The following is a 50951-nucleotide window of genomic DNA, read 5'->3' as shown; positions in this document are numbered from 1 at the left end:
ACCGGGCGTGTAGCTCAGGGTGCCGTTGGCGTTGACGGTGACGCTACCGTGATCGGCCCGGGCACCGGTGACGGTCAGGGCGTCGCCATCGGGATCGCGGTCGTTGGCCAGTACGTTGACCGTGACCGGCGTGTCGATCGCCGTGCTGGCATTGTCGGCCGTGGCGATGGGCGCAGCGTTGGCCGGCCCCGCCGGCGCCGTGACAGTGATGGTCACGGTGCTGCTGGCGGTGCCGCCGTGGCCGTCGGCGATGCCGTAGGTGATGGTGTCGGTTCCGGTGAAACCGCTGCCGGGCGTGTAGCTCAGGGTGCCGTTGGCATTGACGGTGACGCTGCCGTGGGAAGCGCTGGCGCCGGTGACGCTCAGGGCGTCGCCATCGGCGTCGCGGTCGTTGGCCAGTACGTTGACGGTGACTGGGCGATTCTGCTGGGTGGTCGCGCTGTCGGGCCGGGCCTCCGGCGGGGTGTTGGCTGGCTGGGGCGGCGGCACCGGCGCGGTGACGGTGACGGTAACGCTGCTGCCGGCGGTACCGCCCTGGCCGTCGGCGACGCCGTAGGTGATGGTGTCGGTGCCACTGAAGCCGTCGTTCGGCGTATAGCTGAGGGAGCCGTCGGGGTTGACGGTGACGCTGCCGTTGGCGGCGCTGGCGCCGGTGAGGGTCAGCGGGTCGCCATCCACGTCGCTGTCGTTGCGCAACACGTCGATGGTCACCGGCGTGGCGCTCGGGGTGCTGGCGCTGTCGGGGTTGGCGACCGGCGCATCGTTGACCGGCGCGACCTCGACGACCACGGTGCTGACCACGCGGTTGCCCTGGCCGTCGTCCACCGTCACGGTGAAGCGGTCGCCGCCGTTGAAGTTCGCGGCCGGCGTATAGACGAAGCTGCCATCGGCGTTCAGTACCAGCGTGCCGTGGGCCGGTGCGTCGCCCAGGCTATAGCTCAGGGCGTCGCCATTGCCGTCCTCGGCGCTGACAGCGCCGCGCAGGGGCGTGTCCTCGTCGGTGGCCAGCGTCTGGTCGCGGGTGGTGGGCGCGACGTCTGCCGGCGTCACGGGTTGCGCCGTGGCCTGGAAGAGGGGCGTGGCGGGCGTGTCTTCGACGGACTCGGCGCTGCTGGCCAAGCCGAGCGTAGGGTAACCGATGCTCGGTTGTACCTGGTCGGCGGTGGCCTCGAGGATCACATAGCTGCTGCCGCCGCCCGCGGCGCCGTTGCCGGCTCCCGCTGCGGTTCCGCCCGGGCCCGCCGCCGTGGCGTCGAGGGTCTGGGTCGGGTCGTCGCCGGCACTGATCGCCCGTTGCAGTTCCGCCACCGAGGGCGCGTCCTGGGCGATGCTCGGCGCCGCTGCGGGCTCCAGGTCAGCCTGGCTCCACTGGGAGTCGCGGCCGAGGTCGAGGATGCGCCCGTCGACCAGCTCCAAGGTGACGCGGCCGTCGGCCCCGGTCATCACTTGGTCTCCGCTGAACAGCCGGTCGCCTTCGACCAGAAGACGCTGCACCCCGTCCGGGGAAAGGGCGAAAACCTGGCCAACTAGACTTTTGACGATGGCGATAACGCTGCTCATAAGGACCTCATGTCATCAGGGAGCGGCCGACCGGCGGGCGGCGGCCAGCGCGTCCGCCGGAAGGGGCGGGCGTTGGAACGAGTGGGAAAGAGGGGTGGCGCCGAGTTGGCAAATTGGCGTCATTACTTTGTCAAACATTTGGCGCTGACAACCGAAAAGTATCTTTCTGCCAAACTATTGACCTATTGTGCGACATCCTAAACAATTCGCCGGTTGATGTCACTTTGATATTCGAGCCGTTGTGAGCCGCTCGTCACCCGTCGTGCGAAGTCTCCCCAGGCCGTCCGTGCCCCGTGAAAAGGCACCTTGATCCCACACCCTTTCGACGCTCCCTACCGGGGAGCTTTTTTCTTTGAAGGACACCTTTTCGATGCGTATCCGGTTTGCTTCCTTTTCCCTGCCATTCCTGCTGCTTTCCAGCCTGTCGCTGCAGGCCCAGACCCTGCAACAAGCCATGCAGCAAGCCATGGACGTGCACCCCGAGATCCAGGCCGCGATCAACGGACGCCTGGCGGCGGATCACCAGCTGGACGCGGCGCGTGGCGGCTATCTGCCGTCGGTGGACCTGCTCGCCGGCTATGGCCGCGAAGGCACTGACGACACCTCGACCCGCTACGGCCGCAGCGGCAATCACTGGGAAACCCTGAATCGCAGCGAGTCCAGCCTGCGCTTGCAGCAGATGGTCTTCGACGGTTTCGCCACGGCCGGCGAGGTTGGCCGGCAGAAAGCCATCGTCAACTCGCGCGCCTACGCCTTGATGGGCACCTCTGAGCGCACCGGCCTGGATGTGGTACAGGTCTACCTGGAAGTGCTCAAGCGCGAGGAACTGGTGCGCCTGGCCGATGAGAACCTGCGCGGCCACCAGCGCATCTTCGACCAGATCAGCCTGCGCTCCCAGCGAGGGGTCGGCAGCACCGCCGACCGCGATCAGGCCGACGCGCGCCTGGCCCAGGCGCAGAACAACCTGTTGACCGAGCAGACCAACCTGACGGACGCGCGCACCCACTACTTCAGCGTGGTCGGCATGGAGCCGGTCGAGCTGAGCCTGCCCAGCGGCGTGCCCGGCCAATTGCCGGAGAACCTCCAGCAAGCCCGCGAGCAGTTGCTGTCGAACAACCCGACCCTGCGCTCGGCGGAATCCGACATCGCTGCGGCGGAGCAGCAGTACGATGCCGCCAAGTCCTTCTTCTATCCGCGTTTCGATGCCGAGCTGTCGCGCACCGCGGATAACGACATCGACGGCCAGCCGGGTCACAGCAACGAATGGCAGGCGATGCTGCGCATGCGCTACAACCTGTTCGCCGGCGGCAGCCACAAGGCCGACCTGGAGGCCAAGTCCTACCAGGTCAACGAGGCGCTGGACATTCGCAACAACGCCCTGCGCATGCTCAACGAAGAACTCGGCCTGGCCTGGAACGCCCTGGATAACGCCCGCCAGCAGAAACCCATCGCGCAGCAGTACGTGGACTACAGTTCGCGGGTCCGCGAGGCCTATCGCAAGCAGTTCGGCCTCGGCGACCGCACCCTGCTGGACCTGCTCGACAGCGAGAACGAACGCTTCACCGCTCAGCGCCGGCTCTCCGAGGTGGCCTATACCGAGCTGTTCAGCCAGTATCGGCTGAAGGCGACCATGGGCGAGCTGTTGCGCAGCCAGGGCGTGGTCGCGCCCATGGCCACCGTGGTGCAGAACGAAGTGAAGACCAAGGTGCGCCTGCCCGGCCTGAATTGATCGCTTGCCCTCAACCGTCAACCCGAGTGTCCCCGCGTGGAACCAGAAGTCAGCCCGACGCACGTCAACCATGATCCCCGCGCGCAGCACGACGACCCGTTGCTGGATGGCCTGCTGGCGCTGTGCGTCCTGCATCAGAAACCCGCCAGCCGCGCCATGCTCACCACCGGCCTGCCGTTGCCGGCGCAGCGCCTGAGCGCGGAGTTGCTGCCCCGCGCGGCGGCCCGCGCGGGCTTGCAAGGGCGCCTGCTGCAAAGGCGCCTCGAGCAGATCCCGCTGATCGCGTTGCCGGCGCTGCTGTTGCTCAAGGGCGGCCGCAGCGCGGTATTGCTGGGTTGGGAGGCGGATGGCCAGGCGCGCCTGCTGCTCAGCGAAAGCGAGGGCGGCGTGGCGCGGGTCAGCGCCGAGTTGCTGGCCGAGGACTACAGCGGCCGGGTATTCTTCGCTCAGCCGCAGCACAAGTTCGACCTGCGCCAGGGCAACCTCATCCCGCGCACCCGTTCCTGGTTCCGCGACACCCTCAAGCGCTCGCGCTGGCTGTACCTGGACGCGGTGGCGGCCAGCCTGCTGATCAACCTGATCGGCCTGTTCGCCCCGCTGTTCGTGATGAACGTCTACGACCGGGTGGTGCCGAACCAGGCCGCGGCGACCCTCTGGGTGCTGGCGGTGGGCATTTCCGGCGCCTATGTGTTCGACCTGCTGCTGAAGACCATGCGCGGCCTGTGCCTCGACCTGGCCGGCAAGAAGACCGACCTGATCATCTCCGCCACCCTGTTCGAGCGAATCCTCGGCATGGCGATGAAGCACCGCCCGGCGCGGGTCGGCAGCTTCGCGCAGAACATCCATGAGTTCCAGACGCTGCGGGATTTCCTCGCCTCGCTGACGCTCACCAGCCTGATCGACCTGCCGTTCACCCTGCTGGTCCTGCTGGTGATCGGCCTGCTCGGCGGCTACCTGGTCTGGGTGCCGCTGCTGGCATTCCCCCTGGCGGCGTCGATCGGCTGGCTGTTGCAGCGTTCCCTGGCCGAGACCATCGAGCGCACCATGGCCCTGGCCGCCGAGCGCCAGTCGAGCATGATCGAGACCTTGAGCGGGCTGGACGCGGTGAAGGCGAACAACGCCGAAAGCGAACGGCAGTACCTCTGGGAGCAGACCATCGGCACCCTCAGCCGCCTGGAACTGCGCGCGCGCATGCTTTCCAGCCTGGCGCTGAACGTCACCCAGTTGATCCAGTTGCTGGCCGGCGTGGTGCTGATCGTCTGCGGCGTCTACCAGATCATCGACGGCAACCTCAGCATGGGCGGTCTGATCGCCTGCTACATGCTCAGCGGCCGGGCCCTGGGGCCCCTGAGCCAGCTGTCCGGGTTGATCACCCGCTACCAGCAGGCCCGCCTGACCGTGACTTCGGTGGACCAGATGATGGACCTGCCGCAGGAACGCCACGAAGACGAGCGGCCCCTGACCCGTCCGCACCTGCAGGGCGCCATCGAACTGCGTGGGATGAGCTTCACCTACCCCAACCAGCAGAACGTCGCGCTGAAGGACGTCAGCCTGGTGATCCGTCCGGGCGAAAAGGTCGGCATCATCGGCCGCAGCGGTTCCGGCAAGAGCTCGCTGGCCAAGCTGTTGATCGGTCTGTACCAGCCCGACGGCGGCAGCCTGCTGGTGGACGGCGTGGACATCCGCCAGCTCGACGTCAGCGAATTGCGCCACAACATCGGCTACGTGCCCCAGGACATCCACCTGTTCAGCGGCACCCTGCGCGACAACCTGATGTTCGGCGCGCGCTACGTGGAGGACGAGTTGGTGTTGCAGGCCGCGGAACTCGCCGGCGTCCACGAATTCGCCCGCTTGCACCCCCAGGGCTACGAGCTGGCGGTCGGCGAGCGCGGCCAGCAACTGTCCGGCGGCCAGCGGCAGAACGTCGCCCTGGCCCGCGCGCTGCTGCTCGACCCGCCGATCCTGCTGCTGGACGAGCCCACCAGTTCCATGGACAACGCCGGCGAAGAACGCCTCAAGCAGCGCCTGGCGGCGGTGATCGCCGGCAAGACCCTGCTGCTGGTGACCCATCGGGCGTCCATGCTCTCCCTGGTCGACCGCCTGGTGATCGTCGACAAGGGCCAGATCATCGCCGACGGCCCCAAGGCCACGGTCATGGAAGCTTTGAAGAAGGGGCAGATCAGTGTCTCGTGAGGTCCGCAAGATCGACCGCGATGCCGGCCAGTCCGGCTATTTCGCCGCGCGCGAAGCCCTCGCCGGGCAACCCTTGCCGGAGGTGAAGAAAGCCCTGATGGAGGATGCGCCACGGTTGGTGCGGGCGACCATCTGGGTGCTCCTGGCGTTTTTCCTGTTCATGTTCGGCTGGGCGCATTTCGCGGTGATCGATGAGGTCACCCGCGGCGACGGCAAGGCGATCCCCTCGTCGAAATTGCAGAAGGTGCAGAACCTCGAAGGCGGCATCGTCGCCGAGCTGTTCGTCCGCGAAGGGCAGGTGGTGGAGGCGGGCGATCCGCTGTTGCGGTTGGACGACACCCGGTTCGTTTCCAATGTCGGCGAGACCGAGGCCGATCGCTTGGCCATGCTGCTGCGGGTGGAGCGGTTGTCCGCCGAAGTGGAGGGGCGCCCGTTGCAGTTCCCCGAGGCGGCGCGAACCTCCGCGCCGGGTCTGGCGGCCAGCGAGGAGGCATTGTTCCAGAGCCGCCAGCAGCAGTTGCGGGACGAGGTGGCGGGCATCGAGCAACAACTGGTGCAACGCCAGCAGGAGTTGCGCGAGTTCGTCTCCAAGCAGGAACAGTACCGCCATAGCCTGGCGCTGCTGCGCCAGGAGATCGAGATGTCCGAGCCGCTGGTGGCCGAGGGCGCGATTTCCCGTGTGGAAGTGCTGCGTCTGAAGCGCGCCGAGGTGGAGAACCGTGGCCAGTTGGACGCCACCAGCCTGGCGATTCCGCGCGCCCAGGCGGCGATCAAGGAAGTGGAACGCAAGGTGGAGGAGACCCGCAGCCGGTTCCGCAGCGAGGCCCTCGGCCAGTTGAACGAGGCGCGCACCGACCTGAGCAAGGCCGAGGCCACCGGCAAGGCGTTGTCGGACCGGGTCAGCCGGACGTTAGTCACCTCGCCGGTACGCGGGATCGTCAAGCAATTGCTGGTGAACACCATCGGCGGCGTGATCCAGCCGGGCAGCGACCTGGTGGAAATCGTGCCCCTGGGCGAGAACCTGCTGGTGGAGGCACGTATCCGTCCCCAGGACATCGCCTTCCTGCATCCCGGCCAGCAGGCCGTGGTCAAGTTCACCGCCTATGACTACACCATCTACGGCGGCCTGCAGGCCAAGCTCGAACAGATCGGCGCGGACACCGTCACCGACGAGGAAGGCAACAGCTTCTACCTGATCAAGCTGCGCACCGACCGCAGCCAGTTGGGGACCGACGAGCACCCGCTGCTGATCATCCCCGGGATGGTCGCCACGGTGGACATCATCACCGGCAAGAAGACCATTCTCAGCTACCTGCTCAAGCCCATCATCCGCGCCAAGGCCGAAGCCCTGCGCGAACGCTGAGGCGACCGCCCGGCCTCCGCGAGCGGGCTAGAGGTCCGCCAGCGGGTGCGGGCCGTCCCAAGTCGCTTCGAAGTGCGCCTCGACCACCGCGCCGGGCACGCTGTCGATATCCGGCCAGTGCCAGCGCGGCGCCTGGTCCTTGTCCAACAGGCGCGCGCGAACCCCTTCGGGAAAATCCGGATGGCGGCAGCAGTTCAGGCTCATGGCGTATTCCATGCGGAACACCTCGGCCAGGGACAGCGGCTTGGCGCGACGGATCTGCTCCCAGACCAGGCACGCGGTCACCGGGCAGCCGCCGGCGAGGGTCTTGGCCGCGCGCGCCAGCAGCGGGTCGGCATCGTCGCGCAACCCCAGGATGGCGTGCCAGGCGGAGGCCGCGTCAGTTACGTCGAGCAACTCGTCCAGGCGTTCCCGGCGCGGCAGCCACTGGGCGTCCGGCAAGGCCGCGCGGGCCTCGTGGGCCAGGGCCTTGAGCAGGCTGTCGACCTGCGCCCGCGGGCGCTCCTGCCAGTTGAGCTGCACCAGTCCGTCGAGCAGGCGTTCCTGCTGATCGTCCCGTAGAAAACGGTCGGCCAGATCCAGGTCGAGGGCGTCGCGGGCGTTGATCGGGCTGCCGGTGAGGCCGAGGAACAGGCCGAGCTTGCCGGGCAGGCGCGAAAGGAAACGGCTGGCGCCGACGTCCGGGTACAGGCCGATGTTGATTTCCGGCATGCCCAGGCGGCTGCTGGGCGTGACGATGCGCACGCTGGCGCCCTGCAGCAGGCCCATGCCACCGCCCAGCACATGGCCGTGGGCCCAGCACAACAGGGGTTTCGGATAGGTATGGATGCGATGGTCGAGGCGGTATTCGTCGGCGAAGAAGCGCGCCGCCAGCGGCGGCACCTCCGCCGGGTGCTGACGGCAGGCCTCCACCAGCTTGCGCACGTCGCCGCCGGCGCAGAATGCCTTGTCGCCGTTGCCGCGCAAGACCACGCAGGCAATGCCGGGGTCCTCGGCCCAGGCCACCAGGCGGCTGTCCAGGCCCTGGATCATCGGCAGGGTCAGGGCATTCAGGCTGGCTGGAGCGTCCAGGGTGGCGATGCCCAGGCGCATGCCATCCTGGGCCGGGCGTTCTTCGAAATGCAGGTTCATGGGCGACTCTCCGGGCGCGCGGATGCGCCCTTGGCGAAAAGGATAGGGACGGCGGCGAGCGCCGGCTGCGCGCATCCGGTGATGGCGGATCGTCGGCGTTTCCGCGGCGACGTCACCGGGCGCTCGTCGCGTCCTCGGCGCGCCGGCGACCCGGGTTCCCGGCCGACGCCGGTCGGCACGGGTTGCCGGCAGCGCGCGAGGGTCGGGCTCACCGGTTGCGCCAGTGCGGGTCGCGTTTTTCCAGGAAAGCGTTGACCCCTTCGCGGGTGTCCTCGGCTTCGAACAGGTCGACGAAGCGCTCGCGCTCCTCCGGCAGCCAGGCGCTCGGCCCGCGCTCGCGGGCGCCCTGGATCAGCGGTTTGATCGCGCGCACCGCCACCGGGCTCTGCCGGGCCACCTTGGCCGCCAGCAACAGGGCGGCGCCCCTGGCTTCGCCGGCGTCCACCACCTGCTCCACCAGGCCGATGCGCAGCGCGGTGTCGGCATCGACCCGTTCGCCACAGAGGATCATGCGCTTGGCCCAGCCTTCGCCCACCAGCCAGGGCAACGCCTGGGTGCCGCCGGCGCAGGGCAACAGGCCGACGCTGGCCTCGGGCAAGGCCAGTTGCGCCTGGCGCTCGACGATGCGGATATCGCAGGCCAGGGCGCACTCCAGGCCGCCGCCCATGGCATAGCCGTTGATCGCGGCGATGGACACGCCGCGGAAGTCCCGCAGCGCCTCGAAGGCCTCGCCGAAGCGCCGCGCCATTTCCCGGGCGCGGGCCTTGTCGCCGTCGGCGAACAACTTGAGGTCGGCGCCGGCACTGAAGAACTTCTCGCCTTGCCCGGTGATCACCAGGGCGTAGATGTCATCGTCGCGGTTGAGGTGCTCGACCAACTGGCGCAGGCCGATCAGCGATTCCCGGTCCCAGGTGTTGGCGGGCGGGTGATTGATGGTCAGCAGGGCGGTGTGGCCGTGCTTTTCCACGGTGAGTTTGTGGGTCAGGTCGAACGGTCCGGGGGTATAGGCTTCGACGGCCGTGTTCATGGTTTTCCTCCTGGTCGTGACGTCGCGCGCGCCGCTCGGACTTGGCCGCGCGCGCCGGTGGAATGCGGGCCCGCTGGCGAGCCCGCGATCCCCGAGGGTAACGCTCCACGGGACGCTATTCGAGGGGTTCTTCCTGCGCCTGGAACAACCCGGCGATTTCCGTTTCCAGAGCGGCTGCGTCCGTGTCGATGCCCAGGGCCATGGCGCTGTCGCGGACATGGCGCTCCAGGCTGTGGTCGGCGAGGTAGCCGTAGCGCTGGTGCAGGCCCACGGCCTCCTCGCACAGCGCCCGGCTGCGTGCGCCGGCGAAACGCGCGGCCAGGGCGCAAGCCAGCGCGGCCTGGGGCTGGTGTTCGTCCAGGCGCCGGGCCGCGAGGTGAACGAGTTGGCGGCTGGCGCAGAGCCCGGCGTACAGGTCGCTCACCGGTGAGTGGGTCGGTTCCAGCCCGGCCAGGGGTCGCCCCGGCTGACGCCGCTCGCGCAGATGGCGCAGGGTGAGGGCCAGGGCGCCATGGGCGGTACCCAGGCCGACGCCGGCCTCGAGCAGGTGCGCGCGCTGAATGACCGCTTGGGCCTGCCGCGCGCCCTGGCCTTCCGCGCCGAGGCGATGGTCGGCCGGCAGGTAGAGGTTTTCCAGGCGGACGGAGCGGATCGGCAGGGCTCGCCAGCCGGTTTTCGCGGCCTCCGCGCCGTAGCCCAGGCCATCCAGGCCGGCCGGCAGCAGGAAGGACGAGGAAGCGCCATCGTCGTTGCCGGCGAGCCTCGCTTGGACTATCAGCACGTCGCAGGCGCCGGCGCCGCAGACCCGTTCCAGGCAGCCGTCCAGGCGATAGCCTTCGCCGTCGCGGCGTGCGCTCAGCCCGGTTTCGCCCTGCGCAGGCACCGGCACGGTCGGGGAGAAGCAGTAGCTCGCCAGCAGTTCGCTCCTGGCCAGACGCGGCGACCAATGGGCCTTGAGCGCCGGTTCGGCGAAGTTTTCCAGCGTCCACAGGGCCAGGTTGTGCAGGCCGATGAAGATGGCGCTCGCCGCGCAGCCCCCTGCCAGGGCTTCCAGCACCAGCAGGCTGTCGAGCATGGGCAGGCCCTGGCCGTCCCGCTCGGGGCTCGCCAGCAGGCCGAGATAGCCGCGTTCGGCGGCGCGTGCCAGCGTCTTGATCGGAAAGTGTCCGTCGCGGTCCCAGTCGTCGGCGTGGGGCGCCAGTTCCTGTCGGGCGAAGACGCGGGCGTCTTCCGCACGGAGTCGTCGTGGGTGATCGAGTGGGTAGTCCATGGGGCCTCGCCGCCTGGGAGTCGAATTCGCCGCGGCGGGATGCGCCAGGCGCCTCGCGCAGCGGGTGTCTTTAACCTTGACCGCGCGGGAGGCCGGGCCGTTCTGCCGATTCGCGCCCAGCGGGGGGAGCGGTGCCAGAGGGGCGCGCGCCTGCCGCAGGAGGCGATCGACGCGGCGCGGGGCTCAGGAGGCTGGGCGGGCGGCTCTCGCGGGCGCCTTGGCGCCGAGCAGCTTGAGCCACAGCGTGGCGTCGTCCGCCAGTTGCCCGAGCAGCGCGGCGCGGGCGTCGGCGGATTCGCCGACCTCCGGGAACAACCGCTGGAAGGCGGGCGATTGCAACACCGGGGGCGCGCTGGCGGGGGGCTGCCACTGCAACAGGCTGGCCACCTGCACCAAATCGGCCAGGTCGGCGACGGGGTGCTGGCGAGCCCAGTCGGTTCGCTGGCGGGCGACCTCCACCATCGCCGGCGTTTGTTTCCAGGCGGTGAGGATCACCACCCCGACCGGTCCCGACAGCTCGTTGCACAGCGCCTGCAATGCCGGCTCGTCGCGGGGGAATTCCGGCCAGCGCTCCAGTTCCGCCAGCAGCGGCAAGCTGCCGATGTCTTGCAGCAGGCCTGCCAGCAGGGCGTCGTCGACATTCACCAGATTGCCCCGCGCGGCCAGGCAGGCACAGTACGCAGCGCGTTCGAGGGAGGCTTTCCAGCGGGCGCGGAAGACCTTCTGCAACGGCAGCTCCTTGCTGATGAACAGGTTGCGTACGCTGAAGCCGAGGATCAGGTTGTTCAGCCGCAGCGTGCCCAGGCGACCCAGCACGTCGCGCAGGCTGTTGCAGGCGCGGGCGCTCTTCAGCAAGGGGCTGTCGGCGAACTGCATCAGGTAGGCGGCCAGGGGCGGGTCGCCATTGATCACCCGGCTCAGGTGTTCCAGGGAGGTACGCGGGTCGTCCAGCAGGCGGCGGATACGCAGGGCGTTTTCCGGCATCTGCGGGATCTTCGCCTCGCCTTTGAGGAAGCGCGTGTAGAGGGCGAAGCGCAGGCTGTCGGCGGAAGGCGGGGGCGTGCTGTTCATGAACCGGGCGAGACTCTTGGATTGACAAGCCGGACGGGCTTTTCTAGGGTGCGGCGGCCATGTACAGACGGGTTGCGCCATGACCACCAGCGACGATCGTATCAAACTCGAACCGGGTTGGAAGGACGCCCTGCGCGAGGAGTTCGACAAGCCCTATATGCATGAACTGCGGGCGTTCCTGCTGCAGGAGAAAGCCGCGGGCAAGGTGATCTACCCGCCGGGGCCGATGATCTTCAACGCGCTCAATTCGACTCCCCTGGACAAGGTCGAGGTGGTGATCCTCGGCCAGGACCCCTACCACGGTCCCGGCCAGGCCCATGGCCTGTGCTTTTCGGTACAACCGGGCGTGCCGGTGCCGCCCTCCTTGCAGAACATCTACAAGGAGCTCAAGCGCGACCTGAACATCGACCCGCCGCGACACGGTTGCCTGCAGCACTGGGCCGAGCAGGGCGTGCTGTTGCTGAACACCTCGCTGACCGTGGAACAGGCGCGTGCCGGTTCCCATGCCACCAAGGGCTGGCAGTTCTTCACCGACAAGGTGATCGAAGTGGTCAGCCGCGAACGGCCACGTCTGGTGTTCCTGCTCTGGGGCGCCCATGCGCAGAGCAAGGAGCGGTTGATCGACACCACCAAGCACCTGATCCTGCGCTCGGCGCACCCTTCGCCGTTGTCGGCGCATCGAGGGTTTCTCGGCAACGGGCATTTCAGCCGCTGCAACAAATTCCTCGAACAGCAGGGTTTGCCGCCCATCGACTGGCGCCTGCCGGAAATCTGAGGGGCGGGCCGGTACGGATTCCCGCGCGAATGGTCTAGCCAGGGCCGGTGGAATTCGATGAGAGGCTCGGCCGACGTGGTGTGGCCGGCACGCCGAGTCGCGCTCACTAAGCTCGTTGAGCGCAGGCACTTCAATGCATGGGCCTGGGCGCCATCGGGTTCTGGCCATTTCCCACCTGATCGCGCCGAACCTAGGCGGTGCAAGGCATGTCGGCGAAGCGCTGGCGCAGTTCGTCCAGGCGTTGGCGCAGGTGCTCGCGTTGCTCGGGTTCGGCGGTGTTGAGCAGATCGGCGAGCAGGCTGGCGAAGGCCTGCAGCGAATGCTCGAAGGACGCCTGGTAGGCCTCGCTCCAGAACTGCTCGCGGTTTTGCAGCAGCTCGGTCAGTTGGGCCGGGAAGTCGGCGTCCGCGCGGCGGGCCAGGGCCTCACGCAAATGCTTCTGCCAGTTTTCCCGATTGCCCAGCCACAGGCTGTTCTGAGCCCCCAATTCGGTCGACCAGGCGAGCACCCGCTGCCGCTGCTCCGGGGTCAAACGGCCGAACCAGCCTTGCAGGCGTTTCTGCATGCGCTTGGCGCGGGCTTCGATCTGTTCCTGCACCGGCGGATCGAGGTAGTCTTCCTGCCATTTGCGGCGATCCTCGTCGAGTCGGACGCCGATCTGCGCCACCTGATCGTCGCTCAGGCTGCGTGCCAGCTCGATGGCATCCGGGGTGATGCGCACCGCGACCGCCTGCACCGCCTCGCGCATCTCCCGCAACTGGGCGGCGACCTGGGTGGGATCGACCTTCGTGGACTGGCTCAGGTCCCGGGCCCGGCCCAGCCAATCGACGTACGCCGGCAACTGGTGAGCGCAGTGCCAGGCGAGGTGGCGTTTGACGCTGGCGTCCAGGCGGCCTTTCTGGGCCTTGTCCAGGTCGGCGTAGTCGCGCAGCGACCAGGGCACCAGCCAGTCGACATTGCGGTAGGCGAGATCGAGGCGGGTGCAGGCCGAGGCCAGGATCAGGCCCAGGCACAGCAACAGGTGTTTGACGAGGCGTACATCCGGTACGGGCATAGGGGCATCCAGGGAGGCGCCATCCAGGCGCGGCGGGCCGGAACCCCGGTAAGGGAGGATCACGGGGCTCGAGGGTTCTGACTGGGCCGGCGAAACGGAGGTTCCCGCCGTCGCGGCCGGGCCGGCCACCGACGCTGCTGGAGCGGCCACACGCGTCCGGCGCTGCACGCATGCCGTCGGCGAAGGGGCGAGGCAGGTCGACGAAGACGCTTCCTTGGATCACCGTGCTCAAGGTTCGGGCCGGCATCGGCGGCGCATCAACGTGTACAGGCGCCTTCCGGACCGACCCGGGAGCGCTCGGCGAGGGGGCGCTGCAACTCCTGCAGGTAGCGATCCAGCTCGCCGCTGGCGCGTAGCGCGGCGAGGCCCCGGTTGAAGCGGGCTAGCAGCTCGGCGTTGCCGGGAACCTGGCGCGACAGCAACAGGTGCAGGCTATCCACCTTGAGGGCGCGCGGATGGTAGGTCAGGGTGGCCCGTGCGGTGCTGTCCAGCTGATTGCGAAGAAGATGGCGACCGACGACGGGGTCCAGGAGAAACACGTCGATGCGCTTGGCGACCAGCAAATCCAGCCCTTGGCGGTCCTTTCGCAGGCGGCTCATGTGCAAGCGGCCCTCGCGCTCCGCCCGCTCGAAAGCGTCGCCATAGTCGTAGCCGAGGCTGCCGCCCAGGCGCAGGCCGTACAGGTCGTCGAGGCTGCTCCAGTCGAACTGGAAATCCCGGCGGTGGAACAGCACGTAGCTGCTTTCGAGCACCGGCTCGCTGACGTGAAAGGCCCGTTCGCGCTCCGCTGAGCGCAGCCACAGAGCAGTGCCGGTGCGTTGACCGCGTTCGGCCAGGTGCAGCGCACGCGCCCAAGGATAGAACTCCCACCGCACGGCGATGCCTTCGCGAGAAAACGCTTCCTCGACGATCCGTGAGGCCACGCCATGGTGAGGCAGGTCCTGGCCGAAGTAGGGCGGCCACTCGCCGTTGGTCAAGCTGATGGTTTCGGCCTGCGCCGGGACCACGAAGCTCAGGGCGAGCCAGAGAAGGAGTGGTCGCATGCGAGGCCTGTTCCTGGGCGGTGATCCCTCACCGCCGTCGCCGATCCCTGTGCGCGGACGAGTCGCCCGGTGGCCGCCTCGGTCCGGTCCGAAGCGCCGGCTTACCGTGCCCGGTTGCCGGCGGTCATTTCAACATGCTCATGGCCGCTTCCATGGCGGCGGAGAGGTCTTCGTCGGCCTGCATGTCCACCTGCGGGTCCAGGCCGAGCTTGGCGAAGGCCGGAATCTGCGACCAGTCCATCTGAGTGAAAGGGTGTTCGCTGCCCAGGTAGCTCTGCAGGGTGGCAACCTGGACGATGTCGACATAATCGACTTTCGGCGTATCCCGGGTGAAATCCAGGTATTGGCTGGGCACGGCGGCGATCAATTCCGGGAACTCCCAGGTGCGCAGGATCTTGTCGCCGATGATCGGGTGAATCTTCTCGATGACGTGGTTGAGGCTGATGGAGTCGGCCAGCAACTCGTTGTGTTCCTCGGCATAGGTGAGGATCGGCAGGACGCCGATCTGGTGCACCAGGCCGGCGAGGGTCGCCTGGTCGGGCATGAGGCGGGTGAACTGGCGGCAAAGAACATGACTGATGCCGGCGATTTCGGTGCTTTTGTTCCACACCTCGCGCATTTTCCTGTCGACCACGTCGGAAGTGGCCTGGAACATCTGCTCCATGGCCAGGCCGGTGGCCAGGTTGCAGGTGTAGTTGATCCCGAGGCGGCTGATGGCCATCTGCAGGTCGGTGATTTCCTTGTTGGTGCGCAGCAGGGGGCTGTTCACCACCTTCACGATACGGGCGGTCAAGGCCGCATCGTTGCCGATCACCCGGGCCAGGGCGGCGATGCTGATCTCGGGGTCCTCCGCCGCCTCGCGCACCTTCAGCGCGACCTCCGGCAGGGTCGGCAGCACCAGCTCATCGTTGTCGATGGCGCGGATCAGTTCCTCTTGGACTTTCTCGGCAAGCTTGCTCATATCGGATCTCTCGGCGGGACGTCGCCCGCTCAGTGTAGGTCTTAGCGCTGGATTTCACGGTCCGCGTCGAGGGTGTAGGGCAGTTCCAGGCGTTGCAAGGCGGGGCCCTCGGGGCTGCCGAGATGGATGCGCCCATCGGCCGCGGCGTCTTCCTGGAGCACCGCGAGCAGTTCCACCCCGGTCTCCGCGGACGCGGCCAGCACCACCTCGCCCACGCTGGTGGCATGCACCGGGGAGAACAGGGGAGTGGCGGCCGCCGGCGGGACTTGCATGTCCCCGGTGCCGGCCAGGCGATGCAGGCGGCGCTTGAGCTTGCCCAGGTACTGCATGCGCGCGACGATCTCCTGGCCGGTGTAGCAACCCTTCTTGAAGCTCACGCCCCCGACCGCCTGCAGATTGATCATTTGCGGGACGAACATTTCCCGGGTGGCGCCGAAAACCTGTCCGACCCCGGCGCGTACCTGGCCCAGTAGCCAGTCGTTCAGCGGCGCCTGCGGCAGGCTCGCGTCGAGGCGAGCGCGCAGGGCCTCGCCCTCGGCGATCGGCGTCCAGAGCTCGATGCGCCGGGCGTCCAGGCGGATGGCCAATGTCCGCCCCGCACGCGCCACCTGGCCCGCTTCGGCGCCAGGGGTCAGCTCCAGCTCGTCGAGCAGGGCGTCGGCGCCGTACAGGCCGAAGCGCGCCCAGGCGGCGCTTTCGTCGTCCAGCCGCGACTTGGAGAAGGCCGCGTATTTTTTCAGTTCCGCGAGTTGGGTTTCGAGCAGTTCATGGGCCATCGCCAGAAGGAAGCCGTCTTCCTCGGCGACGATACGGAAGCTGGAGAGCATGCGCCCCTTGGGCGTGCAACGTGCGCCGAGGCTGCTCTCGTGGGCCGTGAGGTAATTGAGGTTGCAGGTCACTTGGCCCTGGAGGAATTTGGCGGCATCCACGCCGCGGACGGCGAGCAGGCCTTCGTGGGTCAGGGGGCAGAAAAACGCGGAATGAGCCATTGGCGGTCGCTGGGAGATGACTGAGGCGTCATCATAGAGCCGCCTTCCCGGCTTGTCAGCGGGTGCGGCCAGCGGCCCGGCATCGCTATAATGCCGGCCTACTCAAAAGGGTCGCGCTCAAGGAGCCTCCGATGGCCGATGCTACAGAACTCAACCGCCTCTACTGGCACAGCCGTCGCGGCATGCTGGAGCTGGACGTGCTGTTGGTCCCCTTCGTCCGCGAGGTGTATGCGGACCTCGAGGCAGACGACCAGGCCCGCTACCGCAAGCTCCTGGAGTGCGAGGATCAGGACATGTTCGGTTGGTTCATGCAGCGCGGCGAGCCGGAAGACGCCGATCTCAAACGCATGGTTCGCATGATCCTGGATCGTGTCCAGCCCAAGTGACGTCTTCGAATGCCACTGGCGGCCCTCGCGGCGCCTGATGGCGCTCTATCTCTCATTGCAGGTCCTCGCCTGGATCGCCCTGGCGATCAGCGATCTGCCGCCCTGGGCAATCGGGCTCGGCCTGTGTTTCTGCTGCTGTCACGCCCTGCTTAGCGGGCCGCGCGATCTTTTCCTCACTTCTCCGGCCGCCTTCACCGGCCTGCGCCACGACGGCGAAAATTGGCAGCTATGGTCTGCGCGCGAGGGCTGGGTGAGCGTGCGGTTGCGCCCGGACAGCCTTGCGCTGCCCGTCGCCGTGGTGCTGCGCTTCCAGCTCGAGGGCCAGCGCAGAGTGCGTGGGCTCTGTGTGGCGTCGGATGCGCTCGAGCCCCGGGAGCACCGCCGCTTGCGGGTGCGGCTGCGCTTCAGTCGCCGTAGATGGGCGGTGTCAGGATAGTGTCTCGGGCCTCGGCGGCCTGTTCCGGGTAATCCAGGGTGTAGTGCAGGCCCCGGCTTTCGTGGCGTTGCATCGCCGAACGGATGATCAGTTCGGCCACCAGGGCCAGGTTGCGCAACTCGATGAGGTCGCGGCTGACCCTGTAGTTGCTGTAGAACTCGTCGATCTCGTCGAGCAGCAGCCGTACGCGGTGCTGGGCCCGTTGCAGGCGCTTGTTGGTGCGGACGATGCCGACGTAGTCCCACATGAAGCGCCGCAGCTCATCCCAGTTGTGCGCGATGATCACGTCTTCGTCGGAGTCGGTGACCTGGCTGGCGTCCCAGCTCGGCAGACCCGTTGGCATCTGCACGTCGGGCAACCGCGAGACGATGTGTTCGGCCGCCGAGCGGGCATAGACGAAGCATTCCAGCAGCGAATTGCTGGCCATCCGATTCGCGCCGTGCAGGCCGGTGAAGGTGGTTTCCCCGATGGCGTAGAGGCCGGGCACGTCGGTCTGCCCCTGCTGGTCGACGACGACGCCGCCGCAGGTGTAGTGGGCGGCGGGCACCACCGGAATCGGCTGGCGGGTGATGTCGATGCCGAAATCCAGACAACGCTCATACACGGTGGGGAAGTGTGCCTTGATGAAGTCGGCCGGCTTGTGGCTGATGTCGAGGTAGACGCAATCCGCGCCGAGCCGCTTCATTTCGTGATCGATGGCCCGCGCGACGACATCCCGTGGAGCGAGCTCCGCGCGTTCGTCGAAACGCTGCATGAAGCGTTCGCCATTGGCCAGCTTGAGCAGGCCGCCTTCGCCCCGCACGGCTTCGGTGATCAGAAAGCTCTTGGCCTGGGGATGGTAGAGGCAGGTCGGGTGGAACTGGTTGAACTCCAGGTTGCCGACGCGGCAGCCCGCCCGCCACGCCATGGCGATGCCGTCTCCGCAGGTACTGTCGGGATTGCTGGTATAGAGATAGACCTTGGAGGCCCCGCCGCATGCCAGCACGACGAAACGCGCGTGATAGGTGTCGACTTCGCCGCTGGCGCGGTCGAGGACATAGGCGCCCAGGCAGCGATGGCCTTGCAGGCCGAGGCGGCGTTCGGTGATCAGGTCGACGGCGACGCGCTGTTCGAGCAGTTCCACGTTGCGACGCGCCCTGGCCTTGTCCAGCAAGGTGTTGAAAATAGCCGCGCCGGTCGCGTCGGCGGCATGGATGATGCGCCTGTGGCTGTGCCCGCCTTCGCGCGTCAGGTGGAATTCGAACCCCCCGTCCTCGCGCGCGGTCTGGTCGTCCCTGGTGAAGGGCACGCCCTGCTCGATCAACCACTGGATGGCTTCGCGGCTGTGTTCGACGGTGAAGCGGACCGCGTCCTCGCGGCACAGGCCGGCACCGGCGATCAGGGTGTCCTCGACATGGGAGTCCACCGTGTCCGCATCGTCCAGCACGGCAGCCACTCCGCCCTGGGCCCAGAAGGTCGAGCCGCTGGCAAGCTCGCTCTTACTGAGAACGGCAATGCGCAGGTGGTCCGGCAACGTCAGCGCTAAGGTCAAACCGGCAGCACCGCTGCCGATCACCAGAACATCGTACTGATAGTGTTGGCTCATTGTTGGATTCCGCGAGGGGGCGGTCCCTAGTATATAGAGGGGGGGAACGGCACAATAGCCGATCACGGCCCATGATGGCGCTCTGGAACTTTCTCAGGTACCGGGGTTCCATTGCAGGGTCACCCTTGAAAGGGACACTGCTTGTTCGCGATGACGAAGGCTTCGAGCTTTAGGCACATTCGGCTCAAGTGAAAAATTACTCGTGCAGCGGGATAAGGGTCCTGCTGCACGATTCCGTGCAGGATGAAAACCGTTCTGCAGGAAGCTTGCTTGGAGGGGAGAACTTTTGCGCAACGCCCGAGTCTATTTTGGCAGCTTGATCTGCCGGCCGGCGCGACATTCCTTCGAACGTCAGGAGGAAGGTCGATGCTGACCCAGGAGCAGGATCAACAGTTGGTTGAGCGGGTGCAGCGCGGCGATAAACGGGCTTTCGACCTGCTGGTACTGAAGTACCAGCACAAGATCCTTGGATTGATCGTGAGATTCGTCCACGACACCCAGGAAGCCCAGGATGTCGCCCAGGAAGCCTTCATCAAGGCTTACCGAGCACTCGGGAACTTCCGCGGAGACAGCGCTTTTTATACATGGCTGTACCGCATCGCCATCAACACGGCGAAAAATCATCTGGTGGCGCGCGGAAGACGTCCTCCAGATAGCGATGTAAGTGCCGAAGATGCCGAATTCTATGATGGCGACCATGCTCTCAAGGATATCGAGTCACCGGAGCGCTCGTTGTTGCGGGATGAGATCGAGGGCACCGTTCATCGAACCATCCAGCAGTTACCAGAAGATTTGCGCACCGCTCTAACATTGCGTGAATTTGATGGTCTGAGTTACGAAGACATTGCGAGTGTCATGCAGTGTCCAGTTGGTACCGTGCGCTCCAGGATATTCCGGGCGCGTGAAGCCATCGACAAAGCCCTGCAACCTTTGTTGCAGGAAGCCTAGGCAGCGGCGACAGCCAAGAGAGGAACCACCATGAATCGTGAAACCCTGCAGGAATCGCTGTCCGCGGTGATGGATAACGAAGCGGACGAACTGGAACTGCGTAGAGTACTGAGCGCCAGTGAAGGTGCAGATGTACGGGAAAGCTGGGCACGTTATCAAGTCGCTCGCGCGGCCATGCATAACGAACTCCTGCTGCCCCAGATGGATATCGCTGCCGCCGTTTCCGCAGCCATCGCAGCAGAGGCCGTGCCTGCCAAAGCCCGTGCGCCTTGGCGCGGTTTGGGCCGCTTGGCAGTAGCCGCCTCCGTGACTGTCGCTGTATTGGCGGGCGTGCGTCTTTATAACCAAGACGAAGTGGCCGGCGCGCAATTGGCTCAGCAAAATGCCAAGCCCATGCAACAACCGTCCTTGGTCATGCCGCAAGCGAAAGGCCCGGCCGTCTTGGCAGGTTATACCGAAGAAACCACCCTTGACGCGCCTGCGGCAAATGCTGAATCGGGTCAAGCAGCATGGCAAGAAGAGAATCAGGCTGTTCCGAGCGTGAACGGCTCTGCCTCCGAAAATCGCTAAGGAAGCGAAGCTGTATAGGTAATGGGCTTCGTTGGTCTAGCTACTTATATGGCATAAGCTGTGATGCTCCGAGATAGTCTTGCCTTGTACGTTCGTACATAGGCATCAGAAACTTCTCCACTCATGAGAATGGCACCGCATAGATGCGGGTGGAGAAGTTCGGGGTAGTCATTCCGCCATCATCGATCTGACGTCTCGTTTCATTCCGATTTGTATCTTAATTTCTCGTATTCGAAGTTCCCGATATAGGGTAGGTTTTTCTGTGCGCGAAACTTGAAGGCTCGATGGTTAACGTTTCCGTCTTTGCGGTCTTCGGGAACCTTTCGATGATTCATAGTCGAATGCTGGTGATTTCTGCACCGTCGAATCAAGCGAAATGCTTTGGCCTGTAGTTCAGACTGGACGTTTAAATCGGATGGCCTGGTTGTAGGCGGATTCAACCTTAATGTTGCCTCAGACCCTCAAGTGGGTTGAGGCGAGGTCAGTCGATATGCTCGGCTGGTCGTGTGTCGGCTCTCAGATCGTCCGATCTGTTTCGAGCCTTATTCCTCGTTGTGTAACGGGAGCTGTATCAAATGTTCAACTTGAGAGCTTATCTAACAGCGGTAGCGACTGTACTTCTGTTAGGGCAGTCATTGACTGCGTCCGCGGATTTGCCTGACTTCACGCCGCTCGTCGAAGAAGCATCGCCTGCGGTGGTGAATATCAGCACGCGTCAGAAGCTACCTGATCGGAATATCGCAAGTGCCCAGGGCATGCCCGATCTCGAGGGCCTGCCGCCGATGTTTCGCGAATTCTTCGAGCGCAGCATGCCGCAGATGCCGCGTAATCCGAACGGTGGACGCCAGCGCGAGGCGCAGTCCCTGGGGTCGGGTTTCATCATCTCCGCGGACGGCTACATCTTGACCAACAACCACGTGGTTGCCGACGCGGACGAGATCATTGTCCGCCTGTCGGACCGCAGCGAGCTCAAGGCCAAGCTGATAGGCGCCGACTCCCGCACCGACGTGGCCCTGTTGAAGGTGGAAGGAAAGAACCTGCCCATCGTCAAGCTCGGCAAGTCCGAACCACTCAAGGTCGGGGAATGGGTACTGGCCATCGGCTCTCCCTTCGGCTTCGATCATTCGGTCACCGCGGGTATCGTATCGGCGAAAGGCCGTAATCTGCCCAACGAAAGCTATGTACCTTTCATCCAGACCGACGTGGCGATCAACCCGGGTAATTCGGGCGGTCCGCTCTTCAACCTGAAAGGCGAGGTGGTGGGCATCAACTCCCAGATCTTCACCCGTTCCGGCGGCTTCATGGGGCTGTCGTTCGCGATCCCGATCGACGTGGCCTTGAGCGTATCCGACCAGTTGAAGGCCGATGGCAAGGTCAGCCGCGGGTGGTTGGGCGTGGTAATTCAGGAAGTGAACAAGGACCTGGCCGAGTCGTTCGGTCTGGAGAAACCCGCCGGTGCCCTGGTGGCGCAGGTTCTCGAAGATGGCCCGGCCGCCAAAGGCGGTCTGCAAGTGGGTGATGTCATCCTGAGCCTCGACGGTCAGCCGATCATCATGTCGGGTGATCTGCCGCACTTGGTGGGAGCGCTGAAGCCGGGCGCGACGGCCAACCTGGAAGTGGTTCGTGAAGGCACCCGCAAGACCCTCAAGATGACCATCGGCAACCTGCCGGACGAGGGCGAGGAAATGACCGGGCCGGGCGCCGCGCCGGGTGTGGAGCGCAGCAGCAATCGTCTGGGCGTCACCGTTTCCGAGCTGACTGCGGAACAGAAGAAAGGCCTCGACCTCAAGGGCGGCGTGATCATCAAGGAAGTCCAGGACGGTCCTGCGGCCCTGATAGGCCTGCGTCCCGGCGACGTGATCACTCACCTGAATAACCAGGCGGTCGATTCGGCGAAAAGCTTCGAGCAGATCGCTCAAGGCATCCCGAAAAATCGCTCGGTATCCATGCGGGTCTTGCGGCAAGGACGAGCCAGCTTCATTACCTTCAAGCTGGCGGAATAAAAGCAACGATACGAAAGGGCGACTTAGGTCGCCCTTTTCGATTGGCCCTCTCTATTTACCGGGCGTGACGTTACGTCGGCCTATCGGGTAAACTCCGCGACTATTTTTCGACGAGCAACCGGCTCGTGGTTATTTCGAGTGTTGATCCGTGAGTGATCTGAGTCATATCCGCAATTTCTCCATCATCGCCCACATCGACCATGGCAAGTCGACCCTTGCCGACCGCTTCATCCAGATGTGCGGTGGCCTCTCCGATCGTGAAATGGAAGCTCAGGTGCTGGATTCCATGGACCTCGAGCGCGAGCGGGGCATCACCATCAAGGCCCACAGCGTCACGCTGCACTACACGTCCCAGGCCGGCCGCACCTACCAGCTGAATTTCATCGACACCCCCGGACACGTCGACTTCACCTATGAAGTGAGCCGTTCCCTGGCGGCCTGCGAGGGTGCGCTGCTGGTGGTGGATGCGGGGCAGGGCGTCGAGGCCCAGTCCGTCGCCAACTGCTATACCGCCATCGAGCAAGGGCTCGAGGTCATGCCGGTGTTGAACAAGATGGACTTGCCCCAGGCCGAACCTGAGCGGGTCAAGGAAGAAATCGAGCACATCATCGGCATCGATGCCACCGACGCCGTGCAATGCAGCGCGAAAAGCGGCATGGGCGTCATCGACGTACTCGAGCGCCTGGTTACGCTGATCCCGCCGCCCCAGGGCAACATCGACGCTCCCTTGCAGGCGCTGATCATCGATTCCTGGTTCGACAACTACCTGGGCGTGGTCTCCCTGGTCCGGGTCAAGCACGGGCGCGTGAAGAAAGGCGACAAGATCCTGGTCAAGTCCACCGGCAAGCTGCATCAGGTGGATAGCGTCGGGGTCTTCACGCCCAAGCACACCGAGATGGCCGATTTGAAGGCCGGTGAGGTGGGTTTCATCATCGCCGGTATCAAGGAAATCCTCGGCGCTCCCGTCGGCGACACCCTGACTCTCTCGACGACCCCCGACGTGGACGTCCTGCCGGGATTCCAGCGGGTCAAGCCGCAGGTGTACGCCGGTCTGTTCCCGGTCAGCTCCGACGATTTCGAGGACTTCCGCGAAGCGCTGCAGAAGCTGACCCTGAACGACGCCGCCTTGCAGTACGAGCCGGAAAGCTCCGAGGCCCTGGGCTTCGGTTTCCGCATCGGCTTTCTCGGCATGTTGCACATGGAGATCATCCAGGAGCGTCTCGAGCGGGAATATGACCTGGACCTGATCACCACCGCGCCCACGGTCATCTTCGAAGTGGTGCTGAAGAGCGGCGAAACCATTTACGTCGATAACCCGTCCAAATTGCCGGATCTGGCGTCCATCGGCGAGATGCGCGAGCCCATCGTGCGCGCGAACATCCTGGTGCCCCAGGAGCACTTGGGTAACGTCATCACCCTGTGCATCGAGAAGCGTGGCGTCCAGCGCGACATGCAATTTCTCAGCAGCCAGGTTCAGGTAAGCTACGATCTGCCGATGAATGAAGTGGTCCTGGATTTCTTCGACCGGCTCAAGTCGGTCAGCCGGGGCTATGCGTCGCTGGACTACACCTTCGACCGTTTCGAAAGCGCCAACCTGGTCAAGCTGGACGTGCTCATCAACGGCGAGAAGGTGGATGCCCTGGCGCTGATCGTGCACCGCGACAAGGCTCACCATAAAGGGCGAGCCCTTACCGAGAAAATGAAAGAGCTGATCCCGCGGCAGATGTTCGACGTGGCGATCCAGGCCGCCATCGGCGGACAGATCGTCGCCCGTACCACGGTGAAGGCCCTCAGGAAGAACGTTCTGGCCAAGTGCTACGGCGGCGACGTCAGCCGTAAACGCAAGCTGCTCGAAAAGCAGAAGGCCGGTAAGAAAAGGATGAAGCAGGTCGGTAGCGTGGAAATCCCGCAGGAAGCCTTCCTCGCCGTTCTCAAAGTGGATAGTTAGGATCTATGTCGATCAATTTCCCGCTCTTGTTGGTAATCGCCGTGGCCGTGTGCGGTCTGCTGGCTCTCGTCGATCTGGTGGCGCTGGCGCCGCGCCGGCGCGCGGCCATCGCCGCGTACAGCGCGCAGGTGGGTGAGCCCGACCCGGAAACCCTCGAACGTCTCGATAAAGAGCCGCTGCTGGTGGAGTACGGCAAGTCGTTCTTCCCGGTGCTGGCGATCGTGCTGATCCTGCGTTCGTTTCTGGTCGAGCCCTTCCAGATTCCTTCCGGCTCGATGAAGCCCACCCTGGAGGTCGGCGATTTCATCCTGGTGAACAAGTTCGCCTATGGCATCCGCCTGCCGGTGATCGACACCAAGGTGATCGAGATCGGCGATCCGCAGCGGGGCGATGTGATGGTGTTCCGCTATCCGAGCGAGCCGGAGATCAACTACATCAAGCGGGTGATCGGTTTGCCCGGCGACACGATCAACTACAGCAGCGACAAGCAGTTGTTCGTCAATGGCCAGCTCGTCGCCGATACCCTGATCGGCGAAGAACCCGGCACCCTCGGCAGCGCCGTGCTGTATGGGGAGAAGCTCGGCGAGGTCGAGTACCAGATCCGCAAGGAAATGAAGCGCTATCGCATCGAGCCGAACCGCGAATGGAAGGTGCCGGCAGGCCACTATTTCATGATGGGCGACAACCGCGACAACTCCAACGATAGCCGCTACTGGAACGACCCGAAGATTCCGAAGGATCTGCTGGGGATGGTCCCGGACCGCAACATCGTCGGCAAGGCGTTCGCCGTTTGGATGAGTTGGCCGGACCCGAAACCTCGCAATCTGCCGAATTTCTCCAGAGTCGGCTTGATTCACTGATTGTTCGCGCCGCCCTCGCGACTCCTGAACGGCGCGGGGTGGCTGCCACGAATATCGAAGCACTGTCCAATTTCAAGAAATCCGGGGTTCAGTATGGGATTTGCGCGTTCGCAAAAGGGAATGTCGATGTTGAGCTGGGTCGTCCTGCTGGCGGTCGTGGCTTTCGTCGCCAGCGCAGCGTTCAAGATGGTGCCGCACTATCTCGACTACATGTCGCTGGAGAAGATCATCAATTCGGTGGAGACCGACAAGGCCGCCCAGGTCCGCAGCGTGAGCGATTTCTATGCCCACCTCAGCAGGGGGATGCAGGTCAATGGCATCCGCGACCTCAATCCGCAGGACATCATCAAGGTCGAAGTGGTGAATAACGAATTCAAAGCGCACCTGGAATACGAAAAACGGGAGCCCTTGATCCGAAACCTCGATCTGGTTGCCCGTTTCAACAAAGATTTCCGCGTGCGTATGCCGTGAGCTTCTCGCTCTCCCGCCTCGAGCGTCAGCTCGGCCATACCTTCAAGGACCAGGAGTTGATGACCCTGGCCTTGACCCACCGTAGCTATGCCGGACGCAACAACGAGCGCCTGGAATTCCTCGGCGATGCCATCCTCAACTTCGTTGCCGGCGAAGCGCTGTTCGAGCGCTTCCCGCAGGCGCGCGAAGGCCAGCTTTCGCGGCTGCGGGCGCGTCTGGTGAAGGGCGAGACCCTCGCGCTGCTGGCGCGCGGTTTCGAACTGGGCGAGTACCTGCGGCTCGGTTCCGGCGAATTGAAGAGCGGCGGTTTTCGCCGCGAGTCGATCCTCGCCGATGCGTTGGAAGCCTTGATCGGCGCCATCTACTTGGACGCTGGCATGGACGTCGCGCGGGCCCGTGTGCTGGACTGGCTCACGGGTGAACTGGACGGCCTGACCCTGGTCGACACCAACAAGGACCCTAAGACCCGTCTGCAGGAATTCTTGCAGTCCCGCGCCTGCGAACTGCCCCGCTACGAAGTGGTGGGCATCCAGGGCGAACCCCATTGCCGTACCTTTTTCGTCGAATGCGAGATCAATCTGTTGACTGAGAAAACCCAAGGTCAGGGCGCCAGCCGGCGCATCGCCGAGCAGGTCGCCGCTGCGGCGGCACTCATCGCCCTGGGCGTGGAGAACGGCCATGACTGAGGCCTCGACCACGCGTTGCGGCTACGTGGCCATCGTCGGCCGGCCCAACGTCGGCAAGTCCACGCTGCTCAACCATATTCTCGGCCAGAAGCTCGCGATCACCTCGCGCAAGCCGCAGACCACGCGGCACAACATGCTGGGTATCAAGACCGAGGGCGACATACAGGCCATTTACGTGGATACGCCCGGCCTGCACAAGAACAGCGAGAAAGCGCTCAACCGCTACATGAACAAGACCGCGTCGGCGGCACTGAAGGACGTCGACGTGGTGATCTTCGTGGTCGACCGCGCGCGCTGGACCGACGAGGACCAGATGGTCCTGGAGCGGATACAGTACGTTCAGGGCCCCGTGCTGGTCGCGGTCAACAAGACCGACCGTCTGGAAGACAAGGCCGAGCTGGTGCCGCACCTGGAGTGGCTGCAACACCAGTTGCCCAAGGCCGAGCTGGTGCCGATCTCCGCCCAGCAGGGCTATAACCTGGACACCCTGGAACGCCTGGTCGCCGAACGCCTGCCGGAGAACGCACACTTCTTCCCGGAAGACCAGATCACCGATCGCAGCAGCCGTTTCCTCGCGGCCGAGCTGGTGCGCGAAAAGATCATGCGCCAGTTGGGCGCCGAGCTGCCCTACCAGATCACCGTGGAAATCGAAGAGTTCAAGCAGGAAGGCCGGATCCTGCACATTCACGCCTTGATTCTGGTGGAGCGGGATGGCCAGAAGAAAATCATCATCGGCGAGAAGGGCGAGCGGATCAAACGCATCGGCCAGGAAGCGCGCAAGGACATGGAGGTGCTGTTCGACTCCAAGGTCATGCTCAACCTCTGGGTGAAGGTGAAGGGCGGTTGGTCCGACGACGAACGCGCGCTGCGTTCCCTCGGCTACCTGGATAGCTGAGTCGCCCACCCTCATGACGCCGTGGCGATGACGCCGCGCCCGTCCTCCCCGGCGGGTCTCGCCGGCAGGCTGCAACCGCCATGAACCTCTCGTTTCCCGCCTTCGTCCTGCACAGCCGTGCCTACCGTGAAAGCAGCGCCTTGGTGGATTTCCTCACGCCGCAAGGTCGGTTGCGTGCCGTGTTGCGCGGCGCGCGCGGCAAGGCCGGAACCCTGGCACGGCCTTTCGTGCCCCTCGAACTGGAATTGCGCGGGCGTGGCGAGTTGAAGAACGTCGCCCGCCTGGAGAGCGGGGGCATTCCCCATATGCTCGGCGGCGAGGCCCTGTTCGGCGGTTTGTACCTGAACGAACTGCTGATCCGTCTGCTGCCGGCGGAAGACCCCCATCCCGGGGTATTCCAGCACTACGCCGCGACCGTCCCGGCGCTGGCCGCCAACCGCCCCCTGGAGCCTTTGCTGCGTGCATTCGAATGGCGCCTGCTGGACGAGTTGGGCTATGGTTTCGCCCTGGATCGCGACTGCCTGGGCGAGCCCATCCAGGCGAATGGGCTGTATCGGTTGCTCCCCGAATCCGGGCTGGAGCCCCTGGCGGATCTTCAGCCCGGTTCGTTCCAGGGCGTTGAACTCCTGGCCATGGCCGAAGCCGACTGGCGGACGCCCGGAGCGCTGGCCGCGGCCAAGCGCCTGATGCGCCAGGCCCTGGCGCCTCACCTCGGCGGCCGTCCGCTGGTCAGCCGCGAGTTATTCATGAATCGCAAGGACCTTTCCCGTGACTGAAGCCAATCGCATTCTGCTCGGCGTGAACATCGATCACGTCGCCACGCTCCGGCAAGCCCGCGGTACCCGTTACCCGGACCCGGTGAAGGCCGCCCTGGATGCCGAGGAAGCCGGCGCCGACGGCATCACCGTGCACCTGCGCGAGGATCGCCGGCACATCCAGGAGCGCGACGTGCTGCTGCTCAAGGAGGTGCTGCAAACCCGGATGAATTTCGAAATGGGCGTCACCGAGGCGATGCTGGCGTTCGCCGAGCGCATCGTGCCCGCTCACGTCTGCCTGGTACCGGAAACCCGCCAGGAGCTCACCACCGAAGGCGGTCTGGACGTGCTCGGACAAGAATCGCGGATTCGCGATGCGGTGCAGCGTCTCGCCGCTCTGGGCAGCGAGGTGTCGCTGTTCATCGACGCCGACCCCCGGCAGATCGAGGCAGCGCGGCGGATCGGCGCGCCGGCCATCGAGCTGCACACCGGGCGTTACGCCGATGCCCAGGGCGTCGCCGAGGTCGCCGATGAGTTGGAGCGTATCCGCGCCGGCGTCGCCCGAGGGCTGGAGCTGGAACTGATCGTCAACGCCGGCCATGGCTTGCATTACCACAACGTCGAGCCGGTGGCGGCGATCCGTGGGATCCACGAACTGAACATCGGCCACGCCATCGTCGCGCAGGCGCTGTTCGTCGGCTTCAAGGCCGCCGTCCTGGAAATGAAACACCTGATCGTCGCCGCGGCCGGTCGCCGGCCGCACTGAACCCCTCGGGTCAGGGCTTGCGCGCGACCAGCACGGCGCGTGCCGGCGCCGGCAAGCCCTCCAGGGTGCGCGAGGGATCGGCCGGATCGAGGAAGTCCGGCAGGGACTGGAAGCGCATCCAAGCGGTGCTGCGCTGCTCCTCGATGGACGTGACGTTAACGTCGACGCAGCGCACCTCGGCAAAGCCCGCCCGGCGCAGCCAGCGCTCCAGGGCCGCCACCGAGGGCAGGAACCAGACATTGCGCATCTGGGCGTAGCGATCCTCGGGCAGCAGCACCTGCTCCGCATCGCCCTCAACCACCAGGGTCTCCAGGACCAGTTCGCCGCCTCGCAGCAGACAATCCTTCAAGGCCAGCAGATGGTCGATGGGCGAGCGCCGGTGGTAGAGCACACCCATGGAAAACACCGTGTCGAAGCCTTCGAGCCGCTCCGGCAGTTCCTCCAGGGTGAGTGGCAGGTGCCAGGCCGGCGCCTCCGTCATGTAGCCCTTGAGGGCGAGGAACTGGCAGAAGAACAGCCAGTTCGGGTCCACGCCCACCACGCTGTCGGCGCCCGCTCCCAGCATGCGCCACATGTAGTAACCGTTACCGCAGCCCACATCCAGTACGCGCTTGCCGGTCAGATCCAGGTGCGGCGCCACCCGCTGCCATTTCCAGTCGGAGCGCCACTCGGTGTCGACATGGGTGCCGAACAGCCGGAACGGCCCCTTGCGCCACGGGATCAGGCCTTGCAGGGCGGCGGTGACCTGGGCGCGTGCGGCGGGATCGCAGTCGCCATCCAGCAGCACTTGGCCTTGCAGATCGATCCGGGTGGCGCTTGGCCGGGGCAGGGCATCGACGGCGGCCAGCCAGCGGGCCAGGTCGCCGTGGCCGGCGGCCAGCTTGGCGTCGAGCTGGCTCGGCAGGTCCAGCGTCCACTCCCGCAGCGGCGTATCGGCCAGGTGTTGTTGCAGGGCATCGAGGTCGAGGCGGCCGATCATGGCAAGGCGATCAGCGAGGCGAAGTTCAGGCACTGGAACCAGGGCACGACCTGGCGGAAACCCGCGTCGAGCAGGCGTTCCCGGTGCACTTCGAGGCTGTCGGGGCGCATGACGTTTTCCAGGGCGCTGCGTTTCTGCGCGATTTCCAGCTCGCTGTAACCGTTGGCGCGCTTGAAGGCGATGTGCAGGTCGGTGAGCAGGCGATGTTCTTCCGCCTCCTCGAAGCGCAGCTTTTCTGAGAGGATCAGCGCGCCGCCCGGCAACAGGGCCCGGCGCAGTCGCCCGAGCAGCGCCGGGCGTTGGTCGGGGGCGATGAATTGCAGGGTGAAATTGAGCGCGATCAACGAGGCGGGCTGGAACTCCAGGGCGAGGATGTCCGCTTCCACCACGTCCACCGGCAGCAGCTCCTGGAACATCGAGTCCTGGCCGTGCAGGTATTCCCGGCAGCGGGTGACCATGGCCGCGGAATTGTCCACCGCCACCACCCGGCAGCCCTCGCTCTTCACGTGGCGGCGCAGGGCCTGGGTCACCGCGCCCAGGGAACTGCCCAGGTCGTAGAGGCAACTGTGGGGCTGGGCGAACTGGGCGGCGAGCACGCCGATGTTCTCGACGATGGTGGGATAGCCGGGCACCGAACGCTTGATCATGTCCGGGAACACGCGCACCACGTCCTCGTTGAAGACGAAGTCGCTGACTTGCGGCTGGGGGGTGGAATAGATGCGGTCGGGGTCGTTCACGGCAGGGTCCGGGCGGCGAAAGCTGGCATTTTAGCCAACTGCCGGCGCCGGCCAAACCGTATTTTCGACCGCGGCATCCATGCCGGTCGTCGCGCCCATGCGGGCCGCGGCCCGGTACGGCTCAGGGCGACACGTCGACCCGGCAATCGAAGATATCCGCGGGGGCGATGCCGGTCTCCCAGGGCCGCCGGGAAATCAGCATCAAATGGCCCGCGCCGGGTGCGCTGGCCTTGAAGCGCCAGGTGGATTGACCGCCGCCCACCAGGCCGTCCTCGCTGCCCGCCGCGTAGACCTCCGGACCCAGGCTGTGCAGTACGTTGGCGGCGCCTTCGCGGATTTCCCAGCGGTAGCCGCTGGTGGGGTCGCTGGGCAGGCTCAGCACCAGGGTCTGGCCATTGCTCATCTGCAACGGGCAATCCTCCTGCTGCTGGACGACCAGGCTGCCGCCCGGTTGGTGCGCGCAGGCGGCGAGGAGCGCGAGCGGTACCAAGGGCAAGCAGCGGGCGAGGGGCGAGCGATTCATCGGATGACTCCTGTCGGCGGAATCCGCACAGGATAACCACAAGGGGCGGGCAGGGCGACCTCGCTGGCGGCGAACCGGGTCCGCCGCCAGCCTTGCCTCACTTGAACAGCACCTTGGCGACGTCGGCGAACTGCTTGGCGAAGTGCACGGTCAGGCCGTTCTTCAGGTAGTCCGGCAATTCGTCGAAATCGCTGCGGTTCGGTTCCGGCAGGATGAGTTCGAAGATCTTCTGCCGGCGCGCGGCGATCACTTTCTCGCGGACGCCACCGATCGGCAGTACCTGGCCGGTGAGGGTCAGCTCGCCGGTCATGGCGACACCCTTGCGCGGTGCCTGGTCGCGTGCCAGCGAGAGCAGCGCGCTGGCCATGGTGACCCCGGCGCTGGGGCCGTCTTTCGGAGTCGCGCCTTCCGGCACGTGCATGTGCACGAACGCCTGGTCGAAGAACTGCGGATCGCCGCCGAAGCGTTTCAACTGGGAACTGACATAGCTGTAGGCGATCTCCGCCGATTCCTTCATCACGTCGCCGAGCTTGCCGGTGAGCTTGAAGCCGCGGTTGAGGGTATGGATGCGCGTGGCCTCGATCGGCAGCGTGGCGCCGCCCATGCTGGTCCAGGCCAGGCCGGTGATCACCCCGACGCCGCCGAGCACCTGCTCCTTGCGGAACACCGGCATGCCCAGGTAGTCGGGCAGGTCTTTCGGGCCCACCTTGATCTTGGCGCCGGGCTCCTCCAACAACTTCACCACCGCCTTGCGGACGATCTTGCCGAGCTGTTTCTCCAACTGGCGGACGCCGGCCTCGCGGGCGTAACCCTCGACGACCGCCATCAGGGCGCTGTCGCTGATCACCAGGCGGTCCCTGGGCACGCCGGCTTTTTCCAATTGCTTGGGCCAGAGGTGGCGCTTGGCGATGGCCAGCTTTTCCTCGGCGATGTAGCCGGACAGGCGGATCACTTCCATGCGGTCGAGCAGCGGGCCGGGAATCGAGTCCAGGGTGTTGGCGGTGCAGACGAACAGCACCTTGGACAGGTCGAGCCGCATGTCCAGGTAGTGATCGAGGAATTCGACGTTCTGCTCCGGATCGAGGGTCTCCAGCAGCGCGGACGCCGGGTCGCCCTGGAAGCTGGCGCCCATCTTGTCGATCTCGTCGAGCATGATCACCGGGTTCATCACCTCGACGTCCTTCAGCGCCTGCACCAGCTTGCCGGGCTGCGCGCCGATGTAGGTACGCCGGTGGCCCTTGATCTCCGCCTCGTCGCGCATGCCGCCGACGCTGAAGCGATAGAACGGCCGCCCAAGGGTCTCGGCGATGGACTTGCCGATGCTGGTCTTGCCCACGCCCGGCGGGCCGACCAGCAGGACGATGGAACCGGCGATCTCGCCCTTGAAGGCGCCCACCGCGAGGAACTCGAGGATGCGGCTCTTGATGTCGTCGAGCCCGGCGTGGTGCACGTCGAGCACCTTGCGCGCGTGCTTGAGGTCGAGCTTGTCCTTGCCGTACACGCCCCAGGGCAGGGCGGTGGCCCAGTCCAGGTAGTTGCGGGTGACCGCGTACTCCGGCGAGCCGGTTTCCAGGATCGACAGCTTGTTCAATTCCTCATCGATGCGCTTCTGCGCCTGGGGCGGCACGTCCTTGCCGTTGAGCCGCGCGCGGAACTCGTCGCTGTCGGCGCTGCGGTCGTCCTTGCTGATGCCCAGCTCGCGCTGGATGATCTTCAACTGTTCCTTGAGGAAGAATTCCCGCTGGTGCTCGCCGATCTTGCGATTCACCTCGGCCGACAGCTCCTTCTGCAGACGGGCGACCTCGACCTCCTTGCGCAGCAGCGGAAGGACCTTTTCCATGCGCTTGAGGATCGGCACGGTGTCGAGGACCTCCTGCAACTCGCTGGCCGGCGCAGTGGTGAGCGCAGCGGCGAAATCGGTCAGCGGCGAGGGTTGGTTCGGGCTGAACCGGTTCAGGTAGTTCTTCAGTTCCTCGCTGTACAACGGGTTGAGCGGCAGCAGCTCCTTGATCGCATTGATCAGCGCCATGCCGTAGGCCTTCACCTCGTCGCTGGTCGCCTGCTGTTCCTTGGGGTATTCCACCTCCACCAGATAGGGCGGGCGATGGCGCTTGAGCCAGCCGCGGATGCGCACCCGCGACAGCCCCTGGGCGACGAACTGCAGCTTGCCGTTCTCGCGGCTGGCGTGATGCACGCGTACCAGGGTGCCCTGCTCGGGCAGGGTGTTGGGGTCGAAGTGCCGCGGGTCCTCCGGCGGCTGTTCCATGAAGAACAGCGCCAGGCTGTGGTGATCGCTCTTGGAAACCAGTTCGAGGGTTTCCGCCCAGGGTTCTTCGTTGACGATCACCGGCAGCACCTGGCCGGGAAAGAACGGGCGGTTGTGGATCGGGATGACGTACAGCTTGTCCGGCAGATGCTGGCCGGGCAGGACCAGTCCCGTCCCGGACTGCAGGGTTTCGGCTTCGAGAATGTCCGGGTTAATGTCCTGATCGCTCATGGGGCACCGTCTTGAGGAGTTATGCAGGCTTAGATGGGGAGACGCCGCCGGCATTTCAACCATCGTTCGACATTCCTCCGGCACGCCCGGCCGGCCAGGCGCCGCCCGGTGCTGTGCAACAGCGGGGCAGTTCACTAGAATGCGCAAAAATCGACCGCGCGCCGCCATGCTCAAAGCCCGCTTCATGCGTTTGGACGACCAGACCAGCGAACACGCCCATGACTACCACCAGTTGGTCATGTCGCTATCCGGTCGCGCCGAATTCGAGGTCAACGGCCGCGGCGGCGAGGTCTGCCGGATGCGCGCCTGCCTGGTGCCCGGCGACGCCGAACACCAGTTCGCCGGGGTCGGCGATAATCGCATGCTGATCCTCGACCTCAACGAACAGGACACCTCCGCCGAGGATCTCGAACTGCTCGGCCGCCTGTTCGACACGCCGCGCTACCCGGCGCTGGATGCCGATTTCCAGAACCTGCTCAACTATGCCGGCGCCGAACTGGCGCGCTACGGCAGCGATCCCCTGCTGGCGCGCGCCCTGGGTGGCGTGCTGATGCGCGCCTTGCACCTGCGCCTGTTCGGCGAGCACAACCGGCGTAACGTCGGCCCGCTGGACCTGGCACGCCTGGATGCCTACATCGGCGAGCACCTGGCGCGGCGCATCAGCGTCGCCGAGCTGGCTCAGGTGGCCTGTGTCAGCCCGAGCCATTTCCACGTGCAGTTCAAGGACAGCGTGGGTCTCACGCCCCACCAGTACCTGCTCAAGACCCGCCTCGACCGGGCCTCGCGCCTGCTGCGGGAGAGCCCGCTGCCGCTGGTGCGGATCGCCGAGGAGTGCGGGTTCTCCAGCCAGAGCGCGCTGACCACGGCGATGCGCCGCTACCTCGGCCTGACCCCCAAGCGCTACCGCGGCGCCCAGTGAGCGCCCGGCGCTGCGCCGCACACCCTCGACTCCGCCGATTGGCCCCACGGCCATGAGGGCTTTTGCGGCGAAAGTTCCCGAATAGGAGCTTTTCGCAAAAACTCCGAAGCTTCCAGCAAGAATGCCCGGACCGCCTGCCTCTACATTCCGCCATCCCCGTCGCGTTGGCCGAATGCCATCCTTGTGTTTCCACCGGCCTTGCTACAGTGGATCGGACCCAAGCGACGATCTCCACCATCTCATCTCATAAGAGGAGGGGGCGTGATGTTCAAAGCTGTTCACGTCTTGCAGGGCGACTTTCCCACGCAGACGGCCGCCGAATTCTTCCCGGTCATCAGCGCCAACTACAGCGTCGACGAAGCGGACTATCTCAATGAGCTGCTCCAGCTCGCCGACCCCGGGGAGTCGGGCATCGCGGCCATCCGCCGCGAAGCGCGAACCCTGATCGAGGACGTCCGCAGCCGGGAAAACGCCGTCGACACCCTCGACGCGCTCCTGCGCCAGTACAGCCTCGACACCCAGGAAGGGCTGATGCTCATGTGCCTGGCCGAGGCCCTGCTGCGGGTGCCGGACGCCGCCACCGCCGACGCGCTGATCCGCGACAAGCTGAACGCGGCGGAATGGGAGCGCCACCTGGGCCAGAGCGACAACCTGTTGGTGAACTTCGCCGCCTGGGGCCTGGTGATGACCGGCAAGGTGATCGACCCGGACACCGCCGACGGCCGCCCGAAGAACGTCCTCGGCCGGCTGATCCGTCGTTCCGGCGAGCCGGTGATCCGCGCCGCGATGAACCAGGCGATGAAGCTGATGGGCAAGCAGTTCGTCCTCGGCCGCACCATCGGCGAAGCCTTGAAGAACGGCCGGCCCTGCCGGGAGCAGGGCTACACCTACTCCTTCGACATGCTTGGCGAGGCGGCGCTGACCCAGGCCGACGCCGAGAAGTACATGGCGGACTATCGCCAGGCCATCGACACCGTCGGCAAGGAGCCCCAGGTCGGCCCGGGCCCGCGTCCGTCGATCTCGATCAAGCTGTCGGCGCTGCACCCGCGCTATGAAGTGGCGCAACGCGAGCGGGTGCTCAGCGAGCTGTTCGCCAACGTCCGCGAGCTGGCCTCCCGCGCCCGCGCCCTGGACGTCGGCATCACCATCGACGCCGAGGAGGCCGACCGCCTCGAGCTGTCCCTGGAGCTCTACGAAAAACTGATGCGCGACCCGGCCATCGCCGGCTGGGGCGAATTCGGCCTGGTGATCCAGGCCTATTCCAAGCGCTGCCTGCCGGTGCTGGTCTGGCTGACCTTGCTGGGCAAGGAGCTGGGCGCGCGGATTCCCCTGCGCCTGGTAAAGGGCGCCTACTGGGACAGCGAGATCAAGCAGTGCCAGGTCCAGGGCCTGGACGGCTACCCGGTCTACACCCGCAAGGAAGGCACCGACACGTCCTACCTGGCCTGCGCCCGCTACCTGCTGTCCGAGCACACCCGTGGGGTGATCTACCCGCAGTTCGCCAGCCACAACGCCCACACCGTCACCTGCATCCTCAACCTGGCCGCCGCGGCCAGCACGCCCCGCGAGTTCGAGTTCCAGCGCCTGCACGGCATGGGCGATGCGCTGTACGACACGGTGATCGAGAAATACCGCAAGAACGTGCGCATCTACGCCCCGGTCGGCGCCCACAAGGACCTGCTGCCTTACCTGGTCCGACGCCTGCTGGAGAACGGGGCCAATTCCTCCTTCGTCCACCAGTTGGTCGACCCGCGGGTGCCGGTGGACTCCCTCATCGACCATCCGGTGACGCAACTTCGTGCGTTCAAGACGCTCGGCAACGATCGAATCCCTCTCCCGCCCGCGCTGTTCGGCGACGGCCGGAAAAACTCCCAGGGCCTCAACATGAATATCCAGCAGCAGTGGCAAGAATTGGAAGCCGCCTTCCGTCCCCACCTCGACCGCCAATGGCAGGCCGCGCCCGTCGTCGACGGCCGCATCCTGAGCGGCGAGATTCACGAAATCCGCTGCCCCTACGAGCTGGGCAGGACCGTCGGCCAAGTGCAGTGGGCCAGCGCCGAGCACGCCCGGCACGCCCTGGACGTGCTGGACAAGGCCTGGCCGCGCTGGAGCGCGACGCCGGTGGATGAGCGCGCGGCGATCTTCGAGCGCCTGGCCGACCTGCTGGAACGCAATCGCGCGGAACTGCTGGCGCTGTGCACCCGCGAAGCCGGCAAATCGCTGCAGGACGGCATCGACGAGGTCCGCGAAGCGGTGGACTTCTGCCGCTATTACGCCCAGCAGGCCCGCCTGCGCCTGGTGCGCAGCGAGTTGCAGGGCCCGACCGGCGAACGCAACGAACTGTTTTATGAAGGCCGCGGCATCTTCGCCTGCATCAGCCCGTGGAACTTCCCCCTGGCGATCTACCTGGGCCAGATCAGCGCCGCCCTGGTGGCCGGCAATACGGTGATCGCCAAGCCCGCCGAGCAGACCAGCCTGATCGCCGCGCGGACCCTCGAACTGATGTTCGAGGCCGGCCTGCCCAAGGATGTCATCGCCCTGCTGCCGGGGGATGGCGCCACCCTGGGCGGTGTTTTCTGCCGCGATGCGCGCCTGGTCGGCGTGGCCTTCACCGGCTCCACCGACACCGCGCGGCTGATCAACCGGCAACTGGCCGACAAGCCCGGCCCCATCGCCGCGCTGATCGCCGAGACCGGCGGGCAGAACGCGATGATCGTGGATTCCACCGCGCTGCCCGAGCAGGTGGTCAAGGATGCCGTCAATTCGGCCTTCACCAGCGCCGGCCAGCGCTGCTCGGCCCTGCGCGTGATGTACGTGCAGAACGACATCGCCGATCGGGTGATCGAGCTGCTCAAGGGCGCCATGGCCGAACTCAAGGTGGGCGCGACCCATCTGCGCGAGAACGACGTGGGCCCGGTGATCGACGGCGAGGCCAAGGCCGGCCTCGATAGCCATGTCGCGCAATTGAAGCAGCAAGGCCGGCTGATCGCCGAGACCCCGCTGCCGGCCGGGCTCGACGGCCATTTCGTGGCGCCGGTGGCCTTCGAGATCGCAGGCATCGACGCCTTGGAGAAGGAAAACTTCGGTCCGGTGCTGCACGTGGTGCGCTTCGCCGCCGGCGACCTGGAAAAGGTCGTCCACGCGATCAACGCCACCGGCTTCGGCCTGACCCTGGGCGTGCACAGCCGCAACGAGGAAACCGCCCGGCGCATCGAGCACCTGGCGCGGGTCGGCAACCTCTACGTCAACCGCAACCAGATCGGCGCGGTGGTCGGCGTGCAACCCTTCGGGGGGCACGGGCTTTCCGGGACCGGTCCCAAGGCCGGCGGGCCGAATTACCTGCTGCGCTTCGTCAGCGAACGCACCACCTCGGTGAATACCACGGCGGTCGGCGGCAACGCCTCGCTGCTGTCCCTGGGCGACGTCGACTGACCCGGGCCGCGGCGCATGCCGCGGCCTCGCCTGGCGCCGCGGCGGGCCCCGCCCGCCGTTCGCGGCGCGCCATCCATTGGCGTAGAGCCCTCGCACGTAACTCGCGCGAGCTGCGCTTCGTCTTTACCCCATGCCATCGAATCGCCCGCGTGAGCGGCGGGCGCGGCCATGCATAGCGGAACACCGGGCGGTCGCCATGCGCGGCCAGTCCTTCGAGCGGAATCCGGGAGCCAACCCCCGGCCGTATAACAACAACGCAAAGGGGAGACCCCTAGTGAGTGCAAGCAATCCCACTCTGATCACCTTCGTGATCTACATCCTTGCCATGGTGCTGATCGGCTTCGCCGCCTACCGCGCGACCCACAACTTCTCCGATTACATCCTCGGCGGCCGCAGCCTCGGCAGCGTCGTCACCGCCCTGTCCGCCGGGGCATCCGACATGAGCGGCTGGCTGCTGATGGGCCTGCCCGGCGCCATCTACCTGTCCGGGCTGTCGGAAAGCTGGATCGCCATCGGCCTGATCATCGGTGCCTGGCTCAACTGGCTGCTGGTCGCCGGACGCCTGCGGGTGCACACCGAGCACGCCAACAATGCCCTGACCCTGCCGGACTACTTCACCTACCGCTTCGAGGACACCAGCCGCATCCTGCGGGTGCTGTCGGCCCTGGTGATCCTGGTGTTCTTCACCATCTACTGCGCCTCCGGGGTGGTCGCCGGCGCCCGCCTGTTCGAAAGCACCTTCGGCGTGTCCTACGACCTCGCCCTCTGGATCGGCGCGGCGGCGACCATCGCCTATGTCTTCGTCGGCGGCTTCCTGGCGGTGAGCTGGACCGATACCGTGCAGGCCACGCTGATGATCTTCGCCCTGCTGGTCACGCCGATCTGCGCGATTCTCGCCCTCGGCGACTATGACGCCGCGATCGCCACCATCGACGCGCGCAACCCGGCGAACTTCGACCTGTTCCGCGGGATGAGCGTGATCGCCATCCTGTCGCTGCTGGGGTGGGGCCTGGGCTACTTCGGCCAGCCGCACATCCTGGTGCGCTTCATGGCCGCCGACTCGGTGAAGTCGATCCCCGCGGCCCGGCGCATCGGCATGACCTGGATGATTCTCTGCCTGGGCGGCGCGGTGGCCGCCGGCTTCTTCGGCATCGCCTACTTTGCCGACAACCTCGGCCAGGCCGGCGCGGTGACCGAGAACAGCGAGCGCGTGTTCATCGAGCTGACCAAGCTGCTGTTCAACCCCTGGATCGCCGGGATCGTGCTGTCGGGGATTCTCGCCGCGGTGATGAGCACCCTCAGTTGCCAATTGCTGGTCTGCTCCAGCGCCCTGACCGAGGACTTCTACAAGGCCTTCCTGCGCAAAAGCGCCAGCGAGCGCGAGCTGGTCTGGGTCGGCCGCGCCATGGTGCTGCTGATCTCCTGCGTCGCCATCGCCCTCGCGTCCAACCCGGACAGCAAGGTACTCGGCCTGGTCTCCTACGCCTGGGCCGGCTTCGGCGCGGCCTTCGGCCCGGTGGTGCTGTTCTCCCTGCTGTGGAAGCGCATGACCCGCAACGGCGCGCTGGCCGGCATGCTGGTGGGAGCGGTGACGGTGATCGTCTGGAAGCAGTTGGCGCTGTTCGGCCTCTACGAGATCATCCCGGGCTTCGCCTTCGCCAGCCTCGCCATCCTGGTGTTCAGCCTGCTGGACAAGCAACCATCGGCTTCCATGCAGAGCCGTTTCGACGCGGCCGAGCAGGAATACCAGGACGCCCATCGGTAGACCGCCTCGCCGCGCCCGCAACGGCGCGGCAGGCTCGCCATCGCAAGCGGCCCGTTTCCCGATGAGGGAAGCGGGCCGCTTGGTTTCCGGCATGCCGCCACTGCCCGGGCATGCCGCCGGCCTGCCTGGGCGCGGCGGCGCTCTGCTAAGCTCGCCGCCATGCCTCAACGTCCTATTCGAGCGATTCGCCATGACCCCGCCTTCAAAAGACCCCCTGCATGGCATGACCCTGGAAGCCATCCTCATCGACCTGGTGGCGCGTTATGGCTGGGACGGGCTGGCGTCGCGGATCGACATCCGCTGCTTCAGCCACGAGCCCAGCATCAAGTCCAGCCTGGGCTTCCTGCGCCGCACCGCCTGGGCGCGACAGAAGGTCGAGGCGCTGTTCGTGGCGTCGCAGCGGCGCAATGGCTGAGGCACCGGCGGCAATCGAGGATCGGACATGCCAGACGACGACCAATCCGGGCGACTCCAGCAGAGCTGGCAACGCAACGCCGAGGCCTGGACCCGCGTGGTCCGCGAGGCGCGGATCGAGAGCCGGCGGCTGGCCACCGATCGGGCGATCCTCGAGGCGCTGCGCGAGCGCGAACCGGCGCGGGTGCTGGATGTGGGGTGCGGCGAGGGCTGGCTGTGCCGGGCCCTGGCGGCGCAGCGCATCGACGCGCTCGGGGTGGACGGCTCGGCGGCGCTGGTCGAGCAGGCCCGTGCCGCCGGTGGCCGCTTCGAACACCTCAGCTACGCCGAGCTCCAGGCTCGGCCCCGTCGCTTCGGCGTTTTCGCGGCGATCGTGTGCAACTTCGCCCTCCTCGATGCCCAGGCCGACCGCCTGCTCGGCGCGCTGGCCGAGGCCCTGGAGCCGGGAGGCGCGCTGCTGATCCAGACCCTGCACCCCTGGAGCCTCGCCGGGGAGGGGTACCGGGACGGCTGGCGCGAGGAGCGCTTCGCCGCCTTCGCCGGGGCGTTCACACCCATGCCCTGGTATTTCCGCACCCTGGAATCCTGGTTCGCGCTCCTGGTGGGGGCGGGGTTGCGCCTCGAAAGTGTGCGCGAACCCGTGCATCCGCAGACCGGCCAGCCGCTGTCCCTGCTGCTGGTGGCCGTCCGGGCGTCCTAAGGCGCGGTCGAGCGGATTTTCCGCCGGACGCTCCCGCTCATGGCAATCTGGTGGCGCGGCATTTTTTCTGGGTTTTATGCCGATTTTCTCACCTCTGGCAGCAAAAGCTGCCGCGCCGGGGGCCGGCCTCGCGCAAAGCCTGGAGTCGTCGCCGGAAAAATCCCGCCCAGGAGGGGCGAGCGCTCTAAAGCGGGGCATGACGCTGACCTGTCTTTGTGCAAAACTCGCCGCCGACCTCGGACGCCTCGGCTCTCGTGTGTCCGTCCCGCCCCACGAAGGCGGGTTCGAACCACGGGGTGCGCCGGCTATCGCCACGCCCCATCGGCCTGCGCCTGATTTCTCGATAAATACAAGATAGAGGTAACCGCTCCATGCACGTCGGTGAAAACGACCCGCAATCTGACACGCTGCATCGCGACCTGGGCGAGCGGCACATCCGCCTGATGGCCCTGGGTGCCTGCATCGGCGTCGGCCTGTTCCTCGGTTCGGCGAAAGCCATCCAGATGGCCGGCCCGGCCATCATGCTGTCCTACGTCATCGGTGGCCTGGCCATCCTGGTGATCATGCGTGCCCTCGGCGAAATGGCCGTACACAATCCGGTGGCGGGCTCCTTCAGCCGCTACGCCCAGGACTACCTGGGGCCGCTGGCCGGGTTCCTCACCGGCTGGAACTACTGGTTCCTCTGGCTGGTGACCTGCGTCGCGGAAATTACCGCGGTGGCCATCTACATGGGCGTCTGGTTCCCCGACGTGCCGCGCTGGATCTGGGCCCTGGCGGCGCTGGTGAGCATGAGCGCGGTCAACCTGATCGCGGTGCGCGCCTTCGGCGAGTTCGAGTTCTGGTTCGCCCTGATCAAGATCGTCACCATCATCGCGATGGTCGTCGCCGGCGCCGGGATGATCGTCTTCGGCATCGGTAACGGCGGCGTCGCCACCGGCATCGCCAACCTGTGGACCCATGGCGGCTTCATGCCCAACGGCGTGCAGGGCGTGCTGATGTCGTTGCAGATGGTGATGTTCGCCTACCTGGGCGTGGAAATGATCGGCCTCACCGCCGGCGAAGCGAAGAACCCGCAGAAGACCATTCCCCACGCCATCGGCTCGGTGTTCTGGCGCATCCTGCTGTTCTACGTCGGCGCGCTGTTCGTGATCCTGTCCATCTACCCGTGGAACGAGATCGGCACCCAGGGCAGCCCCTTCGTGATGACCTTCGAGCGCATGGGCATCAAGACCGCCGCCGGGATCATCAACTTCGTGGTGATCACCGCCGCGCTGTCCTCCTGCAACGGCGGCATCTTCAGCACCGGGCGCATGCTCTACAGCCTGGCGCAGCAAGGCCAGGCCCCGCGCGCCTTCGCCGTGACCACCCAAGGCGTGCCGCGGCGTGCGCTGTTGGTGTCGGCGGTGGCGCTGCTGTTCGGCGTGCTGCTGAACTACCTGGTGCCGGAGAAGGTGTTCGTCTGGGTGACCTCCATCGCCACCTTCGGGGCGATCTGGACCTGGGCGATGATCCTGCTGGCGCAACTGCGCTTCCGTCGCGGCCTGAGCCCGGCCGAGCGCGATCGCCTGGCCTTCCGCATGTGGCTGTACCCGCTGAGTTCCTACCTGGCGATGGCGTTCCTGGTGCTGGTGGTCGGCCTGATGGCCTACTTCCCGGACACCCGCATCGCGCTGTACGTCGGACCGGTGTTCCTGGTCCTGCTGGTGGCGCTCTACCACCTGTTCAAGCTGGCGCCCGCCGCCCGCGCCGTCGAACCGGCACCGCGCGTCCTCTCCTGACCCGCGACAGGGGCGCCGCGTCCGCGACGCCCCTTTGTATTTCCGTTCAGGTTGGCTGCAAGCGCTCGCGCAAGGGCGGCGTTCTCGGTCGTTCGCCGAGGCGCTTGTTCAGGTCGAGCCAGGCGGCCAGCGCCATCATCAGGCCGAGCCCGGCCAAGGCGCTGCCGATCTGCGCCAGCGGGTGATCGTCGGCCAGGGTGCTGGCGGCGTCCGCCAGGGGCGCGAGCAGCACGCCTAGGCAGAAGACTTCCAGCGAATAGCTGCCCATCCGGGCGAACTCCCGTGCCGGCCCGCGACGCAGCCAGTCGCCCTGGGGCAGGAGCGCCGCCACGCAGTGAGCGAGGGCGAGGAAGTGCAGCAGGCGCGCCGGCGCGAGATTGGTTTTGTCGATCGGGTAGAGCCCATTGGCCAGGGCCTGGGGCATCCAGGCATCGTGCCAGGCCACGAATTTCCAGGACAGTGCGATCAGGCCGGTGATTGCCAGGTAGGTGGCACAGGCCAGGAACAGCGGTCGCCGCCAGGCCGGGCGCGGCGCTGCCTGGCGCTCGCCGCGCCGTTGCGCGCGCAGGGCGGCCGCGCCGCCGAGCACGAAGAGGAACTGCCAGGCCCAGGGGTTGAAGAACCATTTGCCGCCGCTGGCGGCGTCGAAATTCCATTGCAGCAGCGGCGCGCACAGATAGATCGCCAGGGACAGGCAGCAGGTCTGCAACGGCCGGCGCAACAGGGCCGGCAGGATCAACGGCAGGGCCATGAGCAGAACGATGTACAGCGGCAGCGGGTCCATCAGGTTGGGCTTGAAGCGCAGCAGCAGTTCGTCGATCAAGGCCTGCTGCGGGTCGCTGAGGAAATACCCGAGGCCCATCTCGGCGATGAAGTCGCGGGTTTCCACGTGGCTGTTGGTGAAGAACACGATGCCCATGAGCACCGCGAGCAGGAAGATGTGCGCCACGTAGAGCACCCAGACCCGGCGCAGGATGCGCAGGCAGGCGAAGGCGTAGCCGTCGCGCAGCAGCAGCTTGCCGTAGGCCAGCACCGCGACGTAGCCGGCGAGGAACACGAAGATTTCCGCCGCATCGCTGAAACCGACGTTGCGTGGGGTGAGCAGGCCGAGCGGGTTCTGCGGGATGTGGTCCCAGAAGATGAACACCAGGGCCAGGCCACGGAAAAAGTCGATTCGAAGGTCACGTCCGGTTTGCATGCTGTCGTCCCGCCGATGAGGGTTCCCGCGCTTGATCGGCGGCAAGGCGGAAGGGTACTTGCACGTCGCGATCCCCTGCAATCCGCGATGGCCGCGGTTCTGCGGTTATCGGCGGCGGCGCACGTTTCGCGGATGGCGGGCGGGATACAAAAGATTTCAGCGAGGTCGCGGGGCGGGGCGGCTGCTCGAACCCGGTCCCGCGGCCGTCGGCCGTTTCCCAGGCCGGGGCCGGTCGCCAAGCGACTCGGCCGTCATTACACCAGTGCCCCGGCTTCGCGCCACTCCGGGGCCTTTCCCAAGGAGAATATCGATGCGCTACCTGAACCTGAAGGATGGCCAGTCCGTACCCTTGCTCGGCCAAGGCACCTGGCACATGGGCGAGCGACAAGACCAGCGCGTCCGCGAAGTCACCGCCTTGCGCGAGGGCCTCGAACTGGGCATGAGCCTGATCGACACCGCCGAGATGTACGCCGAAGGCGGCGCGGAGCGCGTGGTGGGCGAGGCCATCGGCGGACGCCGCGAGCAGGTGTTCCTGGTCAGCAAGGCCTACCCCTGGCACGCCGGCCGCGACAGCCTGCCGAAGGCCTGCGAGGACAGCCTGCGGCGCCTGGGCACCGACTACCTCGACCTGTACCTGCTGCACTGGCGCGGCGAATACCCGCTGGCGGAAACCCTGGAGGCCTTCGAGCGTCTGCGCGAGCAAGGCAAGATCCGCCGCTGGGGCGTGTCCAACTTCGACCTCGACGACCTGCAAGAGCTGGATGCGCCGGATTGCGCGGCGAACCAGGTGCTGTACAACCCGGAGGCGCGCGGCATCGAGTTCGACCTGCTGCCCTGGCAGCGCCGCCAGGGATTGCCGCTGATGGCGTACTGCCCGGTGGGGCAGGGCAGTCGTCTGCTGGAACATCCGGCCCTGCTCGAGGTGGCCCGCCGCCAGGACGCCACGCCGGCCCAGGTGGCGCTGGCCTGGGTGCTGCGCGGCGACGGAGTGATCGCCATCCCCAAGGCGGTCGATCCGCTGCACCTGAAGCAGAACGCCGCCGCCGCGGACCTGCGTTTGAGCGCCGAGGATATGGCGACGCTGGACCAGGCCTTTCCGGCGCCGACCCGCAAGCGGCCGCTGGCGATGATCTGAGGGGGCGGAGCCAGCCTGGGATCGGTTTCGAGGCGGCGAGAATGGGGCCGTGGCTCCGCCCGTGTCGCCTCGGGCAGGATGGCGGGCGAGCGCCACTGGGCGGGCACGGAAGCCTTGGACGCGAGAACGGCCTTATCAGGGTCCGGTCGCTGCCCGGAACGCCAACGGGCGGAGGCCGGGCGGGCAAAGCGGGTGGGGGAGAAGCGTTCACCCGTTGTACCGACGCACGTGGGTTCCAAGCACCGCCTGCGCGCGCGGAAACCCTGGGGTAGGCCTGGCGCTTGCGGCGGAGGGAGCCTGCGCTGGCCAGGGACGCACCCGGGGTGCAGTCGCCGGGTCCAGCCCGCCGGGAGGTCGAGCAAAAAAATGGCGAAACGAGAAGTTCGTTTCGCCATTCCCCGGATCGGGAGCTGCCTGGGACTACTCCCAGGCAGCCCGTTGGCTGCGCGGGGCTACAGGTCTGTCCGTCTCGGTGTCGATGACGGACGAGGCCACCGGCCGGTCAGAACCGCCAGTCCAGCGACAAGCCCACGCCGTGGGTCTTGTCGCGCGCGCCCAGCAAGCCGTTGTAGTCCAGGTTGACCCGCGCATCCTGGCTCAAGGCCAGGCTGGCGCGGGCGCCGACCACGGCGGCGTCGCGATCCATCGAGACGCCTCGCGCGGTGAAGTCATTCACCCCGCTGGCGAACGCCAGGTGCTGTTCGGACGAGATATCGCTCAGGTTGTGCTGCCAGCCCAGGGTGCCCGAAACGTCCAGCTTCTGCGTGTCGTTGAGGTTGAAGCGGTTGCCGGCCCGCAGGCCCAGGGTCGAGAGCACGGCGTCACGGCTGTCGTCGCCGCCCTTGAGCGCGGTGGCGCCGCCTTTCTCGGTGAAGTCGTCACTGTCCAGATGCACGTAAGCCAGGTTGGCGAACGGCTCCACGGCCAGCGGCCGCAGGTCCAGGCGGTAGGCGGCTTCGGTGAAGACCTGGGTCGACTGCGCGTCACGCTTGACCTTCTGGCGATCGGAAAATGCGCCGAATTGCAGGTCGCGCTTGACGTCGATGCGGTGCCAGCTGTGGGACGCGCCCGCGGTCAGGCGCAGGGCGCCCTTTTCGTGGCCGATGTACGCGCCCAGGTGGTAGCTGTCCGCCGAGGCATGCGAGTGGGTGTCGTCGCCCAGGCCCAGCGACGTGTCGCTGTAACCGGCCATCGCCCCCAGGCGGGTGTGGTCGCCGATCAGGCCGTCGACACCCGCGAGCAAGCCGCCCAGGGATGAGGTGGAACTGGCGCCGTCGCTGCTGCCGGAGTTCTTGCCCCAGGCACCCAGCGCCTTGACCCAGACGTTGTTGTCGTCGCTGTTCGGCGCCGGCTGGTCGTACAGCCCCTCGACCCGCAGGCGATCGCCCACCGCCTCGCGCAACTGCCGGCTGTCGTTGATCAGTTGCGTGGCGATGGCCGGATGCACTTCGCCCGACAACTGCGTGTACGCCCGGCGGGCGGTGGCGGCATCCCGGCTCAACAGCACGCTCTCGTAGACCGCGTTGCCCGCGCCCAACCCTTCCGCGGCCTCCGCCACGCTGCGCTGGTTGGACGTCTGCGCGGCACTGGCGAAGCTGTCGCCATTGCGCTCGACGGCCAGGCTCATGCCGGTGCCGGTGTAGACCAGGTCGCCGGTCAGGAACGCGTAGTCCGCCAACACCGAGCCGAACCGACCCTGGACGCCCCCGGCGGCTTGCAGCACGTCGAACCGCTGGCCGAGCACGCTGCTGGTCGGGCGGGCGTTCAGCAGCGAGGCATCGTATTCCAGGGCCATCGCCAGGTTGGCGCCGTCCACCCGGGCCCGCCCGCCAGCGACGATGCGGTCGCTTTCGCGGGAGGAGAGTTCGACCGCGTAGGTCGAGCCGGGCGCCAGGTCGAGGTCGCCGGTCACCTGCAGGGTGCCGATGGAGTTGCCCGGGGCGACGAACGCGCCGCGGTGGGCGGTCAGCGAACCGACGCGACCGGTGCCGCTCAACACGCCGCTGTCGTTGACCGTCACCGCCGAGACCAGCGAACCGTCGACGGCCAGGCGCCCCTGGTTGACCAGGGTCGGGCCGCTGTAGGTGCTGGTGCCGGTCAGCACCAGGGTGCCGATGCCTTGCTTGGTCAGGCCGCCGTGCCCGGCGATGGCGTTGCTCCACACGTCCAGCCCGCATTGCGGGCCGCTGCAGGTGCGCTGCGTGGGCTTGCCGGCATCGACCACGGCGCCGACGCCGGGGAGATCGACGACGAACTGGCTGTCGCCGTAGGCGCCGTCGATGCGGAACTCGGCCGGGATGTCCGCCTCGGTGACGAACATGCCCGGGCCGCCGATGGCCTTGCCCAGGTCGATCATGCCCCAGCCGTACAGCGCGTCGACGCCGGGGGCGCCGAGGTCGGTGGCGGTGGTCCTCAATACGCTGGCCACCTGCGCGCCGCTCATGTACGGGAAGCGCTCCATGAGCACCGCCATGCTGCCCGCGGCGTGCGGCGCGGCCATGGAGGTACCGTTCTTGTTGGCCCAGCCGACGGTCAGGTTTTCCAGGCTGGTGCCGTTGAGCACCGAGCTGTAGATGCGCGTGCCCGGGGCCGACACGCAGAAGCTGGCGGTATAGCCGCAGCGCGACGAGAAGGTGCTGAGGATGTAGGGGGTGGAGGCGGCCGCGGCGGCGTCCGGGTTCTGTTGCAGGGCGGCCACGGTCAGCCAGTTGGGGGCGATCTCCGGGACGAAATAGCCCAGCCCGGCCATGGCATCGGGGTTGTTCAGGTTGTAATCGTTGCCAGCCGCGAAGATCGTCACCACCCCGCTGCGGGCGGCGTCGATGGCGCCCTGATAGGCGCCGCCCGGACGGGTGCCGAGGATCTGCCGGATCTGATCGAACTGCAACTGGGCGTCCTGCACGGTGAAGTGCGGGAAGGCCGGGTCCTTGCCGCCCTCGTCGAACCGGTCGGTGATGCCGATGCCCCAACTGTTGTTGATGATCCGCGCGCCGCTGTCGATCAGCGCGTTCCAGCCGGCCTGGTATACCGCGCCGTCGTTGCCCAGCACGATGCCGTCCTCGGGGCCCGGGTCGCCGTTGTCGGCGCTGATGATCTGCGCGTCGAAGGCCACGCCATGCATCGGGCCGCCGTCGCGGCTGCCGGCGGCGATGCCGCCCACGTGGGTGCCGTGGTTACCCAGCTTGCCGTTGGAGTCCAGGCTCGGCGAGCCGTCGTAGCGGAACGGATCGCCGGCGTGCACCGGGATGTAGGGGTCGGTGTATTCGCGGATGCCGCTGGTCACCAGGTTGACCACCTTGTCGGGGCCGGCGAACTCCGGATGCGCGGCGTACACCGGCTGATCGAAGATCCCCAGCTTGACGTCCCGGCCGGTGTAGCCGCCCGCATAGGCCTGGTCGGCGTGGATGGCGCCCAGCCCCCAGTCGGCATTGAATTCGGCGCTGCGCCAGCTGGCGGCGTTGCCGGCCTGGCCTGCTTCGACGTAGGGCGCGGCCTGGGCCGCGCCCAAGGTGGCGAGGTAGCAGGCCAACGCGCCGCAGGAGGCACGGTTGATCGCGCGGATGGATTGGCGAATGGAGCTGACAGGAGCCTGTCGGGTTTTCAACACATCTTTCATGAAACTACCGTCCTTAGTTAACGCACGCAAAACGCCACGCGCCTGCTTTTGCAAGCGCGTTGTTTACTGTGGATTCGAATGTTCTGGCTCAGAACTGCCAGTTGAGGCTCAGCCCGACGCCGTGGCTTCTTTCCCGGTTGGCCAGTTGGCCGCTGTAATCCAGGCTCACCTTGGCCGCCTTGCTCAACGCCAGGCTGGCGTGGGCGCCGACCAAGGCGGCATCGCGTACCAGGGGCGAGCTTTCGATGGCGAAGCCCGCGTCGGCGGAGGCGAAAGCCAGGTGCCGTTCGGCGTCGATGTCGCTCAGGGCGTGCTGCCAGCCGAGGCTGCCCGACAGGTCGAGGTTCTGCCGGTCGCCGACGGCGATGGTCTTCAGCGCGCGCACGCCGAGGGTGCCGAGCACCGCGTCGCGGGTGTCGTCGCCGCCTGACAATGCCGCGGCATCGCCTTTCTCGGTGAAGTCGTCGCTATTCAGCCGCACGTAGGCCAGGTTGGCGAAAGGCTCGAGAGTCGCCGGCTGCAAGCGGATGCGGTAGGCCGCCTCGGTGAACGCCTGGGCGGACTGCGCGTCGTGCGTGGTCTTTTCCCTGCCGCTGGCTCCGCCCACCTGGACCTCGCGCTTGGCATCGATGCGGTGCCAGCTGTAGGCGCCGCCGAAGGTCAGGCGCAGCGCGCCGATTTCGTGGCCGACGTAAGCCCCCAGGTGATAGCTGTCCACCGACGCCTGGGAATGGGTGCCGGAGCCCATGTTCAGCCCGCTGTCGCTGTAGCCGGCGAGCAGGCCCAGGCGGGTATCCTCGGCGACCTCGCCGTCGACGCCGGCCAGCAGGCCGCCGAGCGAGGTGGTGTAACCGGCCGTGTCGCCGCGCGAATCGGTCTTGCCCCAGGCCCCCAGGGCTTTGAGCCACAGGTTGTCCGCCCCGGCGGTCTCGGCATCGACGCCTAATCCGCCGGCTCCCAGGCGCTCGTCCACGGCATCGCGCACGGAGCGGCTGTCGTTGATCAGCGCCGTCCCGATGGCCGGGTAAAGCTCACCGGACAACTGCTGCAGGTTGTCGCGCGCGGACGCTGCGCTGCCGGCGAGCAACAGATTCTCGTACACCGGATGGCCAGCGCCCAACCGCTCGGCGGCAGTCGCGACCGCGGCTTGGTTGGGGGTTCGCGCGACGCTGTCGAAGGTGGCCGCGCGCTCGACGCTGAGCACGACGTCGTGGGCCGCGGTGTCCAGTCGGCCCCTCAGGAAGGGGGTGCTGGACGCCACCGAGGCAAATTGGCCGTCGATGCCGTTGGCGGCCTGCAGCAGGTTGTATCGGCGACCCAGCAGGCTCTGGCCCGGCGTGGCGTTCAGCGCGATGGGAGTGTCGTCGAACGCCAGGGTCATGTTCGCGCCCGCTACCCGGGCGCCGCCGCTGGCGACGATACGGTCGCTGGCCGTGGGCGAAAGCTCCACCGCGTAAGTCGAACCCGGCTCGAAGGCCACGTCACCTGCCACCCGCAGCGTGCCGATGGAATTGCCCGGTGCCACGCGTCCCCCGCTGTGGGCGATCAGCCTGCCGACCTGGCCATCGCCCCCCAGGGTACCGCCGGCGTCGACCTGCACCGCCGAGACGAGCGAACCGTTGACCGACAGCAGGCCGCCGTTGACCCAGGTGCCGCCCCGGTAGGTGTTGTCGCCCTCCAGGATCAGTCGACCGGCGCCGGACTTGATCAGGCTGCCCTGGTACTGGCGCAGTGCCGCGGCGGCGGCGCGAGCGGTGCCCACCGCATAGTCGCTGCGGTCCTGCTGGCTGGCGGTGTCGTCGAGGCCGTTCTGCCAGCCACGGCTGGCCAGGGTTCGCTGCCACGCGGCCTGTTCGGCGCTGTCTTCGGTCTGGCGCTGGAGCAGCGCCTGATCGGAAATATCGTTGCTCCACACGTCCGTCTGGCCCGCGTCCAGCGTGACATCGAAGGAACCGAGCAGTTGGCCCGGACCGCGCATCGCCCGCTCCAGGTTGGCCACGCCCCAGCCCACGCTGTCGGTGGGCGCCCGGGTGACCGAGCCATCGAGCTGGGTCGCCGTGGTCAGCAGGACTTGCAGCGCCTGCTGGTTGTCCATGTACGGATAGCGCTCCATCACCAGCGCCAGGGCGCCGGTGGCGTGGGGCGCGGCCATCGAGGTACCGGACTTGATCGCGTAATCATCGCCCGGCACGGTGCTGTTGATCAGCCGCCCTGGCGTGGTGATGCACCAGTACTTGGCGATCCCGCACTGGTTGTAGCGTTGGCCGTTGGCGCTATCGAGGCCCGACACCGCCAGCCAGTGGCCTTCCAGGTCCGGCTCGAAGTAGGGCAGCGAAGCCCGCACGCTGGCATTGGCGTAGCCGGTATTGCCGGCGCTGAAGACGTTGATCACACCCTGGCGCGAGACGTCGGCCGCTTCGTCCAGCCAGGTGCCGCGGCCATAGTGCTGGGCGTAGGCCGCGTGCAGGCCGTCGAGGGTGGCGTAGGTCACGTCCGGCGGCTGGCTGCCCCAGCTGTTGTTGATGGCGCGCACCCCGGCGTCGGCCAGGGCGCCGTACGCGGCCTTGAAATAAGCTGGGTCGGGGTTGGGGCCGAACAGGAAGCTGTCGTTCTGGTTGGTATTGGCGACGTAGATCTGCGCGTTGTACGCCACGCCATGCATGCCGCTGCCATCCCGGGCCGCGCCCATGGTGCCGGTGACGTGGGTGCCGTGGCTATCGTTGTTCGGGTTGAGGGCGCCGGTGACACTGAAGGCCGAGCCGTCGGCATAGGTGCCGCGGGCG

Annotated in this window: 39 protein-coding genes and 1 pseudogene; 23 read left to right on the top strand and 17 right to left on the bottom strand. The window is 66.5% G+C overall.

Features of this window, described 5'->3' with window-relative positions; genetic code table 11:
- Positions 1–1560: retention module-containing protein (locus OGL92_RS19465; RefSeq protein WP_263146842.1), on the bottom strand; the 1560-nt coding region annotated here is incomplete at its 3' end.
- Between the two features lie 370 nt (positions 1561–1930).
- Between OGL92_RS19465 and OGL92_RS19460 the strand changes: the two genes are divergently transcribed.
- From OGL92_RS19460 to OGL92_RS19450, 3 genes are read left to right on the top strand one after another with little or no spacing between them, the layout of a single operon-like run.
- Positions 1931–3289, top strand: coding sequence for a TolC family outer membrane protein (locus tag OGL92_RS19460; RefSeq protein ID WP_263146839.1), 1359 nt, complete (start codon positions 1931–1933; stop codon positions 3287–3289).
- Between the two features lie 36 nt (positions 3290–3325).
- Positions 3326–5482 (top strand): type I secretion system permease/ATPase, encoded by a 2157-nt coding sequence (locus OGL92_RS19455; RefSeq protein ID WP_263146836.1) that lies wholly within the window; start codon positions 3326–3328, stop codon positions 5480–5482.
- A gap of 10 nt (positions 5483–5492) precedes the next feature.
- The gene (locus OGL92_RS19450; protein WP_263146844.1) at positions 5493–6845 is read left to right on the top strand and encodes an HlyD family type I secretion periplasmic adaptor subunit; all 1353 of its coding nucleotides are present in this window, start codon (positions 5493–5495) and stop codon (positions 6843–6845) included.
- A gap of 27 nt (positions 6846–6872) precedes the next feature.
- Here OGL92_RS19450 and OGL92_RS19445 read toward each other — a convergent pair whose 3' ends face one another.
- From OGL92_RS19445 to OGL92_RS19430, 4 genes are all read right to left on the bottom strand, one after another.
- Positions 6873–7976 carry an enoyl-CoA hydratase/isomerase family protein gene (locus OGL92_RS19445; RefSeq protein WP_263146833.1) on the bottom strand — a complete coding sequence of 368 codons (1104 nt, stop codon included), beginning with the start codon at positions 7974–7976 and terminating at the stop codon, positions 6873–6875.
- A gap of 208 nt (positions 7977–8184) precedes the next feature.
- Positions 8185–9003 (bottom strand): enoyl-CoA hydratase, encoded by an 819-nt coding sequence (locus OGL92_RS19440; protein WP_263146830.1) that lies wholly within the window; start codon positions 9001–9003, stop codon positions 8185–8187.
- Positions 9004–9118: 115 nt separating this feature from the next.
- Positions 9119–10273: an acyl-CoA dehydrogenase family protein gene (locus OGL92_RS19435; protein ID WP_263146827.1), complete on the bottom strand. Its 1155-nt coding sequence runs from the start codon at positions 10271–10273 to the stop codon at positions 9119–9121.
- A 183-nt stretch (positions 10274–10456) separates the two neighbouring features.
- Positions 10457–11344 (bottom strand): HDOD domain-containing protein, encoded by an 888-nt coding sequence (locus tag OGL92_RS19430; RefSeq protein ID WP_263146825.1) that lies wholly within the window; start codon positions 11342–11344, stop codon positions 10457–10459.
- A gap of 79 nt (positions 11345–11423) precedes the next feature.
- Between OGL92_RS19430 and ung the strand changes: the two genes are divergently transcribed.
- Positions 11424–12119: a uracil-DNA glycosylase gene (gene ung, locus OGL92_RS19425; RefSeq protein ID WP_263146823.1), complete on the top strand. Its 696-nt coding sequence runs from the start codon at positions 11424–11426 to the stop codon at positions 12117–12119.
- 190 nt (positions 12120–12309) lie between these two features.
- Here the strand turns inward: ung and OGL92_RS19420 are convergent, their stop codons facing one another.
- From OGL92_RS19420 to OGL92_RS19405, 4 genes are all read right to left on the bottom strand, one after another.
- Positions 12310–13173: a DUF6279 family lipoprotein gene (locus OGL92_RS19420; RefSeq protein ID WP_263146820.1), complete on the bottom strand. Its 864-nt coding sequence runs from the start codon at positions 13171–13173 to the stop codon at positions 12310–12312.
- Positions 13174–13430: 257 nt separating this feature from the next.
- Complete coding sequence (locus OGL92_RS19415) at positions 13431–14216, bottom strand: transporter substrate-binding domain-containing protein (RefSeq protein WP_263146818.1); 786 nt, start codon at positions 14214–14216, stop codon at positions 13431–13433.
- A gap of 124 nt (positions 14217–14340) precedes the next feature.
- Entirely contained in the window at positions 14341–15177 is an 837-nt protein-coding gene (locus tag OGL92_RS19410; protein WP_263146816.1) for an HDOD domain-containing protein, read from the bottom strand.
- 41 nt (positions 15178–15218) lie between these two features.
- Positions 15219–16166, bottom strand: coding sequence for a folate-binding protein YgfZ (locus OGL92_RS19405; RefSeq protein ID WP_263146814.1), 948 nt, complete (start codon positions 16164–16166; stop codon positions 15219–15221).
- A gap of 131 nt (positions 16167–16297) precedes the next feature.
- Here OGL92_RS19405 and OGL92_RS19400 point away from each other — a divergent pair, with 131 nt between their 5' ends.
- Positions 16298–16552 (top strand): succinate dehydrogenase assembly factor 2, encoded by a 255-nt coding sequence (locus OGL92_RS19400; protein ID WP_263146812.1) that lies wholly within the window; start codon positions 16298–16300, stop codon positions 16550–16552.
- Complete coding sequence (locus OGL92_RS19395) at positions 16536–16988, top strand: protein YgfX (RefSeq protein WP_263146810.1); 453 nt, start codon at positions 16536–16538, stop codon at positions 16986–16988. Before OGL92_RS19400 ends, OGL92_RS19395 begins: the two co-directional genes overlap by 17 nt.
- Here the strand turns inward: OGL92_RS19395 and nadB are convergent.
- Entirely contained in the window at positions 16957–18573 is a 1617-nt protein-coding gene (nadB, locus tag OGL92_RS19390) for an L-aspartate oxidase (RefSeq protein WP_263146808.1), read from the bottom strand. The two genes, OGL92_RS19395 and nadB, sit on opposite strands and share 32 nt — an antisense overlap.
- 366 nt (positions 18574–18939) lie before the next feature.
- On the opposite strand from nadB, the gene rpoE reads away from it, so the two are divergent.
- From rpoE to pdxJ, 10 genes and pseudogenes are all read left to right on the top strand, one after another.
- The gene (gene rpoE / locus OGL92_RS19385) at positions 18940–19521 is read left to right on the top strand and encodes an RNA polymerase sigma factor RpoE (protein ID WP_143487279.1); all 582 of its coding nucleotides are present in this window, start codon (positions 18940–18942) and stop codon (positions 19519–19521) included.
- Between the two features lie 30 nt (positions 19522–19551).
- Positions 19552–19980 (top strand): annotated as a pseudogene (locus OGL92_RS19380) (sigma-E factor negative regulatory protein); the annotation flags it as partial.
- Positions 19981–20666: 686 nt separating this feature from the next.
- Positions 20667–22094, top strand: coding sequence for a DegQ family serine endoprotease (locus OGL92_RS19375; RefSeq protein ID WP_263146805.1), 1428 nt, complete (start codon positions 20667–20669; stop codon positions 22092–22094).
- A gap of 148 nt (positions 22095–22242) precedes the next feature.
- Positions 22243–24042: a translation elongation factor 4 gene (lepA, locus tag OGL92_RS19370; RefSeq protein ID WP_263146802.1), complete on the top strand. Its 1800-nt coding sequence runs from the start codon at positions 22243–22245 to the stop codon at positions 24040–24042.
- 5 nt (positions 24043–24047) lie between these two features.
- Positions 24048–24902: a signal peptidase I gene (gene lepB / locus OGL92_RS19365; RefSeq protein ID WP_263146798.1), complete on the top strand. Its 855-nt coding sequence runs from the start codon at positions 24048–24050 to the stop codon at positions 24900–24902.
- A gap of 93 nt (positions 24903–24995) precedes the next feature.
- Positions 24996–25373: a DUF4845 domain-containing protein gene (locus tag OGL92_RS19360; RefSeq protein WP_263146795.1), complete on the top strand. Its 378-nt coding sequence runs from the start codon at positions 24996–24998 to the stop codon at positions 25371–25373.
- Positions 25370–26059, top strand: coding sequence for a ribonuclease III (gene rnc, locus OGL92_RS19355; RefSeq protein WP_263146792.1), 690 nt, complete (start codon positions 25370–25372; stop codon positions 26057–26059). The genes OGL92_RS19360 and rnc overlap by 4 nt, the downstream gene beginning before the upstream one ends.
- Positions 26052–26954 carry a GTPase Era gene (gene era / locus OGL92_RS19350; protein WP_263146790.1) on the top strand — a complete coding sequence of 301 codons (903 nt, stop codon included), beginning with the start codon at positions 26052–26054 and terminating at the stop codon, positions 26952–26954. Before rnc ends, era begins: the two co-directional genes overlap by 8 nt.
- A gap of 80 nt (positions 26955–27034) precedes the next feature.
- Entirely contained in the window at positions 27035–27730 is a 696-nt protein-coding gene (gene recO / locus OGL92_RS19345; RefSeq protein ID WP_263146787.1) for a DNA repair protein RecO, read from the top strand.
- Complete coding sequence (pdxJ, locus tag OGL92_RS19340; RefSeq protein WP_263146786.1) at positions 27723–28475, top strand: pyridoxine 5'-phosphate synthase; 753 nt, start codon at positions 27723–27725, stop codon at positions 28473–28475. Before recO ends, pdxJ begins: the two co-directional genes overlap by 8 nt.
- A gap of 10 nt (positions 28476–28485) precedes the next feature.
- Here pdxJ and cmoB read toward each other — a convergent pair whose 3' ends face one another.
- The 4 genes from cmoB to lon all read right to left on the bottom strand — a co-directional run bounded on the left by cmoB (position 28486) and on the right by lon (position 33211).
- Positions 28486–29454, bottom strand: coding sequence for a tRNA 5-methoxyuridine(34)/uridine 5-oxyacetic acid(34) synthase CmoB (gene cmoB / locus OGL92_RS19335; protein WP_263146784.1), 969 nt, complete (start codon positions 29452–29454; stop codon positions 28486–28488).
- Positions 29451–30191 carry a carboxy-S-adenosyl-L-methionine synthase CmoA gene (gene cmoA / locus OGL92_RS19330; RefSeq protein WP_263146781.1) on the bottom strand — a complete coding sequence of 247 codons (741 nt, stop codon included), beginning with the start codon at positions 30189–30191 and terminating at the stop codon, positions 29451–29453. Before cmoA ends, cmoB begins: the two co-directional genes overlap by 4 nt.
- Positions 30192–30312: 121 nt before the next feature.
- Positions 30313–30714: a protease inhibitor I42 family protein gene (locus tag OGL92_RS19325; protein WP_263146780.1), complete on the bottom strand. Its 402-nt coding sequence runs from the start codon at positions 30712–30714 to the stop codon at positions 30313–30315.
- A gap of 97 nt (positions 30715–30811) precedes the next feature.
- A complete protein-coding gene (gene lon, locus OGL92_RS19320; protein ID WP_263146778.1) occupies positions 30812–33211 on the bottom strand; it encodes an endopeptidase La in 2400 nt (799 codons plus the stop codon).
- A 166-nt stretch (positions 33212–33377) separates the two neighbouring features.
- On the opposite strand from lon, the gene OGL92_RS19315 reads away from it, so the two are divergent.
- The 6 genes from OGL92_RS19315 (at position 33378) to OGL92_RS19290 (ending at position 42219) form a co-directional block, all read left to right on the top strand.
- A complete protein-coding gene (locus OGL92_RS19315; protein WP_263146775.1) occupies positions 33378–34130 on the top strand; it encodes an AraC family transcriptional regulator in 753 nt (250 codons plus the stop codon).
- Positions 34131–34394: 264 nt separating this feature from the next.
- Entirely contained in the window at positions 34395–37562 is a 3168-nt protein-coding gene (gene putA, locus OGL92_RS19310; RefSeq protein WP_263146773.1) for a bifunctional proline dehydrogenase/L-glutamate gamma-semialdehyde dehydrogenase PutA, read from the top strand.
- A 274-nt stretch (positions 37563–37836) separates the two neighbouring features.
- The gene (putP, locus tag OGL92_RS19305; protein ID WP_263146770.1) at positions 37837–39327 is read left to right on the top strand and encodes a sodium/proline symporter PutP; all 1491 of its coding nucleotides are present in this window, start codon (positions 37837–37839) and stop codon (positions 39325–39327) included.
- A gap of 190 nt (positions 39328–39517) precedes the next feature.
- Positions 39518–39742, top strand: a complete 225-nt coding sequence (locus tag OGL92_RS19300; protein ID WP_263146767.1) for a VF530 family protein — start codon at positions 39518–39520, stop codon at positions 39740–39742.
- A gap of 27 nt (positions 39743–39769) precedes the next feature.
- Positions 39770–40441: a class I SAM-dependent methyltransferase gene (locus tag OGL92_RS19295; RefSeq protein WP_263146765.1), complete on the top strand. Its 672-nt coding sequence runs from the start codon at positions 39770–39772 to the stop codon at positions 40439–40441.
- Positions 40442–40812: 371 nt separating this feature from the next.
- Positions 40813–42219: an amino acid permease gene (locus OGL92_RS19290; protein ID WP_263146764.1), complete on the top strand. Its 1407-nt coding sequence runs from the start codon at positions 40813–40815 to the stop codon at positions 42217–42219.
- Between the two features lie 46 nt (positions 42220–42265).
- Here the strand turns inward: OGL92_RS19290 and OGL92_RS19285 are convergent, their stop codons facing one another.
- A complete protein-coding gene (locus OGL92_RS19285) occupies positions 42266–43417 on the bottom strand; it encodes an OpgC domain-containing protein (RefSeq protein ID WP_263146763.1) in 1152 nt (383 codons plus the stop codon).
- Between the two features lie 310 nt (positions 43418–43727).
- Between OGL92_RS19285 and OGL92_RS19280 the strand changes: the two genes are divergently transcribed.
- Positions 43728–44552 (top strand): aldo/keto reductase, encoded by an 825-nt coding sequence (locus OGL92_RS19280; RefSeq protein WP_263146761.1) that lies wholly within the window; start codon positions 43728–43730, stop codon positions 44550–44552.
- 502 nt (positions 44553–45054) lie between these two features.
- On the opposite strand, the gene OGL92_RS19275 is transcribed toward OGL92_RS19280, so the two are convergent.
- Both OGL92_RS19275 and OGL92_RS19270 read right to left on the bottom strand, forming a co-directional pair.
- Entirely contained in the window at positions 45055–48168 is a 3114-nt protein-coding gene (locus tag OGL92_RS19275; RefSeq protein ID WP_263146759.1) for an autotransporter serine protease, read from the bottom strand.
- Positions 48169–48256: 88 nt separating this feature from the next.
- Positions 48257–50951: autotransporter serine protease (locus OGL92_RS19270; protein ID WP_263146756.1), on the bottom strand; the 2695-nt coding region annotated here is incomplete at its 5' end.

The organism is Pseudomonas sp. RIT-PI-AD (genome assembly GCF_025642785.1).
Classification (GTDB): Bacteria; Pseudomonadota; Gammaproteobacteria; order Pseudomonadales; family Pseudomonadaceae; genus Pseudomonas_T.
Note: the sequence above shows the minus strand (reverse complement) of the source record. Positions and strands in the feature narration are given on the sequence as shown.

Excerpts from the sequence above, each read along its gene's own strand:
- lon (WP_263146778.1), bottom strand. The coding sequence starts at position 33,211 with ATGAGCGATCAGGACATTAACCCGGACATTCTCGAAGCCGAAACCCTG.
- nadB (WP_263146808.1), bottom strand. The coding sequence starts at position 18,573 with ATGAGCCAACACTATCAGTACGATGTTCTGGTGATCGGCAGCGGTGCT.
- OGL92_RS19415 (WP_263146818.1), bottom strand. The coding sequence starts at position 14,216 with ATGCGACCACTCCTTCTCTGGCTCGCCCTGAGCTTCGTGGTCCCGGCG.
- OGL92_RS19275 (WP_263146759.1), bottom strand. The coding sequence starts at position 48,168 with ATGAAAGATGTGTTGAAAACCCGACAGGCTCCTGTCAGCTCCATTCGC.
- putA (WP_263146773.1), top strand. The coding sequence starts at position 34,395 with ATGTTCAAAGCTGTTCACGTCTTGCAGGGCGACTTTCCCACGCAGACG.
- OGL92_RS19375 (WP_263146805.1), top strand. The coding sequence starts at position 20,667 with ATGTTCAACTTGAGAGCTTATCTAACAGCGGTAGCGACTGTACTTCTG.
- OGL92_RS19300 (WP_263146767.1), top strand. The coding sequence starts at position 39,518 with ATGACCCCGCCTTCAAAAGACCCCCTGCATGGCATGACCCTGGAAGCC.
- rpoE (WP_143487279.1), top strand. The coding sequence starts at position 18,940 with ATGCTGACCCAGGAGCAGGATCAACAGTTGGTTGAGCGGGTGCAGCGC.
- era (WP_263146790.1), top strand. The coding sequence starts at position 26,052 with ATGACTGAGGCCTCGACCACGCGTTGCGGCTACGTGGCCATCGTCGGC.
- OGL92_RS19460 (WP_263146839.1), top strand. The coding sequence starts at position 1,931 with ATGCGTATCCGGTTTGCTTCCTTTTCCCTGCCATTCCTGCTGCTTTCC.
- OGL92_RS19445 (WP_263146833.1), bottom strand. The coding sequence starts at position 7,976 with ATGAACCTGCATTTCGAAGAACGCCCGGCCCAGGATGGCATGCGCCTG.
- OGL92_RS19410 (WP_263146816.1), bottom strand. The coding sequence starts at position 15,177 with ATGAGCAAGCTTGCCGAGAAAGTCCAAGAGGAACTGATCCGCGCCATC.
- OGL92_RS19400 (WP_263146812.1), top strand. The coding sequence starts at position 16,298 with ATGGCCGATGCTACAGAACTCAACCGCCTCTACTGGCACAGCCGTCGC.
- OGL92_RS19420 (WP_263146820.1), bottom strand. The coding sequence starts at position 13,173 with ATGCCCGTACCGGATGTACGCCTCGTCAAACACCTGTTGCTGTGCCTG.
- ung (WP_263146823.1), top strand. The coding sequence starts at position 11,424 with ATGACCACCAGCGACGATCGTATCAAACTCGAACCGGGTTGGAAGGAC.
- OGL92_RS19440 (WP_263146830.1), bottom strand. The coding sequence starts at position 9,003 with ATGAACACGGCCGTCGAAGCCTATACCCCCGGACCGTTCGACCTGACC.
- lepB (WP_263146798.1), top strand. The coding sequence starts at position 24,048 with ATGTCGATCAATTTCCCGCTCTTGTTGGTAATCGCCGTGGCCGTGTGC.
- OGL92_RS19285 (WP_263146763.1), bottom strand. The coding sequence starts at position 43,417 with ATGCAAACCGGACGTGACCTTCGAATCGACTTTTTCCGTGGCCTGGCC.
- recO (WP_263146787.1), top strand. The coding sequence starts at position 27,035 with ATGAACCTCTCGTTTCCCGCCTTCGTCCTGCACAGCCGTGCCTACCGT.
- OGL92_RS19315 (WP_263146775.1), top strand. The coding sequence starts at position 33,378 with ATGCTCAAAGCCCGCTTCATGCGTTTGGACGACCAGACCAGCGAACAC.
- cmoB (WP_263146784.1), bottom strand. The coding sequence starts at position 29,454 with ATGATCGGCCGCCTCGACCTCGATGCCCTGCAACAACACCTGGCCGAT.
- OGL92_RS19290 (WP_263146764.1), top strand. The coding sequence starts at position 40,813 with ATGCACGTCGGTGAAAACGACCCGCAATCTGACACGCTGCATCGCGAC.
- OGL92_RS19435 (WP_263146827.1), bottom strand. The coding sequence starts at position 10,273 with ATGGACTACCCACTCGATCACCCACGACGACTCCGTGCGGAAGACGCC.
- OGL92_RS19360 (WP_263146795.1), top strand. The coding sequence starts at position 24,996 with ATGGGATTTGCGCGTTCGCAAAAGGGAATGTCGATGTTGAGCTGGGTC.
- OGL92_RS19405 (WP_263146814.1), bottom strand. The coding sequence starts at position 16,166 with ATGGCTCATTCCGCGTTTTTCTGCCCCCTGACCCACGAAGGCCTGCTC.
- OGL92_RS19325 (WP_263146780.1), bottom strand. The coding sequence starts at position 30,714 with ATGAATCGCTCGCCCCTCGCCCGCTGCTTGCCCTTGGTACCGCTCGCG.
- OGL92_RS19430 (WP_263146825.1), bottom strand. The coding sequence starts at position 11,344 with ATGAACAGCACGCCCCCGCCTTCCGCCGACAGCCTGCGCTTCGCCCTC.
- OGL92_RS19295 (WP_263146765.1), top strand. The coding sequence starts at position 39,770 with ATGCCAGACGACGACCAATCCGGGCGACTCCAGCAGAGCTGGCAACGC.
- OGL92_RS19280 (WP_263146761.1), top strand. The coding sequence starts at position 43,728 with ATGCGCTACCTGAACCTGAAGGATGGCCAGTCCGTACCCTTGCTCGGC.